This window comes from Desulfocucumis palustris (genome assembly GCF_002933875.1).
GTDB lineage: Bacteria > Bacillota > Desulfotomaculia > Desulfotomaculales > Desulfocucumaceae > Desulfocucumis > Desulfocucumis palustris.
Genome location: NZ_BFAV01000060.1, coordinates 1 through 43,801 on the forward strand (window position 1 = coordinate 1; position 43,801 = coordinate 43,801).

The 43,801-nt window shown below is 52.2% G+C and carries 42 protein-coding genes and 1 riboswitch; of the genes, 27 read left to right on the top strand and 15 right to left on the bottom strand.

Annotated features, from left to right (window positions below):
- The 7 genes from DCCM_RS04715 to DCCM_RS04745 form a co-directional block, all read left to right on the top strand.
- Nucleotides 1–541: sporulation peptidase YabG (locus tag DCCM_RS04715; RefSeq protein ID WP_305791394.1), on the top strand; the 541-nt coding region annotated here is incomplete at its 5' end.
- A gap of 64 nt (nucleotides 542–605) precedes the next feature.
- Entirely contained in the window at nucleotides 606–1,610 is a 1,005-nt protein-coding gene (locus DCCM_RS04720) for a hypothetical protein (protein ID WP_104371303.1), read from the top strand.
- 78 nt (nucleotides 1,611–1,688) lie between these two features.
- Nucleotides 1,689–2,081: a hypothetical protein gene (locus tag DCCM_RS04725; RefSeq protein ID WP_104371304.1), complete on the top strand. Its 393-nt coding sequence runs from the start codon at nucleotides 1,689–1,691 to the stop codon at nucleotides 2,079–2,081.
- 314 nt (nucleotides 2,082–2,395) lie between these two features.
- A riboswitch (cyclic di-AMP (ydaO/yuaA leader) is annotated at nucleotides 2,396–2,537 on the top strand.
- Nucleotides 2,538–2,542: 5 nt separating this feature from the next.
- A complete protein-coding gene (locus tag DCCM_RS19135) occupies nucleotides 2,543–4,321 on the top strand; it encodes a CAP domain-containing protein (RefSeq protein ID WP_231702662.1) in 1,779 nt (592 codons plus the stop codon).
- A gap of 324 nt (nucleotides 4,322–4,645) precedes the next feature.
- Complete coding sequence (locus DCCM_RS04735) at nucleotides 4,646–6,226, top strand: SPOCS domain-containing protein (RefSeq protein ID WP_104371305.1); 1,581 nt, start codon at nucleotides 4,646–4,648, stop codon at nucleotides 6,224–6,226.
- A gap of 32 nt (nucleotides 6,227–6,258) precedes the next feature.
- A complete protein-coding gene (locus tag DCCM_RS04740) occupies nucleotides 6,259–7,320 on the top strand; it encodes an SPOCS domain-containing protein (RefSeq protein WP_104371306.1) in 1,062 nt (353 codons plus the stop codon).
- Between the two features lie 111 nt (nucleotides 7,321–7,431).
- Entirely contained in the window at nucleotides 7,432–7,794 is a 363-nt protein-coding gene (locus DCCM_RS04745; protein ID WP_104371307.1) for a hypothetical protein, read from the top strand.
- Nucleotides 7,795–7,856: 62 nt separating this feature from the next.
- Here DCCM_RS04745 and DCCM_RS04750 read toward each other — a convergent pair whose 3' ends face one another.
- A complete protein-coding gene (locus DCCM_RS04750; RefSeq protein ID WP_104371308.1) occupies nucleotides 7,857–8,174 on the bottom strand; it encodes a hypothetical protein in 318 nt (105 codons plus the stop codon).
- Between the two features lie 101 nt (nucleotides 8,175–8,275).
- On the opposite strand from DCCM_RS04750, the gene DCCM_RS04755 reads away from it, so the two are divergent.
- Both DCCM_RS04755 and DCCM_RS04760 read left to right on the top strand, forming a co-directional pair.
- Entirely contained in the window at nucleotides 8,276–8,962 is a 687-nt protein-coding gene (locus DCCM_RS04755; RefSeq protein WP_104371309.1) for a hypothetical protein, read from the top strand.
- A 124-nt stretch (nucleotides 8,963–9,086) separates the two neighbouring features.
- Nucleotides 9,087–9,533, top strand: coding sequence for a DMT family transporter (locus DCCM_RS04760; RefSeq protein WP_104371310.1), 447 nt, complete (start codon nucleotides 9,087–9,089; stop codon nucleotides 9,531–9,533).
- A 66-nt stretch (nucleotides 9,534–9,599) separates the two neighbouring features.
- Here DCCM_RS04760 and DCCM_RS04765 read toward each other — a convergent pair whose 3' ends face one another.
- Together DCCM_RS04765 and DCCM_RS04770 are read right to left on the bottom strand one after the other, a co-directional pair.
- Nucleotides 9,600–10,154, bottom strand: coding sequence for a L,D-transpeptidase family protein (locus tag DCCM_RS04765; protein WP_104371311.1), 555 nt, complete (start codon nucleotides 10,152–10,154; stop codon nucleotides 9,600–9,602).
- A 205-nt stretch (nucleotides 10,155–10,359) separates the two neighbouring features.
- A complete protein-coding gene (locus DCCM_RS04770; RefSeq protein WP_104371312.1) occupies nucleotides 10,360–10,515 on the bottom strand; it encodes a DUF1540 domain-containing protein in 156 nt (51 codons plus the stop codon).
- A 139-nt stretch (nucleotides 10,516–10,654) separates the two neighbouring features.
- Between DCCM_RS04770 and ispE the strand changes: the two genes are divergently transcribed.
- From ispE to DCCM_RS04785, 3 genes are all read left to right on the top strand, one after another.
- On the top strand, nucleotides 10,655–11,497 hold the full coding sequence (gene ispE, locus DCCM_RS04775; RefSeq protein WP_104371313.1) for a 4-(cytidine 5'-diphospho)-2-C-methyl-D-erythritol kinase: 843 nt from the start codon (nucleotides 10,655–10,657) through the stop codon (nucleotides 11,495–11,497).
- A 142-nt stretch (nucleotides 11,498–11,639) separates the two neighbouring features.
- A complete protein-coding gene (locus DCCM_RS04780; RefSeq protein ID WP_104371314.1) occupies nucleotides 11,640–12,323 on the top strand; it encodes a GntR family transcriptional regulator in 684 nt (227 codons plus the stop codon).
- Nucleotides 12,323–13,078 (top strand): nucleotidyltransferase family protein, encoded by a 756-nt coding sequence (locus DCCM_RS04785; RefSeq protein WP_104371315.1) that lies wholly within the window; start codon nucleotides 12,323–12,325, stop codon nucleotides 13,076–13,078. Before DCCM_RS04780 ends, DCCM_RS04785 begins: the two co-directional genes overlap by 1 nt.
- A gap of 147 nt (nucleotides 13,079–13,225) precedes the next feature.
- Here DCCM_RS04785 and DCCM_RS18430 read toward each other — a convergent pair whose 3' ends face one another.
- The 6 genes from DCCM_RS18430 to DCCM_RS04810 form a co-directional block, all read right to left on the bottom strand.
- On the bottom strand, nucleotides 13,226–13,381 hold the full coding sequence (locus DCCM_RS18430) for a hypothetical protein (RefSeq protein ID WP_165792016.1): 156 nt from the start codon (nucleotides 13,379–13,381) through the stop codon (nucleotides 13,226–13,228).
- An 84-nt stretch (nucleotides 13,382–13,465) separates the two neighbouring features.
- On the bottom strand, nucleotides 13,466–15,286 hold the full coding sequence (locus tag DCCM_RS04790) for a multicopper oxidase domain-containing protein (RefSeq protein ID WP_165792017.1): 1,821 nt from the start codon (nucleotides 15,284–15,286) through the stop codon (nucleotides 13,466–13,468).
- 43 nt (nucleotides 15,287–15,329) lie between these two features.
- A complete protein-coding gene (locus DCCM_RS04795) occupies nucleotides 15,330–16,538 on the bottom strand; it encodes a multicopper oxidase domain-containing protein (RefSeq protein ID WP_104371317.1) in 1,209 nt (402 codons plus the stop codon).
- Between the two features lie 37 nt (nucleotides 16,539–16,575).
- Nucleotides 16,576–17,619 carry a multicopper oxidase domain-containing protein gene (locus tag DCCM_RS04800; RefSeq protein WP_104371318.1) on the bottom strand — a complete coding sequence of 348 codons (1,044 nt, stop codon included), beginning with the start codon at nucleotides 17,617–17,619 and terminating at the stop codon, nucleotides 16,576–16,578.
- A 206-nt stretch (nucleotides 17,620–17,825) separates the two neighbouring features.
- A complete protein-coding gene (locus DCCM_RS04805) occupies nucleotides 17,826–18,638 on the bottom strand; it encodes a CoA-transferase subunit beta (protein ID WP_104371319.1) in 813 nt (270 codons plus the stop codon).
- The gene (locus DCCM_RS04810) at nucleotides 18,638–19,678 is read right to left on the bottom strand and encodes a CoA transferase subunit A (protein ID WP_104371320.1); all 1,041 of its coding nucleotides are present in this window, start codon (nucleotides 19,676–19,678) and stop codon (nucleotides 18,638–18,640) included. Before DCCM_RS04810 ends, DCCM_RS04805 begins: the two co-directional genes overlap by 1 nt.
- 157 nt (nucleotides 19,679–19,835) lie before the next feature.
- On the opposite strand from DCCM_RS04810, the gene ilvA reads away from it, so the two are divergent.
- The 5 genes from ilvA (at nucleotide 19,836) to DCCM_RS04835 (ending at nucleotide 25,410) form a co-directional block, all read left to right on the top strand.
- Complete coding sequence (gene ilvA, locus DCCM_RS04815; protein ID WP_104371321.1) at nucleotides 19,836–21,050, top strand: threonine ammonia-lyase; 1,215 nt, start codon at nucleotides 19,836–19,838, stop codon at nucleotides 21,048–21,050.
- A 117-nt stretch (nucleotides 21,051–21,167) separates the two neighbouring features.
- Entirely contained in the window at nucleotides 21,168–21,422 is a 255-nt protein-coding gene (gene spoVG, locus DCCM_RS04820; RefSeq protein WP_045646428.1) for a septation regulator SpoVG, read from the top strand.
- 275 nt (nucleotides 21,423–21,697) lie between these two features.
- Nucleotides 21,698–23,086: a bifunctional UDP-N-acetylglucosamine diphosphorylase/glucosamine-1-phosphate N-acetyltransferase GlmU gene (gene glmU, locus DCCM_RS04825; RefSeq protein WP_104371322.1), complete on the top strand. Its 1,389-nt coding sequence runs from the start codon at nucleotides 21,698–21,700 to the stop codon at nucleotides 23,084–23,086.
- A gap of 47 nt (nucleotides 23,087–23,133) precedes the next feature.
- Nucleotides 23,134–24,084, top strand: coding sequence for a ribose-phosphate diphosphokinase (locus DCCM_RS04830; RefSeq protein WP_104371323.1), 951 nt, complete (start codon nucleotides 23,134–23,136; stop codon nucleotides 24,082–24,084).
- A gap of 204 nt (nucleotides 24,085–24,288) precedes the next feature.
- Nucleotides 24,289–25,410, top strand: a complete 1,122-nt coding sequence (locus DCCM_RS04835) for a methyl-accepting chemotaxis protein (protein WP_104371324.1) — start codon at nucleotides 24,289–24,291, stop codon at nucleotides 25,408–25,410.
- Nucleotides 25,411–25,749: 339 nt separating this feature from the next.
- On the opposite strand, the gene DCCM_RS04840 is transcribed toward DCCM_RS04835, so the two are convergent.
- Nucleotides 25,750–26,535, bottom strand: a complete 786-nt coding sequence (locus DCCM_RS04840) for a PRC-barrel domain-containing protein (RefSeq protein ID WP_104371325.1) — start codon at nucleotides 26,533–26,535, stop codon at nucleotides 25,750–25,752.
- A 185-nt stretch (nucleotides 26,536–26,720) separates the two neighbouring features.
- Here DCCM_RS04840 and DCCM_RS04845 point away from each other — a divergent pair, with 185 nt between their 5' ends.
- Nucleotides 26,721–27,329, top strand: coding sequence for a 50S ribosomal protein L25 (locus DCCM_RS04845; protein WP_165792018.1), 609 nt, complete (start codon nucleotides 26,721–26,723; stop codon nucleotides 27,327–27,329).
- 107 nt (nucleotides 27,330–27,436) lie between these two features.
- Nucleotides 27,437–27,721 (top strand): hypothetical protein, encoded by a 285-nt coding sequence (locus DCCM_RS04850; protein ID WP_104371327.1) that lies wholly within the window; start codon nucleotides 27,437–27,439, stop codon nucleotides 27,719–27,721.
- On the opposite strand, the gene DCCM_RS04855 is transcribed toward DCCM_RS04850, so the two are convergent.
- Entirely contained in the window at nucleotides 27,691–28,452 is a 762-nt protein-coding gene (locus tag DCCM_RS04855) for an acyl-CoA dehydratase activase (protein WP_231702664.1), read from the bottom strand. The genes DCCM_RS04850 and DCCM_RS04855 overlap by 31 nt on opposite strands.
- Nucleotides 28,453–28,467: 15 nt before the next feature.
- A complete protein-coding gene (locus DCCM_RS04860) occupies nucleotides 28,468–29,742 on the bottom strand; it encodes a double-cubane-cluster-containing anaerobic reductase (RefSeq protein ID WP_104371329.1) in 1,275 nt (424 codons plus the stop codon).
- Between the two features lie 257 nt (nucleotides 29,743–29,999).
- Here DCCM_RS04860 and DCCM_RS04865 point away from each other — a divergent pair, with 257 nt between their 5' ends.
- The 7 genes from DCCM_RS04865 to DCCM_RS04895 all read left to right on the top strand — a co-directional run bounded on the left by DCCM_RS04865 (nucleotide 30,000) and on the right by DCCM_RS04895 (nucleotide 40,638).
- Entirely contained in the window at nucleotides 30,000–31,556 is a 1,557-nt protein-coding gene (locus tag DCCM_RS04865) for a recombinase family protein (RefSeq protein WP_104371330.1), read from the top strand.
- Nucleotides 31,508–31,690: a hypothetical protein gene (locus tag DCCM_RS04870; RefSeq protein ID WP_104371331.1), complete on the top strand. Its 183-nt coding sequence runs from the start codon at nucleotides 31,508–31,510 to the stop codon at nucleotides 31,688–31,690. The genes DCCM_RS04865 and DCCM_RS04870 overlap by 49 nt, the downstream gene beginning before the upstream one ends.
- 119 nt (nucleotides 31,691–31,809) lie before the next feature.
- A complete protein-coding gene (gene pth, locus DCCM_RS04875) occupies nucleotides 31,810–32,376 on the top strand; it encodes an aminoacyl-tRNA hydrolase (protein WP_104371332.1) in 567 nt (188 codons plus the stop codon).
- 154 nt (nucleotides 32,377–32,530) lie between these two features.
- Complete coding sequence (locus DCCM_RS04880; RefSeq protein ID WP_104371333.1) at nucleotides 32,531–34,039, top strand: TIGR02677 family protein; 1,509 nt, start codon at nucleotides 32,531–32,533, stop codon at nucleotides 34,037–34,039.
- Entirely contained in the window at nucleotides 34,023–35,201 is a 1,179-nt protein-coding gene (locus DCCM_RS04885) for a TIGR02678 family protein (RefSeq protein ID WP_104371334.1), read from the top strand. The genes DCCM_RS04880 and DCCM_RS04885 overlap by 17 nt, the downstream gene beginning before the upstream one ends.
- Complete coding sequence (locus DCCM_RS04890; RefSeq protein ID WP_231702663.1) at nucleotides 35,201–39,292, top strand: TIGR02680 family protein; 4,092 nt, start codon at nucleotides 35,201–35,203, stop codon at nucleotides 39,290–39,292. The genes DCCM_RS04885 and DCCM_RS04890 overlap by 1 nt, the downstream gene beginning before the upstream one ends.
- Nucleotides 39,293–39,336: 44 nt before the next feature.
- A complete protein-coding gene (locus DCCM_RS04895; protein ID WP_104371336.1) occupies nucleotides 39,337–40,638 on the top strand; it encodes a TIGR02679 family protein in 1,302 nt (433 codons plus the stop codon).
- Nucleotides 40,639–40,851: 213 nt separating this feature from the next.
- Here the strand turns inward: DCCM_RS04895 and DCCM_RS04900 are convergent, their stop codons facing one another.
- Together DCCM_RS04900 and DCCM_RS04905 are read right to left on the bottom strand one after the other, a co-directional pair.
- A complete protein-coding gene (locus tag DCCM_RS04900) occupies nucleotides 40,852–41,460 on the bottom strand; it encodes a type II toxin-antitoxin system HicB family antitoxin (RefSeq protein ID WP_104371337.1) in 609 nt (202 codons plus the stop codon).
- Between the two features lie 2 nt (nucleotides 41,461–41,462).
- On the bottom strand, nucleotides 41,463–41,723 hold the full coding sequence (locus tag DCCM_RS04905; protein WP_104371338.1) for a hypothetical protein: 261 nt from the start codon (nucleotides 41,721–41,723) through the stop codon (nucleotides 41,463–41,465).
- Between the two features lie 262 nt (nucleotides 41,724–41,985).
- Between DCCM_RS04905 and DCCM_RS04910 the strand changes: the two genes are divergently transcribed.
- Entirely contained in the window at nucleotides 41,986–43,110 is a 1,125-nt protein-coding gene (locus tag DCCM_RS04910) for an AAA family ATPase (RefSeq protein WP_104371339.1), read from the top strand.
- A 358-nt stretch (nucleotides 43,111–43,468) separates the two neighbouring features.
- Here the strand turns inward: DCCM_RS04910 and DCCM_RS04915 are convergent, their stop codons facing one another.
- On the bottom strand, nucleotides 43,469–43,795 hold the full coding sequence (locus DCCM_RS04915; RefSeq protein WP_104371341.1) for a nucleotidyltransferase domain-containing protein: 327 nt from the start codon (nucleotides 43,793–43,795) through the stop codon (nucleotides 43,469–43,471).
- Nucleotides 43,796–43,801: the final 6 nt, after the last annotated feature.

Sequence of the window (43,801 nt, forward strand, 5' to 3'; positions counted from 1 at the left end):
GCATATCGACGGTGACAAGGAATATCTTGATTTATGCATGACCACATATAAACAGCTGAACATTCCCTGCCATGGTTATCACATTGATGAGGATAAGCAAGCCGACCAGTTAATGAAAATATTGGTGGAGCACAGGCCCGACATGTTGGTGCTCACCGGGCACGACGGGCTGGTCAAGGGGGCCAAGGATTACAAGGATATCAACAGTTACCACAATTCCAGGCACTTCATAAAGTCGGTTAAAGTAGCCCGCACCTTTGAAAAAAGCCTGGATGACCTTATTATTTTCGCAGGGGCCTGTCAATCCCATTACGAGGCCTTGCTGGGGGCCGGGGCCAATTTCGCCAGTTCACCCAAAAGAGTGCTTATCCACGCTTATGATCCCGTATTTGTCATGGAAAAAATCGCCTACACCTCAATATATGACCCAATAGCGTTAAAGGATGTGATATCCGGGACCATAACCGGCTTCGACGGTGTCGGCGGCCTGGAAACCAGGGGCAAATACCGGCTGGGAGTGCCCAAATCCCCTTATTGGTGATAACCGTAACCCTTTCCTGATGTCGGGCATATGATGGCTTGAAGGACATCAAGGAGGGGTTTTAATGGAAAAAATTTTTAGAACCCTGAAAAAAACCCGTAATACCTTACTTAACAAGAAAAATGTCATAGGTGTGGGTGTGGGTTATAAACAAGTTGGCATGGAACGCAGCAAAAAGCCGGCGTTGATAGTGTTCGTGGAAAAGAAGGAGGATGCGGAAGCCTTGCCCAAGGATCACCTGATTCCTGCCGATGTGGAGGGAGCGGTAACGGACGTTATTGAAATTGGTCCCGTCCGGCTGCTGGACATTCGCACGGAAAAGGCCAGGCCGGCAAAACCCGGTATGAGCATCGGGCACTATAAAATAACCGCGGGCACCTTTGGCGCGGTGGTGCGGGATTTAAAAACCGGCGAGAAACTGATCCTGAGCAACAACCACATACTTGCCAACGCCACAAACGGCAGTGATGGGCGGTCGCAAATCGGGGACGCCATATATCAGCCGGGGGTTTTTGACGGGGGAAAAGAGTCTGATCGCATAGCCACCCTCTACAAATTTATTCCTTTACAGCGGCAGTCCGGCGAATCCAAATGTCCGGTGGCCGCCGGCATTGCGGGCGTCGGCAACGCCCTGATCAGGCTGGTCCGGCCGAATTACCGGATGAAACTGGTCAAATTCTACAATACCCCAAACATAATTGACGCGGCCCTGGCCCGGCCGGTTGACCCGGGGCTGGTTGAAGACGATATTCTTGAAATAGGCCGGGTGGAGGGCTTAAAGACGGTTACCATCGAAGACAGGGTTAATAAAAGCGGCCGCAGCAGCGGTCTCAGTTCCGGGGAGGTTACGGCCCTTGGAGTAACGCTCCAGGTACAATTAAACGATGAAGAGTTCGGATTGTTTTCGGATCAGGTGGTCTGCGACATGAGATCCCAGGGGGGAGACAGCGGGTCCCTGGTGCTGGATGACAGCCGGCGGGCTGTGGGGCTGCTTTTTGCCGGTTCGGACAATTTTACGGTATTTAACCATATCAATAATGTATTATCAGCCCTGGAGGCAAAAATATAGCCCCGGGCAATTGTGTAAACATAATCCCGCTTTGGATGCCCGGCTTTTGGCCGCCACGGTTTTTCGGGGGAGGTAGCCATGGTTGATTGCGGGCCTGAATCCCGGGAGGTCGCCATGGCCTTGCTGGGAGAAGATATTCCGGCTATCGGCCCCAGACTGCAGAACAGGGTCGAGGCCATACAAACAGTCCGCCGGTTCATGAATACCATTGAAAGGATGGTCAAAGGGCCGGGGGCGCTGCCCTACAGGGTTTTATTCGTCCGGCAGGCTGACGGCCGGTATACGTTGGTGATCAAGGGAGCGGTAACGTCCCTGAAAATTGACAACATGGATGAACTGATGATTAAACGGTTTCAAAAATCCTTCAAAAAAAGACTTTTTATCTTAACCTGTTTCTTTGAGGACAATGACAAACTGGAATGCCTGGCCCTTACCGAGGGTTTGGGCGCGGTGCTTTACTCCACCAAGTAAAAATTATATATGCCCTTATAAAAAGGTGGGAAGAAGAGGCTGCGGGCGTTGCGCCTCCGTCTTCCCACTTAGTTTTTTTATTCTCCCAAAAGTTTAAGGCTGTATTAGCATAATATACCATGGCAAGGTTATTGGGAGTCATTTGGAGTTACAACTTTTATAATGTGGATGACATTGAAAAAAATGTAGATTAAGAAAGATTAATGTATTTGCCACTGGTATTTACCATTTGCTAATATTAGGCTTGTACATCCTTCCTTTGCAAGCAGGCATTGGATGCTCAGACACTGTTTGCATATAATGGCTGGGATGTGCTGAAAAAACAGCTGAATCCCAATAAAAAGTTGGGTACGGAGGAACCAAACATCAGGGGTGAATCCATAATTCTTTTATGGTAGGTTTTGTCTTTTTACCGAACCCGTCAGCTAACTCCGGAAGCGTAAAAAGAAAGGAGTATTGCCGTGAGCAGAAAGAGAACCTTTGTCACCTGTGTATTGACGGTGGTGCTGATGCTTTCCCTGGCTCTTGGGGCATCGGCTTCACCGGCGGCTACCGGAACCGCCGCTGATTGTGCGGCTAAATCGGGATACTGTAATTTGGGGGCGGACAAGCAGTTATCGCTGACATGCCCGGACGGCTTAAAAGGATTAGGCCGTCCTGCTAATACTATAGACCAGGAAAATGCCCAAAATGTTCCCATCGCTGTGAAAAATCTGGTTAACGCTAAAAAGTCTGGCACCTGCACCGTGGACATAAATAATGCCCTTTGCCTGACCGGGCAGGTGGAGCCCAACAAAATGCTGAAGAGCCGTTATCCGGTTCAGGGTGCGGAAACCGCGACCATGACCAGCCAGGAAAAGCAAATGCTTGACATGGTCAACCGGGAAAGGGCCAGGGCGGGGGAGCCGGCACTGCAGGCGAATTCATCGCTGTTGAAGATAGCCAGGCTTAAGGCCCAGGACATGGCGGATCTGGGATATTTCGACCACAATTCCCCCACCTACGGCAGCCCCTTCGACATGCTGAAAAAATTTGGAGTCAGCTACAGCTATGCCGGAGAGAACATCGCCAAGGCCGGTTCCGTCAGCACCGCCCACAACGCCCTGATGAATTCCTCGGGGCACCGGGCAAACATACTGAATGGAAATTATGACCGGGTGGGCATAGGGATTGTCTCCAAGGGAAGTTACCTGTACTTTGTGCAGCTTTTTACCGGCGGGCAGCGGGAAAGCGGCACCATTGGCGACAACGACAACGACAATGATAATGACAGCGATAATGACAATGACAACAATAACGATGGCGACCAGACTCCGGGAACCGGTAACGGCGGTTCTACAGGAAGCCAGCCGGACGATGAGGATTTCTCCCAGTCAGTCAACGAGCAGCTGATTATCCAGTTGATTAACCAGGAAAGAGCCGATGCGGGAGTGCCCCGGCTGTCCCAGGATTCCAGTTTGAACAAAATCGCAAGGCTGAAAGCCGAGGACATGGTGCAAAACAATTATTACGGCCATACCTCCCCCAACTACGGAAATATCGGCAGCATGCTGGAACAATTCGGTGTCAGCTGCAAATATGCCGGAGAGAACCTGGCGCTGTCCACCTCTCCCACCAGGGCCCACGCGGCTTTGATGAAGTCATCCGGAAACAAGGCCAACATTCTGGCCACCAAATACAACAAGGTTGGAGTAGGCATAGCGGTCAAAGGGTCGAATATTTATGTGGTGGAGGTTTTCACCGGTGACGGGAGGACATCCGGCGGCACCACACCGCAACCACAGCCCCAGCCGCAACCACAACCTCAGCCTCAGCCGGAGCCACAGCCCCAGCCCCAGCCGGACCCCAACACATCGAGTCTGACCGCCGATGAGCAGAAAATGTTAAATCTGGTCAACGCGGAGAGGGCGAAAAACGGTCTGGCGGCGCTGAAAGTAAATCTTAAGCTGACCGGCGTGGCAAGGTTAAAGGCCCAGGATATGATTGACAAGAATTATTTCAGCCATACCTCGCCCACCTACGGCAGCCCCTTTGACATGATGAAGCAGTTCGGCATCAGCTATTACACCGCCGGGGAGAACCTGGCCGGGGCGCCCAGTGTGGACACCGCCCATACAAATTTAATGAATTCCTCCGGCCACAGGGCGAATATATTGAACAGCAGCTTCAAGGAGGTAGGCATCGGTATAGTAAACGGCGGCCCCTATGGCAAGATGTTTGTGCAGATGTTTATAGGATAAATATTAAAACCCAGGTAAAAGAGGACCGGCAGGTCCTCTTTTTTTTAATTAAGGTTGAGTCGGGAGAACCGTTCCCATGATTCAGTCCCCATGACTCAATTGCTAATTTTATCCTTGGCTGGATACATTTTTTAATTCAATATGACGCATTTTTTAAAGTTACGGAAAATATATTGTTTTGTCTAGGATTTGTGTGGCTTTATGGGAATGCCTAAGAAAGAAGGGGATAATTATCTTTTTGGGCTGCCTGGATCACTTAATTGGACACATTTGGCGGACACCCTCATATATTAATATAGAATGCCTTGAAAGGAGGAAGATTGAATGGACACAACAACCGTAGCACCGGGCACAGAAAGGATCAGGGTCAACATGGTAATTAGTGAGAATACCTCCCAAACCGTAGTTCGCGGGAGAATTGCCGTGCCTGACCCTAAACCGGATGTGGAAAAGGTTTTATCCACCGACAAGACGGTCACAACAAAGAGAATTGAAGTGTTGCCGGACAAAGTTGTGGTAGAGGGAACAATTAATATACAGGTTGTGTATGTTGCATTTGAGCCGGATCAGTCGGTGCACCACTTTCACGACCAGATCAAGTTTACCACTTTTGTGGATGTCCCGGGAGCCATGCCTGGAATGGACGTGAAAGTGGACGTCACGGTGGAAGATGTCAGTATTACAAGAGCCAGGAGAGACCCCCGGGTATTTGACGTGTCTGCCGTGCTGGGGGTAATGGCCAAGGTCACGGAAATACAGGATTTGGATATTGTGACCAAATGTCCCTCCGGATGCACCTGCGATACCGAGACCATAGACGTGGATCACGTGGTAGGCAGCAATTCCAGGCAGGTGGTCATTTCCGACCAATTCGAAGTGCCCAATGAAAAACCTCCGGTGGAAAAAATACTGGATGTGGATGCCAGGGTTGAAGTCACGGACACAAGGGTTTTAAGGGACAAAGTGATTTTTGACGGCGAGGCCACGGTCCAGGTGCTGTATGTGGGAATGCTGCCGGAACAGCCGGTGCACCAATTGCACCACACCTTCAAGTTCAGTGACTTTGTGGAAGTGGCCGGGGCGCGCCAGGATATGGATGTCCGTTTCAATGTAGTCGTGGAAAACGTGGATGTGGACATGGCCGGCGGAAATGATCCGGACCGGCTGCAGGCCGACCTGGTGCTGAAGATTACCGCCAACGTGGTGGAGCCCCGCAGGGTGAACGCCATAACAGACATCAGAAACTGCAACGTTGATCCCGAGTATACCAAGCTTAGAATAGACTCCCTGGTGGGTGAGGGCACGGAACAGGTGGTGGTAAAAGACAGTTTCAGCACCCCGGAACCTAAACCGGATGTGCTAAAGGTCCTTGAGACCACCGTGGACGAAAGAAAGATCACCGAAAAGAAGATTGTCAGGGATAAAGTCATTATCAAGGGATATGTGGACGTACAAATAGTATATGTGGCCGCGCTTCCCGACCAGCCTGTGCATGCCACTCACAGGCGCGTCAACTTCAACGCCTTCGTGGAGGTTATGGGAGCCCGGGAGGGTATGGACGCGGATGTGGACGTGGACGTGGAATTCATTACCTCCGCTTACGAGAGCTGCCATATACACGTGGAAATGGTTCTTAAAATCACTGCCAGGGTCACCGAGTCCCTGCAGCGCAATGTGGTTACCACCACCGCGCCTGTGCCCACCACCGAGACGCCTGGAACCACGCCCTGCCCGCCGGGGGGAACTTTCGAATATGTTGTCAAGTCGGGGGATACCCTGTACAGCATCGGAAGAATGTACGGCGCGTCGCTGGCCGAGATGAAAGAGGTCAATAGTCAGTTAGACAATCCCAATGACATCAGGCCGGGAATGGTTGTAAATGTGCCCTGCGTGCCTAAAGGTTAATAAAAATTAAAGTATAAGGAGGCAAAAGAAGTATGCCAATAGAGTACAACATGCCCGTACCGGAAATGTTAAGGTGCATGAAGGTTAAACTCCCGCTGGTGCTGGCCGACGTGGAAGCCCAGGTGGAGGTGGACAGCACCAAGCACATGCCGGAGCTGTGCAAAAAAGTGGACCACATTGACGTTTGGGTCAAGGACCTGGAGGCCGACCCGGTATTCATCCATGAGGACGAGTCCAACTGGTCCATCAGCTTCAGCAAAAAGTGGCCCAATCACTGCTGCGAAAAGCCGGGCCGGGCCTTTGTCAAAAAGGTCATCGTTCACGGCACATTGCATAAGCAGATCTATTACGTAAACCAGAATGACCAGGTCATGCACGTGGCTGAGGATGTCCCCTTTACCAAAATGATCGAGCTTGACGAGCCGGAACCTGTAATCGATGTCGACGATGTAGTGGCCATGTTTCACAAATCCAAGGTGGATATAACCTGGGATCTGGTAAGACCCACCAGGCTGCAGCAGATCGGTGTGATAATCGTCAGGGTCAAGGTGGTGGAGGAGCGCCAGATATTCATCGCTGTCTGCCCGCCCGCCGAAGAATGCCCCAGGGTGAACCTGCTCCGGGACCCCAGCTTCGAGCAATGGATCGGCGACATACCCGTGGCCTGGGGCGCCGTCAACGTAGCCAGGGTTAGCGACAATCCGCACAGCGGCAGCTACGCGGTGCGGCTGGGGTCGAACACCGGCGCCCAGGCGGCTGTATTCCAGATAGTCAGAAAGGTTAGGCCAAGACACTCCTACCGGCTGTGCTTCTGGGCCAGGAGGGGGACGCTGCTGGGTGTCACGCCCAATTGCGATTTCATTGTAACCGCCAGCGTGGTATATTATGATGCCGAGGGAAATGTGCTGGTCAATTTACAGCATGAGTGGGATGACACCACCATAGGCACCGCCTATACCCAGCTTTGTTTCGATGCCGGCCCGCCGCCCGAGGAAGTCTCCTATGCCCAGGTGTTTATAGCCTTCAGGCCGGAAGCCAACAATAACTCTTGTTTTGTGGTGATTGACGACGCCTCCCTTACGTGCCTCAGATAACCAACCTGTTAAAATAAAAAGGCTGTTTCACGTGGAACAGCTTTTTTTTTGCCTTCAAGTCAAAAAAAAGGGCGGCGGGCATATATTTATCCTTATAAAGGAGGTATTAGCGTGGCGGATAATGATTTAGCCGGCACCAGCCTGGAAAAAACTCTCTTCCAGCTGCTGCAGAACGATTCCGTAAAAAACATGGATACCGGGAACCTGCTGGTGCTTATAAGCCTGGTAAATTTGATGGGGCTGGTGGATATAATCAACCGCCGTACCGGAGGAGAGCAGATGACGGCGGCGGAAGGGGAACACAGGGGTAATGTTCCGGATAACCAAGCAAAGGAGGAAGGAGGCGGGGGAGCGGCACTTAATCCCGCGGCCTTAATGGGTATGTTGAATCAAATGATGAAGCCCCGCCCCCGGGCATCTTCCGGGGTGCCCGGGGAGGAGCGGGATAATCAACAGCCGGAAGATGATAAATAGTTCGTAGGGGCGGCAATGGGAGGTATTAGCCCCGGCGCCGCTCCGGCCAGTCATGTTTAAAATTAGTCCGTGTCCGCTTTGTCGTTATCGTTTTCCTTAAACTTGTCTTTTTCCTCTTCCGGCGCCGCCGGTTTATTCACAGTTGTTTTTGCGGGCTCCGGGCCGGCAGGTTTGAAGTGGGGCGCCGATGACTGGTTTATTTTGGAGAATCCGGCGTGAAAGGTTTCCATTCCGGAACGCAGGGACTGTACCGCCGCCTGGGTGGTTTGAATGAAATTCATCAGATCCTCCAGCTTTTTTTCAACGTCATCACCGTTGCCGGTGATCGCAAGAAGCATGGGAATAAACAAGGGATGAAAGCCTCCTCTGTAATCGGCCAATACAATTACCTCCTTGCAGCTTATTAATTTATTTTATGGTTTCAGGGTTAATGTTGTTACTATTTACCGGCCGGCTTTACCCGGCCGGAGGGGGGATAATCATGTCAGGAGAAAGCCGGAAAGGTTACCTGGAAAACATTCTTGATAAAATACTGGACTATCATTCCCGGCAGGCCGGGGAACCCCACGATGCAATGTTACTGCTGGGGCTTGTTGATTTATTCGGCATAGTCAGTGTTATGAACAAACAGGCTGAATACTCCCCCGGGGCTGCGCCGATGGCCCGCCAGGGAGGGATGGATCCCATGCTTTCTTCCCTGCTGGCGACACTGCTGGCCCAGAGGATGCAAGGGGCGCCTGAAAATGATCCCGGAAACCCGGCGGGCGGGGGTATAAATCCCGCTTTGCTGATGAGCCTTATGGGGAATCAGGCCCAGAGGCCGGAGCAGGCGATGCTGCTAAACCTGTTAATGGGCATGATGAACAACCCCCGTCCCGGGAATAACCATCCCTATCCCGCCGCCGGTCCCGATAAGGCGGTCCGGCCCAATACCCCGGAAAGGGGGAAGCCGGCCGTGGCCTGGGAAGCCGGACCCGCCGGGAGCGATAATAGAAAAATTAAATCCCCCCGCCCGCTGGACCAGGCCAGCAAATCCAAACCGCCGCCGGACATTGAAATGAAAACCGATGAAGATGAGGCCGGGGAAATTGTAGCCATTACGCCGGGTACCGGGGAATTCCCGCCCAAAAACGGCGGTGTTATAATCTGGGATAAACGTTTGGGATGAAAATGCATAAATGGCGGGGGTGTTGCAGAATATATAGAGGCCGGGTTTAAAAACCCGGCCAAATTTATGAAAAGGGACTAAAAAAGCAATATCTCCAATCTGTTCCTGCAAAAAGGTGATGCAATTGAGTGTTAAACTGCTGGCCCTGCTTATAGCGGCCTTTGCCGGAGTCACCATGGCGGTGCAGGGCACCATGAACTCTGCCCTAAGCAAAACCCTGGGGCTGCTGGAGACAACCTTTGTGGTAAATCTTGTCGGACTTATACTGCTGGTGCTGCTGCTTTTTGTTTTCAGGATGGGCGACGGGAGCCTGGCGGCATTCGGCCAGGCTCCCTGGTACCTTTATCTGGGCGGCATACTTGGTGTAATTATCACTTACGGGGTTATTAAAAGCATTCCCAAGGTGGGGGTGGCCCCGGCCACCACGGCTATTATTCTGGGCCAGGTTCTCACAGCCGGGCTGATTGACCATCTGGGGCTTTTTGGTATGAACAAGCTGCCTTTCAACTGGTGCCGGGTGGCGGGCACGCTTCTGATGGCCGGCGGCGCCTGGCTTATATTGAGAAAATAGCTGCCGCCGCCGGTCCTCCCTTTTAAAGGGTTTCCCGCCGTTTCCGGCCTGTTTCACTTAACCGTGTTACGGTATTCTAATAATTTGACCTGCTTGCAAAATATCCGGGTTAACCAGATGATTGGTTTGTATCAAAACGTCCAGGGGGACTCCGAAACGCAGGGAGATTTTCCATAGAGTGTCCCCGGCCTGGACAGTGTAGGTTTTACCGTCTTCGCCGGGGGGCCTTTGCTGGACCTGAAGGTCTAAGGGGCTGCTGGATATGACAACAGGGGTGCCCACCGCCACCATGGGAAAAATTTTCTCAACGTCCTGGTTGTGCATCCGGATACATCCATTTGAGGCGTAAGTTCCGATGGATGAGGGTATGGTTGTTCCGTGAATACCGTAAGTGCCGTTGGGAATGCTCAGGCCCATCCAGCGGGTACCCAGTATGCCCCCGGGGTTAACTATTTTGCTGACCACAGCGTAATTACCCGGCGGCGTTGGTGTTGACGGCTTTCCCACCGCCACCGGGAAAGTCCAGGGGCTCTCCGTACCCTGGAAGAAAAGCAGCCGGCGGCTGCCGGTGCTGATTTCAATGTGGGTTCCAACGTTTCCGCCGCGCATTTCACCCAGCATTTTTATCACTCCTTGCCATTTAATTCTTACCCTTGCAGGGTTATCCAAAAACATGCGTATTAACTTTTGGGGAGAAGGAATGTCCCCGGTTTATATACTATGAATGCGGCTCCCCCCGGGTTCGGAAAATAAAAATGCAAATAAATGAAAAAACCATTGCAGGCGCCCGGCCTGCAATGGTTTATAATAACAGGGTATATTATCTTTACTGCTTGGGTATAAAGGTATCACACATGGTATGGGCGGATTTCTTTACCTTTTTTGTTCCGCTGGAAAGAACCTCGATACCTTCGGCGTTACATTCAAAATTCTTGTTGTAGTGGCATTCTTCAATACCGCACCTGCTTACGCTGGATGGCATGCAATCACCTCCTTTATAATGTCAGGAGACACCTAATGTCCCCAACGTATTATTTTTATATTAACCCCGCCGCGGGCAGTTCATCCTGCAGGATTATTGCTTTATAAAGCAAATATTAACAACCAGAAAAGGAAATGTTATGAAATTAAAAGCCCATGCCAAAATAAACCTCACCCTGGGAATAAAAGGGCTTCGGCCTGACGGCTACCACGAAGTGGAAATGGTGATGCAATCCGTGGAACTGCACGATTGCCTGGAGTTTAGCCCGATCCCGGAAGGGATAGAGATTATCACGGACTCGCCGGATATTCCCCCGGGGAGTGACAACCTGGTCCACCGGGCGGCGGCGCTGTTAATGGAATACACCGGCCACCCCGGGGGTATCAGGATAGCATTGAAAAAGAATATACCGGTGGCCGCGGGTCTGGCCGGAGGTTCCACGGACGCCGCAGCCGCGTTAAAGGGCCTGAATGAAATCTGGGAACTGAAGCTTACCAAAGCAGAGCTTTTCAGGCTGGGAGAGAAGCTGGGCGCCGATGTGCCCTTTTGCCTCCTGGGGGGAACCGCCCTGGCCCGGGGAAAGGGGGAGGAGCTGATTCCCCTGCCCTCTCCCAAAGCCCTGGGGGTGCTTTTGGTGAAGCCCACCTTTGGTGTGTCCACAGCCGAGGCATACCGCAAATACGATGAACTTCCGCCCGGGCCGCAGCCTGACACCGATGGAATGCTGGGGGCTTTACGGACGGGGGATTGGGATGGCCTTTGCGCCGGTCTCCGCAACGTTTTGGAAAGGGCAACAGCGGCCATGCATCCGGAAGTGCCGGAGATAAAAAAACTCCTGCTGGAGTCCGGGGCCGGCGGGGCCTTGATGAGCGGCAGCGGCCCAACGGTTTTCGGGCTCTTCGCCGATTTCCCCGGCGCCCGGGAGGCCGCCTCCGGGCTTGAACTCCCCGGCTGCGGCATTTTAGTCACCCGCACTATTTGAATACAGACATTTATATGGTTACTTGCAGTAATTTTCCTCTGAGGTTAAAATGGTAATATTCATTAAGTTCAAAAATAGCAGCGGGGCTATTTTTGACAAATGGTAATTTTTGTGCTTTATTAATTAAAGGAGGTATGCGGCCATGGAGGAGCCAAGGCTGATTCCGATAAGGCTGGATAATTACAAACCCCTGCGCGAAATGGTATTTGAATCCCTGCGGGAGGCCATTATACAGGGGCGGCTTAAACCTGGCGAGCGCCTTATGGAAATCCAGCTTGCCGACGAGATGGGCGTGAGCCGGACACCCATACGGGAGGCCATCAGAAAATTGGAGCTGGAAGGCTTTGTGGTTATGGTCCCCCGCAAGGGAGCTTACGTGGCCGGTATTTCCGTTAAGGATATTGTTGATGTTTTCGAGGTCCGGGCGGCCCTGGAAGCGCTGGCGGCAGGCCTGGCGGCGGAAAGAATAACCCCTGACGAACTGGAGGAACTGGAACGCTCCCTGGTGGTAATCTCCGAGGTAAGTTCAAAGGAAGATATCGACGCCATCGTGGCGACGGATACCAGCTTCCATGAGCTTATTTACAGGGCCTCCAGGAACGAGAGGCTGTTTCAGATAGTAATCCATTTGAAAGAGCAGATACAGCGCTTCCGTACCACCTCCCTGTCCCAGCCAGGGCGCTCCAAGGACGCCCTGGAGGAGCACAGGAAGATGGTGGAGGCCATCAGTGACCGCAATGCCGAACTGGCCCAGTCTCTGGCCAGGGAGCATATTGAAAATGCCGAGCAAAGCATGTTAAACGCTTTGCGGGAGGATAAGCAATAATGGTGGATGCCATTGTTCTGGCAGGCAGCCCCAATACCGGACCGTTAAAGGAGTGCAGCCCGGCCCGGTATGAGGCGCTCATTTCCATTGGGGGCAAAACCATGGTGGAATACGTGGTTGAAGCCCTTAATTCTTCCAAAAAAATAAATAATATTGTGGTGGTGGGTCCCCGGGACGAACTGGCGGAGATAATGCCCGGGTATGTTACCGTGGTTCCCGCGGGCAACAGTCTTTTGGAAAACCTGATGGAGGGTCTGCGGCATTTGTCCGGGACTGAAAAGGTTTTAATGGCAACCTGCGATATTCCCATGATTACCCCCCAGGCCATAGAGAATTTTTTAGACCTTTGTTCCGGTAAGCAGGCGGATATTTATTATCCGGTGATATCAAAAAAAGACGTGGAGAGAATCTATCCCTGCACCAGCCGCACCTATGTAAGTTTAAAGGAAGGGCGGTTTACCGGCGGCAATTTATTCCTCTTCAAACCTGAAGTGGTGGAGGGTTGTATGAAAAAGGGACAGCAATTGGTGGCCGCCCGTAAAAGTCCTGTAAAAATGTGCAAACTTTTGGGAACGGTGTTTTTAATCAAGTTTCTTCTCCGGCAGGTGTCCCTGCGGGAAGCGGAAAGCCGTGTATCCACCGTGCTGGGGGTCAGCGGGGCGGTGGTGATTAGCAGCTATCCCGAGGTGGGAGTTGATGTGGATAAGCCCAGTGATTTGCAATTGGCCACGGAGAAGCTGAGCATGGCGGTTTAAGGAAAGGGGACACACCTTCTTACATAATCCTAACTCATTGGTGTTTAACACTTTCTCAGGCTGTCTAAAAATCCATAAGTTAAACAATATCATGAAGGAATGTCCCCAACGCATGTCCCCAGCCCGTGAAAGACTTAAGCCCGGAAATTATACTCCGGGCTTCTCCTGTTTCTTGATTCTAGTTATTTCCTGGCGGGAAAGTTCCAGCCAGCGGAATATGGACATTTCCGTACATTTTCCCTGGCTTTTTTTAAAAGGCCTGTCGGCAGGCCGTCCCGCCAGTTTAACCGCGTGTGGGCTCAATTTTATGTACCTCCTTAAATTTAAAGCACAAACATAAGTATTCTGGCGGAGGTACAGCTAATCCTTCTGGTAATTGATACCCTTTTATGGTGTGTTCACCAGTAGCTCATAGGAATAGTCCGAAAATCCCTCACTTTTGCTGTGAGTCCTGACCCGGTAATAATAGGTGCCGTTTTTCTGTACGTCTTTATCGGTGTACCAGGTCTGGCTATTTGCCACCACGTCTATTTCTATGTAAGGACCGGCTCCTGTTTTCCTTTCTATGTGGAATTTATTTTCATCGGAGGAATCATGGTCCCACACCAAAAAGACAGATTTGTCGGTTACATAGACAGACCTCAGCTGGTCGGGGGCTGACAGCGGCGCGGCTTTCGGAACAGTGACGCATTCGTTGGAGTGGCAGGCCGCTCCGGCTGGGAAGACGGCCTTTACCCGGTAGGTGTAGATTGTATTATTAACCACCGATAGATCCCTGTAAAAGGTGGTATTTGGCCCCACTTCCGCTATGGTCTGGAAGTCTTCACTATTATCCGCCCTTCTTTCAATGGCGTAGCCGGAGCCCCGGGCATTGCTGCCGGACCAGGCCAGGTCCGCCCGTTTGCCGTACATTGTGGTACAGGTCAGCTTTTCAGGCCCTTGCTCAATATTATTGGTGTCAATCCGGCAAATATTGGAATGTTTTGAGGCGCCGGCGGAATTATAGGCGCAAATCCTGTACGAATAGGATATTCCGGGCAGAACAGTGCTGTCGGTGTATTCTTGCCGCCCGGGATTGTCCAGTATGGCCAGCAATTCAATATTGTCCTCCCCGGTTATTTTCCGCTCAATGACAAAGCCTTCTTCTCCGGTGGATGAATTTTTCCAGGATAGCTTTACTCCTTTCCGGTTAATCAGCGCGCAGGAAAGGTCCAAAGGCGCCGCCGGCACCCCCGCGGACTCAAAGAGTGTTGCCGTAAGCCTGGTGGCCATTCCTCCCGGGAACCGGTTGCCCTTGCCGGGATGATTAAAGTCACGGTGGTGGAGGAAATATTGACCTTGTCCGTTGACAGTAAAAATAAGGTCGTAGCTTTCCCCCGGGGCAACGGTAATGGTGTTTTTGAGGTAGGTGGCGTTTAGGGAGTTTTCATCCGCCTTAAGGGGCCAGCCGTCCACGGCAACCACCCGGGCCGTTATTCCCAGCAGCCGGAAGGTGTGGTTTTGCAACCCCGCATTAATGATTCTTAATAATACCCTCTGACCGGGTATTATTCCCAGGCCCGAGCCAACGGGCTGACTGGACAGTAAACCATAATTGTCAGGCAGCAGGGTGTGGGGGTAGGAGCGGCCGTTGATAACCAGGTGATCCGGGTTATAATCCGGCATGTTAAACCGGCTGCCCGTGTCGGCGGCCATATTCAACCGGCTGTCCAGCTCTCCCAGAATCAATACCTTCTCCACGTCAAACCCCGTGCCTGTGTTTCCGCAATAAGCGGTATGATAGTCCGGGCTTAGCAAATCGTCATAACCCCGGGGATATATCACCAGGGCTCCGTAGAGTCCCATGGACACCTGTTCTTCCGGACTGGTGCCGCTTTCGTACAAAAATACACCCGGACGGGCGGCCGTGAAGCTGTAGCTGGTGCAATCCCCCGGCGCGGCAGGGGTGTTGTAGGAAACAAAAACACCGTTTTCCTTCACGGGCCGGGGAATAAACTGCTGGCCGGGAAAGAGCAGGGAAATATTTTTTTTCAAATGATTATATAAATTAATTGTGACAAGGTCCCCGGCCCTGGCCTTGATTAAGGGACCGGGAATTTGAGGTTTACCGTTGGCTGAAGACGCAAAACCCCAAAAGGGAAGTGCAGCCCCGCCGGGAAATTTGATTCTTCCTTTTTTGGCCCATAGATTTTGAATAACCGCTCCCATGGCCGCAACTCCTTTCATTTTCAGTGCGTATAAGGCATAGCAGTCAAGGTGTGTGTGACTCCGTGGGGAGCATGCCGTGGTGAGGTTCCAGGGTTCCGGCGGGATATACCGCGATCATGGCCGGCATGCCCCCGGGGAAGGCGCCCTGGCCGGTTATTCCGGGTACCCCGTGGGAGTTAAGCATAAAATGATATTCCCCTATTTGGTTGCAAGACTCTATTTCCCCGGGAAGTTCCCCCTTTACGCCCAGGTAAGGGCTGCCGCTCCACATGGTCAGGCCGGTTGGCGCCAGGGCCATTTTTCTTATTTGGGGCAGCCTGGTGGGGATGGGGTTGGTATCAGGTTCGTAGCCCGGTCCCGTCCAGGTATAAATCAGGTCGCAGGTCTGTCCCGGGCCTGTAAGAATGGTGAATCTTTTGAAGGAAAGATCCGTGGTTCCTGAAATGCCGCAGTTTTGTAACAGCTTTCCATCCAGTCCCACAACCCTGGCATGGTTGCCGTGCGGATGCAGGGGATGGCTTTCAAATCCCGCCCCGGCGCAACGTAGCAAAACCTTTTCTCCCGGCTCCATCATAATCATGGAGCCGTATGGCCGGGCCGGGAGGTGGCCGTCGCCGTCGCCGGACACGGTGCCGTTCCAGCATTTGCCGTTGATGGTCCGGTACCGGGGATTAAACTCCCCTGTGTCATAGGGCAGCCCGTGTTCCACGGACTGGTGGAGCCCGGGGTCTATTTCACCCAGCACCAGCAGGTACTCCCGGTCAAACTCAGTACCGGTGTTCCGGCCATAAGCCGTTTGTTTTTCTGGGTGCAGGCCCAGGTAGTCCGGGGGCCTGACAATCATCGCCCCGTGGAGGCCCATTTGCACCTGCCTGTGCGGATAAGTTCCGCTTTCGTAAAGAAAGGTGCCGGGACCGGTCAGGGTTACCTGGTAGGTTATGGTTTCGCCGGGCAGGGCGTGGTTGATAAATGAAACCAGTTTGTCGCCTTGATATTGGGGCTGTGCCGGCTGTCCGTTTACCCTCACTTCCCCCTGCCCGGGGAAAACCAGTGATACCGGCTCGGCCAGTTTATTGGTCAAATTGACGGTAACAACGGTGGGTATGAGGTATGGTTGCTGTTTTACAATAATAGCGGGCCCCGGGAGTTGGGCGGCACCCCCCTCTTTATCCGTGAACCCCCATATATAAACGTTTTTTCCATCCGGAGTGCCGACATAGCCGTCCGTTGCCCAGAGATTTACGGTAGGCATAAAGTTTTCTCTCCTTTGGCCTAAGCCTTGACGATAATTACAGGCTGGGCGCCGCCTGGGGCGGGAGGGTTCCCGGGGCGTAAACCCGGACTTCCGATATCATGCCTCCCATTTCACCGCCCGCCAGGGTATTTTTATTATAATTGCGGTTGAACAGGGGCAGGGTGGCGGGGTACAGGTCCGGCGCCTCCGGGGCCGTGAATATGGCGTCCATTGACTGGCCGGGAGCTATATATATAATGTTTTTGAAGTAAGACAGATCTTCTCCGTTCAGACCTTGCAGGCGCACGGCATCAACGGCCACAACCCTGAAGTCGACTCCCGGTATTGAAATGGCATGCTGCTGAAAACCAAGGTTTACAAAGCGCAAAAGCACCCGTTCCCCGACATTGGCGCCCACTGCCGCCGGCCAGGGCTGCCCGGGGAATCGGTCCGTGGTGTTTACCGTGTCCGGGTAGGAGCGGCCGTTGATGAGCCAGTGGGTGGGTTTGTAATTTGTCCAGTCAGGTTCCTGGGCCTTGGCCACCAGATTGTGAATTGTGCCGTCAAGCTCGCTTAGAAAAATAAAATACTCCCGGTCAAACTCCGTTCCGGTGCCATGGCCGTAAGCGGTTTTATACTCGATGTCGGTGGGGTCGAAGTCCCGGGGCCGGACAATCAGCGGGCCGGCCATACCCATCTGGATGTGTTCCGCCGGTTTGTGATGGCAGTGGTACAGGTATGTTCCGGGGTCCAGGGGTTTGTAATAATATACCAGGTCCCTGGTCACGGGTACCGCCATGGAGGCCTCGGGGACGCCGTCGTAGACGGGGATCTGGTTGGGGAAACCGTGGAGGTGAATGGTGTGGGGCTCTTTCAGGCCCTTCCTGTCGGGCGTTCCCAGGTTGGTGAGGGTAAGGTACACCTCGTCTTCCACCTTTAAAACTATCGGCGGGGCCATTAATTGGGCCTTGCCCCTGAAACCGGACAGCTTGTTTTCCGGCACCCCGGTTAAATCAACAAACCCCCAAATATAATGACTACCGCCGTCTGGTGTGCCAACCCAGCCGTCGGTGGCTCCAAGGCGCAGTTTTACTTTCATGTTGTTTCACCTTCGGCCTTTAAGGACATTCCTAATACTTTCCCGTCCTTTTTCATGGTAGTAAGCCACCTCTATATTAAAATTTACAATATTTTATTTTCCGGGATTTTCTTTTGTTACCATTACGCTATATAATTAAAACAAAAATAAAAAGCCATATCATGGTAAGATAGGCTTTAAAAGTAAATATTAACATATAAAACCAATTACTTGATCCTCTTTTTGATAAAATAGCCCTCCGGATCTATCTCATCCCGCACAAGTCTTATCTCTTCGTTTGTGGGAGGTTCGTACTGGTAAACATTTTCATCTATCAGCAGTTCGAAACCGGTGTTATCCCGGACACTTTCCACCGTTTCCCCGGGCATGGTGGCCAGAAGCTTCATGCGCCGGGTTGCCTGGTCAAACCCCAGAATGGCCCTGGTGGTGATTACCCTGTACGGTCCTTTGCCCGCCAACCCCGCTTTTTTCCGGGCGTCCGGGGAGCCGTCCAAAAATCCCGGGCTTGTTACGTAGCTTAGCTTTTCCTTAAAGCGCCTTTTTTCATGGACCATTATAATAATGGTCCGCTGGCAGGAAGAGGCCATGTCGCTGGCACCGCCGCTGCCGGGCAGACGGACTTTGGGCTTTTGATAATCAGCCGGAAAGTCACCGATCATAGTGGAGTTGAGATTGCCGTACATGTCTATTTCCGCGCCGCCGATGAAACCATAGTCGCAAAAACCCCGCTGGGCCAGCTCAAAGGCGGAGTTAAGGCCCTGCAGGTACATGGCTTTGCTGGTGGTGCGGGAATCTCCCACGGAGAGCGGCAGGCCCCGGGTTAACCTGGGCCCCACGGCCCCCGCCTCGAATACGGGTATAATTCCCGGGGCATGGGTAAGCTGGGCCAGGGTAATGGCCACCATGGGCAGGCCGGTGCCCGCGAAGATAACCTTGTTGTCCTGCAGCGTGCGGGCGCCGGCAACAACAATCATTTCCTGGGGGGAGAAATCGTCTGAATAGTAATCAATAAAACTCATTAGTCATCCCTCCCGTTGTCAGCCCTTTGCAGTTCCGGGGGAGCGTCCTGGATTAGCATGAAATCCCTGAGCTCGATTTTCTGTATATGCTTCAACTGACTATATGGTATTCTGTCGATAAATTCCTCGGTATCCACAACCTGCAATATATACCGGTCATAGTACTCTTTAAGCGGGGCGCTGTCGCCCTTCCGGAAGGCCTCCCCGGCGGCGCGGAATTCCCGGATGTGTTTGTCGTCGAAATAGTAATGGCTGTGGCAGTTGCCCGGATAGGCGCCGAAGGGCACTTCCACCACCGCGTCCACGGCAAAAAACGGTATATTTATCCTGTTCGGCTCCCGGACCATCTCTTCATGCTCCACAATTCTTTCACAGGTTACAATGGTGTGACCCGAGGCCATGGCTATTTCCGGGCAGGTAAAGAGGGGCCCCTGGAGTCTGCAGTTGCCGTAGATGTCCGCCTCCTGCACGTGAATAAGGGCCACTTGGGGGTGGGAGGCGGGAACCAGCGCCACCGGGGTGCCGGTGAACGGACACTGCATAACCTGGGAGCGGTTGGCCCTCATCACGTCGCTGCCCAGAGGGCTGCGGCAGGGAATGAAGGGTATTCCCATGGCCCCGGCCTTGAAGCGGGCGGACATGTTAAAATTGCTCCAGTCTTCCAGCTCAATCAGGCCATTTTCCGTGAGATGCCGGAAAAGGGGGGAAATGCCGAAGGATTCATGGGCCCAGTAGGCAAATTCCAGGCGTTTGATAGAGCAGCGGCTATCGTCCAGCAGCATGGCCCCCGCCAGGTATTCCGGGCCAAGGCCCGCTGATTGAAAGGAAAGGGTCAGCTCTTTAAAGCCCTGACGGATAATTTGGTGAATTAAGGCCACCGGCTGGCGGCTGTTGACGAACCCCGCAATGCCCACGTTATAGCCGTCCCTGACAAACTTCCTCACGGCTGAGGCAAGGTCCGTACGCTTGTCCCTTTTGGACTTGTCCTTTTCTGCCAGCATTTCCCTGGCCTGGTCCGGCGACAATCCTGTCCAGTACATATATTCCTCCATTAACAAGAAAATGTATGTATATTATAAAAGAAGATTGCCAAAAGTCACAATGTTATATAATGGGACAATTTTAACAACTTTTTGATATTTTTATGTATAATATTCTCATAAATGGTAATTATCCTAATGTTTTGGAGGTATAAAAATGCCTGATGACTTATTGACCATGGATATGGTAAACAGTGCCCGTCAAAAGCTTCGGGGCATTATACACACCACCCCCCTGGACTATTCGGCGCTGTTTAGCCGCCTGTCCGGTGCCAATATATATTTGAAGCTTGAAAACTTGCAGAAAACCGGATCATTTAAAATTCGCGGAGCGTATAATAAAATTGCCGGGCTTTCCGCCGGGGAAAGGAGGCTGGGGGTTATAGCGGCTTCCGCCGGCAATCATGCCCAGGGAGTAGCCCACGCAGCCTTCCGGGCCGGCATAAAATCCGTTATTGTCATGCCCGAAGGGGCGCCGCTTTCCAAAATAGCCGCCACCCAGGGTTACGGCGCGGAGGTCGTGCTTTACGGGCAGGGATATGATGACGCCTATGGCAGGGCGCTGGAGATACAAAGGGAAACAGGCGCGGTTTTTATTCACGGTTTTGACGACCCTGAAATTATGGCCGGCCAGGGGACAATAGCCCTGGAAATAATTGAGCAGCTGGACGGGCTGGAGGCTGTGCTGGTTCCCGCGGGGGGAGGCGGACTGCTGGCCGGTGTGGCCTACACGGTTAAACAGCTGAAGCCCGGGGTCAGGGTAATAGGGGTCCAGGCCCGGGGAGCGCCGGCTATTTATTTGTACAAAAAGGGGTGCGGCGGGGAGGAGCCGCCCGCCGCCACCATTGCCGACGGTATCAGTGTGAGGATACCCGGCGCCATGAACCTGGAGGTAATCAAAAAATATGTGGACGATATGGTGCTGGTGGACGACGATGAAATAGCCATGGCCATTCTAATGCTGCTGGAGCGCTCCAAGGTGATGGCCGAAGGGGCGGGTGCGGCGGGACTGGCGGCGGCCATAAAAGGACTGCCTGAAATAAAGGGATTGAACGTGGCGGTAATTATCAGCGGGGGTAATATAGACGTTAACGTGCTGTCCAATATTATTGAGCGGGGCCTGGTGGAATCCGGGCGCCGGCTGAAAATTAAAACCATACTGCCGGACCGCCCCGGCAATTTAATAAAGATATTAACCCTGCTGGCGGAGCTAAAGGCCAACATAATTTATATCAACCACCACCGCACCCGCCCCCGGGTGCCGCTAAAACAGGCCGAAGTGGAACTGGAGATGGAGACGGAAAACAAGGAGCACCTGGATTATATTGTCAAATCCCTGAATAAAGCGGGATATATCTTTGAAATTTTGTGATTTTAAAATATTTTTTTTAATTTTTTGGTATAGTGAAGGAATTTTAACGGCAATGGAGAAATTAACCAGTAATACCAAAAGCGGAGAATATATTGGGAAGGTGGTGAGGGGATTAGTATGGTAGTTACCGATGTTCGGGTGCGTAAGGTACTGGCGGAAGGGAAAATGAAAGCAATTGTTTCGGTAACCCTTGATGACATGTTCGTCATACACGACGTAAAGGTTGTGGAGGGCCAGAACGGACTATTTGTGGCCATGCCCAGCAGAAAAACACCAGATGGCGAATTTAGGGATATAGCGCACCCCATCACTTCCTCTGCCCGGGAAATTATCCAAAACGCCGTGTTACAAGCATACGAAGCAGCCATATAACAAGGACTTTACTTTTTAAGAGAGCTGAAAAAGCTCTCTTTTTGCTTACATGCTAAAATTGACCCGGCACAGAGGAAAACATCAATTTTTGTTGAATAACTATTTTTGTTGAATAAGTAATGATTGAATGAAAAATGCCGGGAAAAAATAAAATAAGATTAGATTAAAATCCTTCTATGTTTACGAAAACCAGAAGGAAGGTTTCCTGAATCGATTAAAAGAGCCGGAAGTTATCCGGTTTTTTTAGGGATAAATGTGAACAGGGGGACTTGTTAATGGGTCTGGCGGCGGTGGTGCTTGCCGCGGGCAAGGGTACCAGGATGAAATCGGATTTACCCAAGGTGTTGCATAAAGTTTGTGGAACCCCTATTGTAAATCATGTACTGAGTGCGGTGGAGGAATCCGGAGCGGGAAAAATCGTGGTTGTGGCCGGTTATGGCGGGGAGCAGGTTGTTAAGCAAATTGAAGGCCGGGCCCAGGTGGTATACCAGCTTCAGCAGCTGGGCACTGCCCATGCCCTGTTACAGGCCGGAGACCTGTTTAAGGACTTTGAGGGGCATATACTGGTTATCTGCGGGGATACTCCTTTAATCACGGCAAAAACCCTGAGAGAAATGGTAATCGGACATATCAACAGTGGAGCGGCGGCCACGGTACTGACCGCGGTACCGGCAAATCCGGGCAGTTACGGAAGGATAATCCGGGACCACGGCGGCGGTTTAATTAAAATAGTGGAACAAAAGGACGCCACCCCGGAGCAACTGGCTGTGAGGGAAATAAACACCGGTATGTACTGCTTTAAAAGTGAGGGGTTGTTTGAAGCCCTTTCCCGCCTGACTCCGGACAATGCCCAGGGGGAATATTATTTAACCGACATTATCGAGGCATACGTTTCTTCCGGGCGTAAGGTGGAAGCACTGGCCTGCGCCGGTGAAGAGGAGATACTGGGCATTAATGATCGCTGCCAGCTGGCGGAGGCGGAAAGGATTTTTCGCAGGCGTATTCTGGAGCAATTGATGCTGTCGGGGGTTACCATTGTTGATCCCGCTTCCACCTATGTGGACAGCGGGGTGGAAATAGGTCTGGACACAATAATTTATCCCAACACCATACTGGAGAGCGGCTGTCACGTGGGGGAGAGGTGCATACTGGGGCCCGGCGCCCACCTGACAGGAGCAAGGCTGGGAAATGATGTCACGGTGCGCTACTCGGTGCTGGAGCGCAGTGAAGTTTCCGACGGCTGCAGTATTGGTCCCTTTTCTTATATCAGGCCCGACTGCCGGCTGGGTAAAAACGTCAAGGTGGGGGATTTCGTGGAACTGAAAAAAACCACCATTGACGAAGGCAGCAAGGTGCCCCATCTAAGCTACGTCGGTGACGCCGCCCTGGGTAAAAAAGTGAACATAGGGGCCGGCACCATCACCTGCAATTATGACGGTGTCAGCAAGTGGCCCACGGTAATTGGGGACAACGCTTTTATCGGCAGCAACACAAACCTGGTGGCCCCGGTTAATGTAGGCGACGGGGCCGTCACCGGAGCCGGCTCCACCATAACCAAGGACGTTCCTCCGGGGGCGCTGGGAGTGGCCAGGGGCCGCCAGCAGAACATAGCCAACTGGAAGAAGCGCAAAAAAGCGGCGGCCGGCCCCGGTGAGGTCAAGTAAGAAGGCTACTGATTTAGCTTTATATTTGTTTCTGGAGGTAACATAGCATGTCATCAAGAAAAAGGCTAAAAATATTCAGCGGCAACGCCAATCCACAACTGGCGGAGGAGATAGCGAACTATCTGGGGGTTTCCGTAGGGGCCGCCAAGGTGACCCGCTTCTCGGACGGCGAGATACAGGTAAAGATCAATGAAAGCGTCCGGGGCGCGGATGTGTTTATCATTCAGCCCACCAGCCAGCCCGTGAACGAACAGCTGATGGAGTTGCTGGTAATGGTGGATGCGGTAAGAAGGGCTTCAGCCAGGAGGATTACCGCCGTGCTGCCCTATTACGGCTATGCCAGGCAGGACCGTAAAACCAGGGCCAGGGATCCCATTACCGCAAAGCTGGTGGCCAATTTGCTGACAGCCAGCGGCGCCCGCCGGGTTATAACCATGGACCTGCATGCCGGGCAGATACAGGGATTTTTTGACATACCGGTGGATCACCTCCCCGGTGTGCCTATTCTGGCCCAGTACTTCCTCCAGAACAAATTGGAAAATGTGGTGGTGGTGTCCCCGGACCTTGGAGGAGTGACCAGGGCCAGGGATCTTGCGGAACGCATCGGAGCCCCCATTGCCATTATCGACAAGCGCCGCCCCGAGCCCAATGTGGCCGAGGTGATGAACATTATCGGGGCCATCCAGGATAAAACCGTAATTATGATCGATGATATCATTGATACCGCCGGCACCATCACCCAGGGAGCGGCGGCGCTAAAAAAATGGGGCGCCGGGGACATTTATATCTGCTGTACCCACGCGGTGCTGAGTGGTCCGGCCATCAGCAGGCTCCGGGAATCTCCCATCAAAGAGGTTCTGGTAACCAACACCATTGCGGTGCCGCCTGAAAAAATCATACAGAAAATGAAAGTGTTATCCGTGGCCCCCCTGCTTGGAGAGGCGATAATCAGGATTCACGAAGACTTAAGCGTGAGCAAATTGTTTGACGATAAATAAAGGACCCGTAGGACCTGAAATAATGCTCGGGTCCTACGGAAATTTTTACAGCCGGAGGACAAATTTAACTTTTTTTTGATATAATACCGGTATAGGATTTTTAAAATCAGAATTTTGAAATAATAAGACCCTGGTAATGGGTCCGTTGTAAGGGTGCCTGTGGAAGGCATTTTTTTTAAAAGATTGAATGAGGGGGCATTCATTTTGGAAGTTAAAAAATTGACATTGTGGCGGTATTGTTTGCGCACTGTCATACTTGCCTTTCCCACAGGGGCGCTGTCAGGCTGCCTTTCAGTCTACCTGTCGCAGAACGGAGGCATCCTGCCGGGAGCTTTGGTGGGCGGCGTCTGCGGAGTACTGATGGGCGTCGGCATAAGCACCAGAAATTACAGGCAACTGCTGGCGCCCATGAAACGGTCCATGGAAAAGGTGGAACAGGTGGCCAGGCAGAGCGGCACCCTGGATAATACCAGGCTTCGCACCGTGACGGACCTGGAAAACGCATTTCTGGCCATTTTATCGGACCTCAACGGCCACCTGGAAGACGGCGCCGGAAAATTGACCGAAACGGTGCATAAACTGCAGGAATTGGGCGGCCAAATGTCCATTGGGGCGGGTAAAACAGCCAGCGCGGCCTCTCAGGTGTATGCCAGCGCGGATACCATTAACAGCCAGGTGGAGGAAATAACTAAAAATACCGATAAGGTTTCCGGCATGCTGTCGGAGGAGTGCGTCAAACTACAGGCCACCAGCAGGCAGGTGTTGGAAATAGCCGAAAAGAACAGGGCGCTGGTGGAAATAATGGACGGGCTCACCAGGCAGGCCCAGGGCGTTGGGATGACAGTGGAGCTGATTACCAACATAGCCGGCCAGACCAACCTGCTTTCATTAAATGCGGCCATAGAGGCCGCCAAGGCGGGGGATTCCGGGCGCGGCTTCGCCGTTGTGGCCGGGGAGGTCAGCAAACTTGCCGAACAGTCCACCCGGGCGGCCAGGGAAATAGGTGAAATTATAGGAGGCATTGCCTCCAGCACAAATCAGGCCTATGAAATAATCATCAGGGGAAGTGAAAACGTTCAAAGCGAGGCCGAGGAGATTAACCAGCTGAGGCGGAGAATGGACGAAAACCTGGAATATATAAACAAATACCTGCAGCAGGTCAAAGAGATTCCCCGCATGATATCTGAAATCGCGGCGGCGGTACAGCATATTTCCGCAGTGGCGGAGGAAACCAGCGCCACCACCGGCGAAGTGAATAAAATGGTGGGAGACGTGGAGGAACTGGTAAAAAAACTGGACCTACTGGCCGGCAAATTCAAAATCTAAACATTTGCGACAGGGGACGGTTCTCGGCTGTCGCATTTTAGCCTGGAACGATATGTCTTTCCTTTCCCGCTTATAAAAAACGCGAATGGAATTGCATCATATATCATTATCTACTCATAAACAACCATTTTCTTTTGCTCATTTAATGACAAAAATATAAATCAATCGTATAGTTAAAAGCATCGCATTTCTCTTTTACCCTGATCATTTTGCGGTTACGCGTCTTTCTATCAATTTTTTTTGCACATCCCTGCATTTTACCCGCCAAAGAGTTCTTATTAAACATACCCGGCAATAAAAATGCGACAGGGGAGAACCGTCCCCTGTCGCAAAGCTGCGCTATTTCTTTTCTTCCTTTGGCTCATTTTCAGCCGGGGCGTTTTCGGCGGGCGATTCGGTATTCCCGCCGCAGTAATGGCAGTTTTCGTGTGGTTCTCCGGCCTTGTCTGGCGTTTGCGGGGCGGCGTCATCATTGTCATCCTGTTTTTCGGCGCGCTCTCTTTTTACCTTTTCCAGTGTTTTATTTAAATTGTTTCCTATTTCCTTTGTTTTCTGCACCGTGTTGCTAAGAATGCTGCCGGTGGAATCCTTAATACCCCGGAGGGCTTCCTGCAAACCTCCGTCCATTTTGATGATGTTCTCCAGCGCTTCATTGGAGCAGACGATTACCTTTTTTCCTATGGTCAGCACGTGGTTTATGTCCAGAAAGGCGCTGCCGCGCATCCAGCTGCTGATGGAGCCCCCGCTGAATTCCAGCCCCACTATGTCCCCGCTTTGCAAATCCACGTAGTATTCGTCCACATATCCCAGGGCCGTACCGTTTTCGGTGATTAGCTTGGCCCCGGCTATTTCGGTCCGATCTTTTAGAAGCTCCACAATTTCAGGTATGCTGGCGCCCTTTTCAGCATTGGATCTGCGATCTATGGTAAGAGCATCTTCTCCGATACTGCGGACTTTGCTGAAGGGTATATATTTTTGCTCCTTGAACCAGCCCTTTTGTTCTATGATCAGGGCGCTTACCGCTTTTTGAACGGGATTTAGCACCAATCCCTTTATGGAGCCGATTTGTTGTCCCTCGGCCAGGCTAATGACCGGCATGGACACAAACTGCTTGCTTTTGCGCATATACTGTGCCCCCTTACATTAACTTCCATAAACATTACTATGCCGGAGCAGTTATAGATATGACCAGAAAAAGGGAATAATAAAAACATATTAACCCCGCGAAGACCTTCAAGATGCGGGGTGAAACGCGGCAGTTAATGCAATGTCAACCGGATAAAGCGATTAATTTAAGGAGGTTCCTGATTTTGAGCGAACTGGGAATTAATGCCCGGATACGGCAAGGAAGGGGCAGGGGATACCGCAACAGTTTGCAGGAAAAGGGTATGATCCCCGGGGTGGTGTACGGCAGTGAGGTGGGGAGCATTCCTGTTGAGATGGATTCCAGGCAGGTGGACAGGATACTTGCTTCTCCCTCCGGGAGAAGCAAATTAATCAAATTTAGCGTATTGGACAGGGGCGACTATAATGTAATGTTAAAGGACGTCCAGTATGACCCGGTCAGGCGGGAGGTAATACACGCCGACTTCCAGCAGGTGAATCTGAATCAGAGGATAAATACGGCCATTCCCGTCTTCCTGGCGGGAGAGGTTAAGGAAGGGGTGCTGCAGCAGGTTATGAGGGAGTTGGAAATATCCTGCCTTCCGGCGGAAATACCCGGCTCCATAACATTTAACGTTGATGGGATGACTCCGGGCAGCGCCGTAAAGGTGGCTGATTTAATTATACCTCCGGGGATCACGGTGCTTGACGACGGCAGCGAAATTGTGGCCACGGTACTTGCCGGAAAAGAGGAAACCGTTGACGTGGAGGTTCCGGATAAAGATGTCGAAAACCAGGCTGCTGAAGGGGAATAATTAAATAGTCCACAGGCTGTTCCGGGGTATTCTCGGAAAAAAGCACCTTATTTAACCCCCTTGCATATTCTGGGAACAAATATATTATGTCGCAAGGGGGTTAAATTATGTCCGGTGAAGTTAATATGGACGGAACCATGGGTGATAAATGCAGCCCTCCCGGTATGACGAACACGCTGGCGGAAAAACTCAAGTGTTTGATGGGGCAGCAGGTGACCGTATACATGTATGAGATGGAATTAACCGGGATGCTTCATGGTGTGGGCATGGATTATATTGAACCTGGCGACACGGTGGCAATAACATTTGAAGAATCCGGCCCCCGCGCCGCCTCCGGTCCAATGCGGGAAATTTTTCCCGGTTACGTTGACGTCACCGGTTCCGGGGACTGACAGCCCGCCAGGGCCGCCCCCAGCGCCCCCGCCATTTGCGGGTTTTGGGGCATAATCAACTTTTCTTTCAATAAGCCCTCCAGCAGTGCCACCACGCAGGGATTTCTGGCAACCCCGCCGGTAAAGGCAACCGGTTTATGGTGGTGGACCCTTTGCAGCATACCGTAGGCTTTCTCCGCCACCGACAGGTGCAGCGCCAGGCCGATATCCCGCCTGGGGCGGCCTGAATGAAGCAGGGAAATGGCTTCGGACTCGGCGAATACCGTGCACATGCTGCTGATTTTTACCCCCGGGTTTCCCAGCAGGGATTCCCGTCCGAATTCCTCCAGGGATTCATATCCCAGGGCGGTGGCCATTACCTCCAGGAATTTGCCTGTTCCCGCGGAGCATTTGTCATTCATCTGAAAGTCCGTGACGCTTCCCCTGTGGTCCAGAAGTATCACCTTGGTGTCCTGCCCGCCTATGTCCAGTATGGTTTTAACCCCCGGACAGCAGTGGACGGCTCCCAGGGCATGGGCCTTTATTTCGGTAATAATCCCGTGGGCGAACTCCGCTCCGGCGGCGTGCCGTCCGTAACCCGTGGCGGTTATCCTGGCGGGAGGCAGGGACAGCAGCATTTCTTTAACCGTTTCCAGGGGGGTGAAACCGGTATCCCTGAGTTCCTCCCGGATCAGCCTGCCCTCTTCCAGCACCGCCAGGCCTATTGTTCTTGAGCCTATATCTATTCCCACCGACAGCAATATAAATCACCCAATCAGTTCCAGGAATGCTTCAATCCTGGTTTTCAACTGGCCGGAGTCCTCCTGGCCGTAATCAGTTTCAATTTTTAAGAGGGGTATGCCCTTTTCCCGGAGTATTTTTTCCACCCTGTTGGCCTCCACGGCATAGGGATCACAGAAGGTAAGGGAACAGTGAATTATTCCGTCGGCCTTGTACTCCTCCGCCAGCCTGAGCAGATCCTCCATGCGGCCCTGATTGGGAGTAAAACAGGCGCAGTTGATATTTAGGTATCTTTTGCCCAGCAGATCCAGCATTTCTTCAATGTTTTCCCCGTTCTCCGGCACGGTGTTGGCAAAGTAACGGAGTCCGGTGCAGAGTTCCTCCGCCACAATAATCGCCCCGGAGCTTTCGATTATATGGGCCACCTTCCAGTTGGGAACGGCCATGGGCGTCCCGGTGACAATAATGCGGGGGGCGCCGGGTTTATGCGCGCCCTTGCCCTCTTTTAATCTAATTTCCAATTCGTCGCAAAGCTCGTTTACCTTCAGGGTGAACCTCTCCACGTCGTCGTACATGGCAATCTGCTCTATCAGCAGGCCGTCCTTTCCGCTGATGGGGGAGGGATTGTTTTTTCTCAGTTCCGCCAGGCGCAGCAAGGCCCTTCTTTTGCCGTTGACCTCCTTTATGGCCTGCCTCAGGGAGTCCGCGGTGACATCGCCGCCGGTCAGGGCTTCCACTCCGGTCACAAGATCCCCGATTTCCTCCCGCCACAATACCATATCCCTTTCCCGCTTCATCTGGGGCGTTTCCATCACGTGTACCGGCACGTAATCATTGAGTATTTCAAAGGCTTTCTTTTTGCCGTCACAGGTGGTTTCCCCCACCACCATGTCGCAGGATTCAAAATAAGGGCACACCTTGGCCAGTTTAAACCCCATAAAGGATTTGATAAGCGGGCAGATGTTCCGGGGCAGCACCTTTTCGGCCTGGGCCGCTCCCATGTCTATGCCGGAGCACAGGCCGATGCATATCCCGCCGGCGGCCCGGATTATTTCCTCCGGGACGAACACGCAAAAGGTTCCCACCACTTTGCCCCCGGAGGCTTTGTGTTCCTGCAGCTCCTGGATGCGCAGGCCGTGGATCTCATTAATTACAAAATCGAAATACTCCATTGCCGCCGGTCTGTCCTGCTGGCTTAAGTATACTTCCCCGTAGGTCGGCGGAAGCGCCTGAAGAAGTTGATCATGGGCGTCCAGGTCCAGACCCAGGGACTTCCACATCTCCCGGTAACCGTTTCCCATTGTTGTTCCCCCTTTAAAAAATGTTTTTAATCAATCAATTATTTTTAACGGATCTATTATGCATATTACCATGTCAATATTTTATTTGTCCTATTTAAATATTTTATGATACGGGGTAGGCCGATTAACAAAGTTTATCAACAGGCGATTGGCTAAAACCGGTTTTCATACATCCGGGTCTTAAGCCCGCTGTCATCCCTTCCGTTATAGGACAAAGCCCGGCCGGCATATGACATATAAAAAGGGGGTGGATATGAATGGCGGCGGGTATTAAAGGTGTGACTCCGGAGGAAACCGCGGGTGTCTATACCCGGATCAGCACGGACGAGGATTTGCAGAAATGGAGCCTGGGCGCCCAGGAAAAGGAGTTGCTGGAATTGGCGGGCCGCCGGGGCTATTGTCTATACAGGACATACAGGGATACCATCACCGGTTCCCGGGCCAGCCGCCCGGGGCTGGACCGCCTGAGGGACGATATGTCGGCGGGAAAATTCAAATTAATACTGGTGGTGGATCAGGACAGGCTGTCCAGGATGGAACCCATAGACTGGGAATTGCTTAAAAGGGAAATCCGCCAGGCCGGCGCCAGGATAGTAACCCCGTTTCAGGAGATAGATTTCAGCGATGAGGATAACGAACTGGTAAGCGACGTGTTTAACCTGTTTGCCCGGCACCAGAGAAGAAAGATAAAAAAAGCCATGCAGAGGGGAAGGGCGGAAGCCGCGGAGAACGGCATCTGGCTCGGCAAGCTGCCCTACGGCCGGAAAAAAGTCAGTGAACCCGACGGCCGGGTGAGGATAATAGCCGACCCGGAAAAAGGACCCACGGTACGTAAAATATTTTCCATGTATGCCGGGGGGATGGGGATACACAGCATTACCAGGGAAATGAATGGTCAGGGAATACCGTCTCCCGGGGGAGGGAAATGGGATTCCAGCACCGTACACAGAATTTTAACCCAGCCCATGCACCGGGGAGACCTGCGCCGGCGGGAAAACGGCCGTGAAATATATTTAAAGGGCATATTCGAGCCCACTGTGCCGGCTGAGTTATATGACCTGTGCCAGCAGACTTTAAAAAACCGCAGGGAGGGCAGGGCCTGGTCCAGGACCGGCCGGGTTACCGCCCTGGCGGCGGGCATATTGCACTGCCAGTGCGGAAAAAAGTTAAATGTTCACCCTATCTCCGTTAAAAGGGGTTCCAGGAGTTACGTGTATTATCACTACCGCCACAGGGAGAGGCGCAATTCAAAAGCGCTTAAGCCCGCATGCCCGGCTTCCCACAGGGTTCCCGCGGTTGACCGGGAGATATTGAGGGCGGCCCAAAAAGTTCTTTTGGAAAAGGGTCCCGAATGGCTGTTGATTTTGGTTGGGGAAAGGAATAAAAGTCAAAAAGGGTTGACAGCCCGGCTGGAAATGCTTAAAAAAGCCCATGCCCGTTTAAAGGCCAAAAAAGAGAAGCTTCTGCGTCTTTACCTGGAGGACGGCTGGGACAGGGCGGAACTGGAATCCCAAAAAAGAATAGTTGACGGCGGACTGAAACAAAACCTGGAAGAGTGGCGGGAGGTTAGAGGAATGCTGGACGGGATGGAGGAGAAATGGGACAATGGCAGGTATATGGAGGAGTATTATTGCTTCATACTGAATATTGAGAGGGAGATGTCCAGATTAACGCAGCAAAGGCTCATCCGGCTCCTTTTTCCCAGGGTGGAAGTAGACCTTCGCGGCAACCTCCGGATTGTTTCCTTGCTGGCAGGCGGCGGGGGATGCCGGGAAAAATTATTGCCACCGTGTACGCCGGGGAACTGCACGTAATGAACAATAACATGATGCGCATGGTGTATATTCCCCTCTATTCAATTATGGCGGTTACTCCCGGCGAGCCTCTGTACATTGAACGGGAAGAAGAGGCCACGGTGATAATACCTTCCACTCCGGGAATACTGTAATAGCTTTCAGGCGTCCCCCAGGGACGCCTTATTTATTATTTTTGAAAAGAGCACATTAATATTGCCCGGGGCTTTAGGACTATAGTAAAATGTTTCCGTCGAAGTGGGGGTGGAGTATTATGTTTTTAATAGCGGGACTTGGCAATCCCGGCGGGCGCTATGCGTTGACCAGGCATAATGTGGGTTTCTGGATGGTGGACAGGCTGGCCGGGGAATTGAACACAAAAGTGGATAAATCCATGTTCAAATCCATTTATGGTGAGGGATTTATCGGCGCCCACAAGGTGCTGCTGGTAAAACCCCAGACTTATATGAATCTTAGCGGCACCGCGGTGGCTTCCATGATGAGGTGGTACAAGCTGCTGCCCGGGGAGTTGCTGGTGGCTTACGACGACATGGACCTGCCGGCGGGTAAAATCCGTATAAGAGCCAAGGGAGGGCACGGCGGGCACCGGGGTATGATGTCCATTATAGAGCAACTGGGGAGCAACGATTTCCCCCGGGTGCGCATAGGCATCGGCCGCCCGGAAATACCCGGCTTTGAGGCCGCGGACTGGGTGTTGGGAAGGTTTTCCGATGAGGAGCAGAGCGCCGTCAGCGATGCCGTGAAAAATGCTTCGGAAGCCGTTAAATGTATAGTGCGGGACGGCGTTGAGGCTGCCATGAACAAATTTAACCGGTCATGAGCCGGTTTTTTTATTGCCTCGCCCTGTTTGGGACGGGAAAAGAGTCTCTTGATTTTCGCTTCCAAGTAAAAAAGTATTAATTATGACAAAATTAGGAGTGTTTATGCTTCATATGCTATAATAATATAAAAAGTTTACCAAGGAATTGATTAAATTGACCGAATCACTACTCAAGCCTATAGTCGAAACAAGTTACTTGAATGCGCAGAATGTCGGCCGCTACCGCTGCATTATGCGCTATTTTTATGAACAGCACCAGAAGCTGCGCTACTGGCTGAAACCGCAGGAAGTTTACGATGGGGTGGCAGCTTTCGGTTTGCTGGAGGAAGATTACACCCTGGACCAGTGTCAGAAGGATTTAAACCAGCTGGTTGAGTGGGGCAATCTGGTGCCCCGCCACGACGGAGGCCGTTCGGCCACGGTGGAGGAATACCTTCGTAAAAAATTCCGCTACCAGATGACCCCCTATGCTGTGGAAATTGAGCGCCTGGTGGCGGGACTGGAAAAAATCCGGGGTTACGGCGGTTCGCTGGAGCCGTCTTTGTTTGAGAATATAGCCGGTGACCTGGATTTGTTGGAAAGTGCCGCCGGTCAGTTTCCTCCGGGCGTGGCGGTATCGCTGTGGGAAAAAATATACGGTGACTTTATCAAGCTGACCGAGAATGCTTCCGACTATATCGCCAGTCTGCAGAGCTCCAAGGTGGAAGAGCTGATGCTCACCGAGACATTTCTGGCCTACAAGGACTCCGTTACCCGCTATCTGCAGGATTTTATTCAGGGGCTGCAGCGCCAAGCTTACAAAATAGAGGCGGTGCTGGCCGCCATGGACCCGGACATAGTAAATACCTTTCTGGTCAATGTGCAGCGGGATCTGGCCGCCCGACCCCTTTTGGACGACCCTGTGGACCCGGAAGAACAACTGGAACGGCTGCGGCAGGAATGGCAGAGCATGCTGCGCTGGTTCGCGGGGCGGGAAGGGGAGAACAGCGACGTATATTTCCTGGAGCAGACCACCAAGGACACCATTGCCCGGATAGTGCGCAACGCCTTGCGTATACAGGAAAAGCACCGCCTGGGTGTCAGCCGCAGGCGGGAACTGGATTACCTGGGCAAGTGGTTTTTCGCCCTGGATGATATCAAACAGTCCCGCCGTTTGGCGGCCCATGTTTTCGCACTGTACCGCTGCCGGCATTTCCAGGGGCTGGACGAAAGGGGTACTGATAACGCCGATATATCCATGTGGCAGGTGGGACCCAACATCAGGGAACTGCGGTCCCGCAGCAGAAAGCGGCTCCGGGATACGGGCAGCGGTTCCATCAAGGAACAGCGGGAGCGTCAGCAAAGGGCCAGAGAGCGTTTTCTTCTGGCGCAGCAGGAGGAGATGGCGGTGCTGCAGGCTTACCTGAAAAGGCGGGAAGTCCGGATCTCCGATCTGGATCCGGTATCATCCAGAGAGCGTTATTATCTGCTGTACTGGATTGGCCGGTGCATGGCCAACAAATCGCGCCGGATATTAACCCCCGAGGGTATCGGGATCAGTCTGGAAATGCCGGCAGGAAGGGAAAGGGCCAGGCTGGAATGCGATGATGGGGAACTGGACATGCCCGATTATTTATTGAAATTCACTTCCGGCATGGGAGAGCGGCATGAGCAAAACAGGTGAGAGTGTTAAAGATATTCGCAAAAGGTGCGCTCAGGCGCTACTGAACCGCAACTGGATCACCAAGCAAGACGATCCCGAGCTTTTCGGGTATATTAGGGCGCAGTACCAGGAACTGCGAGACTGGTTCAGTGAATACTGCGGTTTTGCCTTATTGCTCAACAGGCAGTTCGCCAAGCTGGAAAAAGCGCCGGGACAGGCGCAAAACTGGATGGGCCTGGATGGTCTGTCCGAACCCCGGGATTATGCCCTTTTTACCTATTGTCTCTGGTATTTGGAGGGCAAAAACGAAATGGATCAGTTTCTGCTCACGGATATGGTGGAGGAAATCAGGGAATATCTTGCCGGCCAGGATGTTTTTCTGGATTGGACCCTGTATGCCCACCGGCTGTCCATGGCCCGGGCGCTGAAGCAGCTTAAAGCACTGGGCGCGCTGGCTGCGGTGGACGGAGACGAGTCCGATTGGGCCAGAGCGGGCCACGAACACAATGTGCTTTACGAATCTTCCTATCTGGCCCGTTATATTTTGCGCCGGTTTTCCCGGGATCTGACCACTTATGACTCCATTGCCGCATTTGAGGCGGGGACCTATCCGGACACCCCCGAGGGCCAGTTAAAAAATCGCCGCCACAACGTTTACCGGCGTTTACTGCAGGAACCTGTGGTATACGACTGGCAGTGGAGCGAAGATGAGCGCTATTACGTACGCACCCAGCGGCATACCATTCTGGAAAACCTGGCGGGCTTTGCCGGCCTGGAAGGGCAGCGTTACCTGGAGGGGCTTTTATTTTATTATCCCGAGGCTTCCGGCGAGATGTATCTTTTTCCCACCGGGCGCGGGGTTTCGGATATTTGCCTGCTTCTGGCCGGTGAATTGCGGCGCATGCTGGCCCGGGCTGAAGGGGGCTTCTATATCGAGGAAGACGGGCGAATCGGGTTGACCATGGCGGAATTGGAGGGTATTTTGCTAAGATTAAAAGAAAAACATAAATTGCTTTGGAGCATGCAGCACCGGCGGGCCCGGAGCAGCGAGCTGGCGGAGGAAGTGCTGGCCCACCTGGAAGAATGGGGACTGGCAAGCAGTGGGAAGGGCGGGCAGGTGTGGATTTATGCCGCCCTGGGGCGCTGGAACGGAGACTACGATGTATATGGTGGGGATGAGTGATGGCAGATCGCTGGCAGATGAACCGGGCGGGGATAATTAATTTCTGGTATTATGACGAGGCTGAATTTTATCTGGCCGGTGGCAGGCTGATTTTGCGCGGGGCCAACGGTTCGGGCAAATCGGTAACCATGCAAAGCTTTCTGCCCCTGGTGCTGGACGGGGATAAGCGGCCCTGGCGGCTGGATCCCTTTGGCTCCAAGGACCGCCGGATCGATTATTACCTGCTGCTGGAGGCCGACAGCGGTCACACCGATCGCACCGGCTACCTGTATCTGGAGTTTTACCACCCGGCGCAGGATCGCTATCTGACCGTGGGCATTGGCCTGCGGGCCAGGAGAAACAGCCCCAATCTGGGTTTCTGGGGTTTTGTTGTCACCGACAACCGCCGGGTGGGGCGGGATATTTTGCTTTACGAAAAAGATTACAGCCAGGGCCGGGAGGTTAAAATTCCCCTGACCCGCGCCCAGCTGGAGGAAGTTATCGGCAGCGGGGGGCAGGTGGTTACCGAGCAGGGTGAATACAAACGGCTGGTCAACAAAGTGCTGTTCGGCTACGAAAAAATTGAATCCTACCAGGAGTTGCTGGACCTTTTGATCCAATTGCGCAGTCCCAAGCTGTCAAAGGATTTTAAGCCCACGACCATTTACGAAATATTGACCGGGGCGCTGCCAGCCCTGCAGGAAGATGAACTGCGCCCGCTTTCAGAAGTGCTGGAGGACATGGATGAAATCAATGACCGGCTCAATGAGCTGACGGTGCACCTGATGGAGGCGGAAAGGCTGCATCGGGCATACAGCAAATATAACGAATACCTGCTTTACAATGAATCCAGGGAATTGCAGCAGCAGAAAAGGCAGCGGGACGACCGGAAACGTGAGGCCGCCCAGCGCCGGGACAAAGCCGCGGGCCTGGCCGGGGAGCTTGAGGAAAAAACCGCCGCCCGGGGAAAAGCCGGCTCTGACCTGGAACAGGTTAAAACCGAATACCAGACCCTGATTACCAGTGAAGCGGTGGAAAAAAGAGCGGAACTAAACCGCCTGCGATCGGAGCGGGAGGATTTAAGCAGCAGCAGGGACAACTGCGGCCAACGCCTGCAATTTTGGCAGGACAAGCAGGCACAGGCCCGGGGGGAACAGAGCGCTTTAACCGGGCAGCGGGAGAGCCTGTTCGTCCGGCAAAAGGATATATTGCAGAATATGGAGGATATGGCCCGGGATGTGGATTTTGGCTACCATGATACTTATCACCGGCGCTGGGAGGGGGACGTTCCCGCCGACGGCTCCCTGTGGCCGGCCTGGGAGCGGGACGCGCGGGAGCACCAGGCTAAAATAGGCCGGGCCATCAAGCTGGCCCGGGAAGAAAGCAATTTAAAAACCCGCCGGGTTCAAGCCGAAAAAGATGCCAGCCAGGCCAGAGAAAAAAGGGAAGCGGCAGAGGAGAATACACGCCTGGAGGAGGATAAATTTGAACAGGCCCGCCGGGATCAGGAAGAAAAAATATTCAGCTGGCGCCGGCAGTTATTCCGCCTGACCCTGGCGGACGAGGAGCTGCACAGGATAATGCAGTCCCTGGCTTTGTTTCCCGAGCAGCCATATGAAAATGTTGTAAGGCCCGTTATGCAGGCATACCACGCCGTCAGGGAAGCAATTACCGGGGAGCGGCTGGGGTGGCAAAACAAATTGCAGCAGCACGAGGGGGAAAAAGAAAGGCTGACCCGGGAATGGCAGCAGTGGAAGGAGCTCCGGGAGCCCGAGCCGCCCCGCGGCGCCGCCCGGGAATATTCCAGGCAGAGGCGCCCCGGTCCGGGGGCGCCCCTTTACGCCCTGTGCGAATTTAAACCGGAGTTGAGCGAGGAACAAAAGGCGGACCTGGAATCCACCCTGCAGCAGGCCGGGCTGCTGGATGCCTGGGTGTCTCCGGAGGGCATCGGTGTGCTGGGGGCCGGCGAAGAAGAAAGCTGGTTGAAGCCAGCCCCCCAAAGGCACCAGGCAACCCTGGCGGATTGCCTGGTGCCCACCCCGCCGGAAAACAGCGGCCTCACGGTGGAAATGATCGACGATATGCTGCGCACTGTATGCCTGGCGGCGGATACCGACATGCCGGGTGAAACCGTAATTGCCGGACAGGGTTGTTTTCGCCTGGGAGCGCTGTGCGGGAAGGCCGCCCTCAAAGAGCGGGCCGAGTTTATCGGAAAGGAGACCCGGCAGCGCACCCGGTTGGCGGAGATGGCCAGGCTGGAAGGGTTGATAGCGGAAGAGGAAAAAGCCATTGCCGCCTGCCGGGAGCAATTGGAGTTGCTGAACGTCGCCGCTGCCGGGCTGGAGGAGGACATCAAAACATTTCCCGGCGGAGAGAGCCTGCAGGAGGCTCTGCGAAGCCTGGAAATAGCCCGGCTGCGCCTGGATGCCGTCCTGGAGGATGAGCAGAAAAAAAACAGCATGCTGCGGGAAGCCATCAGACAGCTGCAGGAAGCCTCCGCCCGCCTGCACGAACATATGGCGGGCTGGAACATCCCCCGCGCCGAGGGGGCGCTGGAACAAGCCGGGGAACAAATGAGTGTCTACCGGGACTACCTAGGAGAATTAAAGTCGTTCTGGACGGAATACAGAAGCGTTCTTTCCGCCCTGGCCAGGACGGAAAGGGATCTGGCGGAGGCCGGGGAAAACCTTAAGCACGAAGAATTGGAACTGGCCGGATTGCAGGAGCGGCTTCGGACGATACAGTATAAAGTGGATGTTTTCCAGCAATTGCTGGAGGAATTGGGCATTGCCGATATTGACCGGCGGCTGCACGAACTGGAGCGGCGTCAAAAAGAACTGGAGAAGCTGATAAAACAACTGGACGAACAGGTAATCCAAACAAGAATCCAACTGGCCGTGGCGCAAAAAGAGACCGAAGAGAGCGCCCGGCAATTGGAACAGGCGGAATCCGCCCTGGAACAGCATGCTGCCCGGTGGCTGGCGGAGTGGAACAGGCGTCTGGTGGCGGACTGGGCCGGGGTTGTATTTGACCCGTCGGACGCTCCTGCCGTTTTTCGTACCGCAGGGCAGGTTGACCAGCGCTACCGGGAGCGTTACGCCGGTAAAGCCTATACCGAGCTTTCCGACCAGCTGCATGATGTGTTTCACAATACCCGCCAGGCCTTGCACGACTATGCCCCGGAAACGGTAACGGAAGATAACACCCACCGCCTGCTGGTGCTGTTTATCCGGGACAGGCAAAACCCTGTGCCGCCGCACCTGCTGGTGCAGGAACTAAAAGAATTGGAAGAGGAACAAAAGCACCTTTTGAGCCAGAAGGACCGGGAGTTGTATGAGCAGATTATCCTGCACAGCGTGGGTAAGGCCATACGCGATAAGATTTACCGGGCCGAAAAATGGGTGCAGCAGATGAACGGTTTGATGCAGCAGCGGGAAACTTCCAGCGGTCTGCGCCTGCATTTGAAATGGGAACCCCGGGCGGCGGCCAATGAAAGGGAATTGGATACCTCGCAACTGGTGCGGCTGTTAAAAACCGATCCCCGGCAGCTGAGGGACGAGCATATCGAGCAGATGATCGAGCACTTTCGTTCCCGCATCACCCGGGCGAAACTGGAAGCGGACCAGCGGGACACCCTGCGGCAGTGGATTTTCCGGCTGCTGGATTACCGTCAATGGTTCAAATTCACCCTGTATTACGAAAAGGGCGGACAACCCCGCCGGGAATTGACCGATGCCCGGTTCAACGTGCTCAGCGGCGGTGAAAAGGCGCTGTCCATGTATATTCCGCTTTTCGCGGCGGCAAACTCCCGGTATAACGACTCCCGCCCGGATGCCCCCCGGATAATTTGCCTGGATGAGGCCTTTGCCGGGGTGGATGAGGAAAACATGCGGGATATGTTTGAACTATTGACCCATCTGGGATTTGATTACATGATGACCAGCCAGATATTATGGGGCTGTTACGATACCGTGCCAAAACTTTCCATATATGAAGTCTACCGTCCCCGGGATGTTGACTACGTTACTTTGATCCGCTATTACTGGAACGGCACCCGTAGGGTGCTGCTGGACCAGGAATTGCAAGATGAAACCATGGAGCAGACCGGCTAAGCATCCAACACACGCCGGCGGGGTACAAAAACGGGGGCATTTATATGAGCAGCAGTCGCAGGGAAATGCTGGAATATTTCAGCCACCATTGTTTTAAAAAACTATTTGACGCAATCAGCAAAAAATACAGGTCCCTGGGCCGGGTGGGGGGCGCAGTGAAGTTGAACGGTTTCTCCCCGGGGGAAAGGGACGTGCTATCAGGTTTTTTGGGCCGGGACTGCCGGGAAAATGCCGTGATTTCAGTCAAGCTGCGGGAAGTGGAGGATATATTGCGGCAAAGTCGCTTTGATATTGCCCTTCCGGAGTTTCTGTCCTTATATTTCAGTTCCGAGATTTTACCCAATAAAGAGGTCGCCCTTCTGGAGGGCCGGAAATGGTTTGCGTTTTTTGCCGGGCTGCAGGAGCAGGCCCTCACCCCTGTAACCCGCGGCTGGCTGGCTGAACTGTCCGGCGGCGGAGGGGCAGGATATCGAGCTGTTTTGACCATGTACCGTCAGAATGAGCTTGAGGCCGCGGAAATACTAAAAACCTGTGTTGAAGCCATGGACCGCCTGGTGCAGTTCCAGGGCCGGCGGCAGCGGCTGCCCGTCTTTGCCGCCGGACTCACCGGCGACCCCCACGCCCTGGATGGGGACAGGCCGCTGGGCCGCCTTTTATTCTTTGGCCTGCACCATATGTACCGGCTTTCCGAGACGGAATACGGCGCGGAAAGGAGAAAGGTTCTTTTCAGCCAGGCCGGGCTGGAGGAAGATGATGTATCTTCCAACGTCATCGTGGCCGGGTTGCAGGTACGCCCCGGCGACCCCAGGGAGCCCGTGTTTACCGCCGCTGCCGCTGCCGTCAGCCCTTTGCTGCTGCCTCTGCGCTTCCTGGAACGGCCTACCATGTGGCTGCCGGCAAGGGTTTATGTTATGGAGAACCCCGCTGTTTTCAGCGCTATTCTGGATTCTGCCGGGGATGGGTCTGATATTCCGGCTCTGGTCTGCACCAGCGGGCAACCCAGCGTGGCGGCACTGAAACTGTTGGACCAGCTTGCTGAGGCCGGGTGTACAATGTGCTACGGGGGCGATTTTGATCCCCGGGGCCTGGAGATTGGCCGGCGGCTGGCTGAAAGATACGGTGCGTCTTTTAAACCCTGGTTTTTTGACACAGCCGCTTATTTGCAGGCGCCTAAGGGTATAAGTTTAGCTCCGGAACAGGTAAAAAAACTTGCCGGTCGGCAAGTGTCGTGGGACAGCAAGTTGGTTGAAACCATGTTGCGGGTGGGCAGGGCAGTATACCAGGAGGTTCTGGTGGAGCGGATGATTAAGGATTTCCGATACCGTTTCCCCGGAAGCCATCTTTAATAATTTTTCGAGCGGGATAAGCAACGTTTAATGCCTTCCCACCTCTTACCATATCTCAACGGAAGCCAGCTCTCTGTTCACCGGCTTCACATCCTTGGATGAAGGCACTTCCATCAACTTTTCAACTGCTCCCGGCTCCTTGCAACAATATTTTAATCGAAAGAAACAGTTGCTATTAGATTTCACCTTTTTTAAAAATAGAATTTACTCTTCCTATTCCTTTAACATGATTTCAGGAATGTGCTTAGAGTTTGCAGTGACTACATTTAAAGGTGCATTTTGGGTGGTTTGCTTGTTGATAATTGCAGTTATTTCCATTAGGCTATCCATTATTTTATTATTCAAATCAGTTTGTCCCAAGGCATATGTTAACAAATATATTATCTCTTGATTGATGCTAACCTGATCTTTTTTGGATTTATTTACTAATTTATAGTGCAAATCCTTTGGTAATCTTAATAATATTCTCCCGGAGCATTTAGCATATGCAAAAGAGTCTCCCGGAATTGGCACATCTTCGTCGTCACATATTTTTGCATAAATCCAACCTTTTTTTGCATCCTCTAAATTAGTAATTGCCTGTTCCTTTGTTTCACCATGAGTTTTACATCCTGGTAAATCCGGGTGTTCTGCAACCCAATAATCACTATTATCATCAACGACTTTGTGCAGTGTTATGGGATAATCAATATTTAAATACTCCACACATCTTTCATTTACCTCTTGTTCATTCTCAGGGATATCGATATATTCATCAATATTTGAGCAATTAAACATCTCTAAGTTAACTTTATCTGAATTAAAGCTCTCTTTTTTTGCCATAATTATTCATTCTCCTCCGGGCACATATTCAAATGGTCAAGGAGTTCTCTTATATCTTCAAGCTGATATTTCCTAATGTTTGTATCCTCCATCAATGTAATTGTTTTATAAAAGCCAGGGTATTTAAATTGCATGTGACTTCCTCCACCTTTCCTCATGCTGCATTTAATTGATTTCAAAAACCGGGCCATTTCATCAAATGTAATGTCGTTGGGAATAGGATCACGGCATAGCCGAAGGAGAAATTTCATAAATTTACTCAATTAAAACCCTCCGGTTCTTATTATTATATGATATTGCATACGATATCATGTGTCAAACCAGAGTAGAATTTTTTTATAATTTCTGTATATCTCGGAGGAATCCTTCTCCAGACAGATTTGTTCGTTGGTAAAGTTTGGCAGGATCGCCATCCATTCTTGCATAACAATTTGTGCCGGAGCAAGATACCTGGAAGTATTGATGTATTACATAATGTGTAATAATATATTACATATATGGTAATATCATTTGAGGTGATTTATTTTGCCCGGTAAATTATTTCCCCTTGGTGGTCCCGTTCCTGAGAAGGACGTGGTGGACAGGGAGGATTTTATCTTTTCTCTTCAAACCAGACTGGCGGAAGGGCAAAGCATCATGCTGGCCGGTCCCCGGAGAATAGGTAAGACCTCCCTGGCCTATGAGGTTTTAAGGAGGGGCAAAAAGCAAGGGTTTTACACGGTATCGGTGGATTTTTTCCGGCTTTCCGATAAGCGGGATTTTGCTGTTTCCTTGATTAACGCCTGCCTGGAAAACAGAACCGGGGTTCGCAGAACGATTGATGTACTGAAAGACCGCGCAAAGTCTATTGCCGGTACTGCCAAGATTACCCTGAAACTTGAAGATTTGGAGTTTGGCATCGGGTTTCTCGCTGACGAAAAAAATGATAACGTTTTACTTGATTACGCTCTTGATTTACCCAATGTTCTTGCTAAACGCGATAAAAAATCCGTAATTGTTTTGTTTGACGAGTTTCAGGATGCTTCCAGGGTAGTGGACGCCGATATTTATAAAAAGATGCGCTCTCATTTTCAGAATCAGGAAAGCGTGGCATACATGTTCCTTGGTTCCAAGGAAGGGATTATGGATACTTTGTTTGGGAACCGGAAAGAGGCTTTTTATCGTTTTGCCACAATTCTTCCTATACCCCCCATCCCTGAAAATGCATGGATAAAATATATCATTGAAAGATTTAGCCATCGCGGTATTAACACCGAATACGAAATTATCAAAGAAATTCTAAACAGGACCGGCGGTCACCCCCAGGATACCATGCTGGTTTGTTCAGAGATTTTTTACGCCCTCCTTGAGGCTGAAGAAAATACAATAACCCCGGGCATTGTCCGATTGGGCTATGATCGCGCCCTGATAACCTTAACGCCGGTTTACGACGAAATATTGGATGAATTAAGCCAACGCTTTAAGGTTCGCGACGTGTTAAAGCGTATTGCTTTTGGTAAAAGCGTTTACGCCAAAAATATAAATCCCAATGAAGCTAAAAGGGCCGTGGACCACCTGGTTTCCAAAGCCATAATTCAAAAAAAGGGACGGGGAAGTTACACTTTTGTTGAGCCGATGTTCCAGGAATATATTCTCCGGGAATTTTTTTAACCGGGAATATTAACCCACTATGTCTTACCGATATAATGTAGGACATAGATCAGAAGAGCAGAAGAGGTCAGGCCCTTAACTTATTCTTTCGTTTCTCGTTTATATATTTGAATGCTGCCACAGGGGAAACCCCAATGTAACCGGCTATCTCAATTAATGAATACCCTTGCTCTCATGCCGATTTTGAATAAGAAATCTTTGCTGGCAGCAATCTTCTAAACCCCGTTCCACACTTTATAATCTCAAATTCCTCCTGGTTAACGAAAGAAGGCGTGCACACCATTAGTGTATAAGTTAATAAGTTAAGAGCCTGACCCCCTATATGAAAGCCTCCGTTATTCCGGAGGCTTTCATATAGTCATATCCTGAATTCGATTGTTCCTGGTCCTGACAGTATTTCGTTTAAAAAGCTTGCTTTTTGTTTTTGTGCTAGATCAATCTCATCCGGGGCATAGCCCATTACCTCTATGGGCTCCATTATTTCAGCCAAAGCGTCACCGAGAATTTCCAGCCTCTCCCATCGGGGCATAGCGGTAAAAGCAGGTGAGACTACAATCAAATCAATATCGCTGTATGGTCCGGCGGTGCCCTTGGTCTGAGAGCCGAATAAATAAGCCTTTTGGGTGGGGATTCCTTTCTTCTCAAGCACAAGCAGGTACGATTTTATTATTTCTTCTACTCCAATTGCTGT

Bases quoted from the DNA above. Each gene is read 5' to 3' on its own strand.
- DCCM_RS04720 (WP_104371303.1), top strand. From the start codon at position 606: ATGGAAAAAATTTTTAGAACCCTGAAAAAAACCCGTAATACCTTACTT.
- DCCM_RS04725 (WP_104371304.1), top strand. From the start codon at position 1,689: ATGGTTGATTGCGGGCCTGAATCCCGGGAGGTCGCCATGGCCTTGCTG.
- DCCM_RS04735 (WP_104371305.1), top strand. From the start codon at position 4,646: ATGGACACAACAACCGTAGCACCGGGCACAGAAAGGATCAGGGTCAAC.
- DCCM_RS04740 (WP_104371306.1), top strand. From the start codon at position 6,259: ATGCCAATAGAGTACAACATGCCCGTACCGGAAATGTTAAGGTGCATG.
- DCCM_RS04755 (WP_104371309.1), top strand. From the start codon at position 8,276: ATGTCAGGAGAAAGCCGGAAAGGTTACCTGGAAAACATTCTTGATAAA.
- DCCM_RS04765 (WP_104371311.1), bottom strand. From the start codon at position 10,154: ATGCTGGGTGAAATGCGCGGCGGAAACGTTGGAACCCACATTGAAATC.
- DCCM_RS04770 (WP_104371312.1), bottom strand. From the start codon at position 10,515: ATGCCATCCAGCGTAAGCAGGTGCGGTATTGAAGAATGCCACTACAAC.
- ispE (WP_104371313.1), top strand. From the start codon at position 10,655: ATGAAATTAAAAGCCCATGCCAAAATAAACCTCACCCTGGGAATAAAA.
- DCCM_RS04780 (WP_104371314.1), top strand. From the start codon at position 11,640: ATGGAGGAGCCAAGGCTGATTCCGATAAGGCTGGATAATTACAAACCC.
- DCCM_RS04785 (WP_104371315.1), top strand. From the start codon at position 12,323: ATGGTGGATGCCATTGTTCTGGCAGGCAGCCCCAATACCGGACCGTTA.
- DCCM_RS04790 (WP_165792017.1), bottom strand. From the start codon at position 15,286: ATGGGAGCGGTTATTCAAAATCTATGGGCCAAAAAAGGAAGAATCAAA.
- DCCM_RS04795 (WP_104371317.1), bottom strand. From the start codon at position 16,538: ATGCCTACCGTAAATCTCTGGGCAACGGACGGCTATGTCGGCACTCCG.
- DCCM_RS04800 (WP_104371318.1), bottom strand. From the start codon at position 17,619: ATGAAAGTAAAACTGCGCCTTGGAGCCACCGACGGCTGGGTTGGCACA.
- DCCM_RS04805 (WP_104371319.1), bottom strand. From the start codon at position 18,638: ATGAGTTTTATTGATTACTATTCAGACGATTTCTCCCCCCAGGAAATG.
- DCCM_RS04810 (WP_104371320.1), bottom strand. From the start codon at position 19,678: ATGTACTGGACAGGATTGTCGCCGGACCAGGCCAGGGAAATGCTGGCA.
- ilvA (WP_104371321.1), top strand. From the start codon at position 19,836: ATGCCTGATGACTTATTGACCATGGATATGGTAAACAGTGCCCGTCAA.
- spoVG (WP_045646428.1), top strand. From the start codon at position 21,168: ATGGTAGTTACCGATGTTCGGGTGCGTAAGGTACTGGCGGAAGGGAAA.
- glmU (WP_104371322.1), top strand. From the start codon at position 21,698: ATGGGTCTGGCGGCGGTGGTGCTTGCCGCGGGCAAGGGTACCAGGATG.
- DCCM_RS04830 (WP_104371323.1), top strand. From the start codon at position 23,134: ATGTCATCAAGAAAAAGGCTAAAAATATTCAGCGGCAACGCCAATCCA.
- DCCM_RS04840 (WP_104371325.1), bottom strand. From the start codon at position 26,535: ATGCGCAAAAGCAAGCAGTTTGTGTCCATGCCGGTCATTAGCCTGGCC.
- DCCM_RS04850 (WP_104371327.1), top strand. From the start codon at position 27,437: ATGTCCGGTGAAGTTAATATGGACGGAACCATGGGTGATAAATGCAGC.
- DCCM_RS04860 (WP_104371329.1), bottom strand. From the start codon at position 29,742: ATGGGAAACGGTTACCGGGAGATGTGGAAGTCCCTGGGTCTGGACCTG.
- DCCM_RS04865 (WP_104371330.1), top strand. From the start codon at position 30,000: ATGGCGGCGGGTATTAAAGGTGTGACTCCGGAGGAAACCGCGGGTGTC.
- DCCM_RS04870 (WP_104371331.1), top strand. From the start codon at position 31,508: ATGCCGGGAAAAATTATTGCCACCGTGTACGCCGGGGAACTGCACGTA.
- pth (WP_104371332.1), top strand. From the start codon at position 31,810: ATGTTTTTAATAGCGGGACTTGGCAATCCCGGCGGGCGCTATGCGTTG.
- DCCM_RS04885 (WP_104371334.1), top strand. From the start codon at position 34,023: ATGAGCAAAACAGGTGAGAGTGTTAAAGATATTCGCAAAAGGTGCGCT.
- DCCM_RS04890 (WP_231702663.1), top strand. From the start codon at position 35,201: ATGGCAGATCGCTGGCAGATGAACCGGGCGGGGATAATTAATTTCTGG.
- DCCM_RS04895 (WP_104371336.1), top strand. From the start codon at position 39,337: ATGAGCAGCAGTCGCAGGGAAATGCTGGAATATTTCAGCCACCATTGT.
- DCCM_RS04900 (WP_104371337.1), bottom strand. From the start codon at position 41,460: ATGGCAAAAAAAGAGAGCTTTAATTCAGATAAAGTTAACTTAGAGATG.